This window comes from Mesorhizobium sp. M0139 (assembly GCF_040322455.1).
Classification (GTDB): domain Bacteria; phylum Pseudomonadota; class Alphaproteobacteria; order Rhizobiales; family Rhizobiaceae; genus Mesorhizobium.
The window spans coordinates 113439-169742 of the sequence record NZ_JAMYTN010000009.1; the positions used below are offsets into that span (position 1 = coordinate 113439).

Consider the following 56304-nt stretch of genomic DNA (forward strand, 5'->3'; position numbering starts at 1 on the left):
CGGTGATGATCTGCCATCTCGGCATGTCGGGCTCGTTCCGCATCGAGACCGCCGATGAGAAAGAGACGCCCGGCACGTTCCATCAAGAGCGCTCGAGGAATGCCAAGCACGACCATGTGGTGTTCCATGTCGTGTCGCCTGTCGGCGTCCAGTCTCGCGTGGTCTTCAACGACCCGCGTCGGTTCGGCTTCATGCTGTTTGCGGAAGGCCTGGCCGAGGCGCATCCGATGCTCGCGGGACTGGGCGTCGAGCCGACCGGCAATGCGCTGGAAGGCGCCCTGCTCGCCTCTCTGCTGAAGGGCCGCAGATCGCCGTTGAAGGCGGCGCTGCTCGACCAGAAGCTGATTGCCGGGCTCGGCAATATCTATGTGTCGGAAGCGCTGTGGCGCGCCGGCCTTTCGCCATTGCGCGAGGCAGGCACCATCGCCGGGACCAGCAAGAAGGCCAAGGAACAGAGCGAACGACTGGCCGAGGCAATCCGTTCGGTGATCGCCGATGCGATCGCCGCCGGCGGGTCTTCGCTGCGCGACTATGTGCACACAGACGGGTCGCTGGGCTATTTCCAGCATTCCTTCGCGGTCTACGATCGCGAAGGCGAGCCCTGTCCGACGCCCGGCTGTCGCGGCCACATCGAGCGCATCGTGCAAAGCGGCCGCTCGACCTTTTATTGCCGGACCTGCCAGCGGTAAGCTAGACGGTCCTTCAGTGCCGCAACCAGGAGGCCAGCCCATGAGCTATGAAACCATCATCGTCGAGACGCGCGGCAAGGTCGGCCTGATCACGTTGAACCGGCCTAAGGCGCTCAACGCGCTGAACGCGCAGGTGCTGGCGGATTTGCTGACGGCGGCAAAGGGGTTCGACGCCGATCCCGGCATCGGCGCCATGGTCATCACCGGTTCCGAGAAGGCTTTTGCGGCGGGCGCCGACATCAAGGAAATGCAGGCCGTCACCTACGCGGAGGCCTATGTGCAGGATTTCTTCGTCGGCTGGGAAGAGTTTACCCGTGCGCGCAAGCCGATGATCGCCGCTGTCGCGGGCTATGCGCTGGGCGGCGGCTGCGAACTGGCGATGATGTGCGATTTCATCATTGCCGCCGACACGGCCAAGTTCGGCCAACCCGAAATCACGCTTGGCGTCATTCCCGGCATGGGCGGCTCGCAACGGCTGACCCGCTTTGTCGGCAAGTCGAAGGCCATGGACATGTGCCTGACCGGTCGGATGATGGATGCCGCCGAAGCCGAGCGCAGCGGCCTGGCCTCGCGCGTCGTGCCGGCCGGCGAGTTGATCGAGGAGGCGATGAAGGCCGCGGCCAGGATATCAGAGTTTTCACTGCCATCGGTGATGATGGCCAAGGAGGCAGTCAACCGCGCCTACGAGACGACGCTGGCGGAGGGACTGCGCTTCGAACGCCGGCTGTTCCACTCGCTGTTTGCGCTCGACGACCAGAAGGAAGGGATGGCAGCCTTTGCCGAGAAGCGGAAGCCGAATTTCACCAATCGCTAGAGTGGCGGCGGCGGGGACCAAAAAGAAGCCAAAGCGGCGTTGACGCGCCGGAAAAGCTGAACTATAAGCCGCTCCAACCGAGGCGGCCGTTGGCTGCCCGTTTGTTTTTTGCGCCCTGCGGCATCCCGCATGCGCCCACCAGATCAGAAGAGAGGCATCATGGCCAATACCTCCTCGGCCAAAAAGGCAACGCGCAAGATCGCCCGCCGCGCAGCGATCAACAAGAACCGCCGCTCGCGCGTGCGTACATATGTCCGCCAGGTCGAAGAGGCACTGGCTGCCGGCGACAAGGCAGCCGCGCTGGAAGCCTTCAAGACCGCAGAGCCGGAATTGATGCGCGCCGCGACCAAGGGCGTGATCCATAAGAATACGGCATCGCGCAAGGTGTCGCGTCTGGCTCACCGCCTCAAGGTGCTGTCGGCCTGATTGACCGTTCCTGAACTGTCGTTCTTTCAAACCCGGCCAATCGTGCCGGGTTTTTTCGTTTGCCGGCAAGCACTTAAAAAGAACGGCCGCAAAGCACGCCCGAGCCGCATTCCAGAGTCTGGAATGCTTTGCCGGCACATACACTCCCACTGATATTCCAATCCGCCGAAACGGCCCACGCCAATAAATTTGGCTGTCACAAATTGCTGATATTTTTCAACGACTTGCTGGAAGTGATCCACAGCTTGTTCACATCGCCTGTGGGCGATAGGCAGCAAGTTGGTGTCAAGCGAATTATTTCAGAAAATTTCAAACCGCACAGCCATTTTCATATTCGCGGCAAAAGGGTTTGAATCCCAATGGCTTTGTCAAAATATGCGCTTCCAGCACGGAGCCCGAACCGTTGTTCACTAACCAGATTCCTTAAAAATCCGTTAGAGGTGGCCTTGCCCTATCCACAGCGATTTCGGTAATGTCGGTCTATCGAAAGGGACGGGCCATTAGCCCTTAACCCAGCCTGAATCGGCCAGCTAACAGTGGCAGAATTCATGACGTGGATCAATTCCGCGAACGGGTATGGCTTGCCTTTTCGATACGATAGGGGACTGGCGTAATTGTACATGGCAGCTTGATGGCGCACCGGCGTTTTCGCCGGGTAGCACCGCTTTGCCCGAACATGTCAGACGGACTGGCTTTAAGCAGCCGGGACCCATCCCATTCTGACGAGGCAACGTCATCCGCCGGCGGCGGCGGTGGTGTTGTAGCGAAGATACGGTCGCCGGAAACATGGGTGCAGGAGGCGCACTCCCGGCGGAAAAAAGGTACAAAGGAAAAGGGACGCACAATCATGCAGAGCGGCATCGAGCGGGAGCTTACGGGCGACCTGCCATTTCCCGGAACATTGGTCGGAGCGCACGATATGGCGGCTTCCAGCGACGCGGAACAGAAGTTCGACCGGGTCAAGGCCCAGTTGAAGGCGCGCCTGGGAACCGAGGTCTATTCGAGCTGGTTCGGCCGTATGAAGGTGGCTGAGGCTTCCCGGGGCATTGTACGCATCTCGGTGCCCACGGCCTTCCTGCGCTCGTGGATCAATGGCCATTATCTCGATCTCATCGCCGATCTGTGGAAGCACGAGGATCCCGAAATCCTCAAGATCGAGATGGTCGTGCGCACCGCGACCCGTCCTGCCCGCAATGGCGTCGAACCCGAGGCCGTGCCGGCGCGCAAGATGACCAAGCATACGCAGACCGCATTGGCGGCCGGCACGGTCGGCCCCGGCAGGGTGGAGCGGGCGCCCGCCCCTCGTCCCGGCACGCCGATCGAGGGCGAATTCCGGCACAATGTGCTGGGGTCGCCGCTCGACCCGCGCTACACGTTCGGCTCCTTCATCGAAGGCCCGTCGAACCGGGTGGCTTTCGCCGCAGCCAAAGCCGTGGCGGAATCGCAGTCGAGCGCGGTGCGCTTCAACCCGCTGTTCCTTCATGCGACCGTCGGGCTCGGCAAGACGCACCTTTTGCAGGCGATTGCGGCCGAATCCCTGAAACAGAACCCGAAATCGCGCGTCGTCTATCTGACGGCCGAATATTTCATGTGGCGCTTCGCCACCGCGATCCGCGACAACAATGCGCTGACGCTGAAGGAACAGCTGCGCGACATCGACCTCTTGATCATCGACGACATGCAGTTCCTGCAGGGCAAGTCGATCCAGCACGAATTCTGCCATCTCATCAACATGCTGCTCGACAGCGCCAAGCAAGTGGTGGTTGCCGCTGACAGGCCGCCGTCGGAACTGGAATCGCTGGAACCGCGGGTGCGCTCGCGCCTCAATGGCGGTGTCGCGCTGGAAATGTCGGCGCCGGACTTCGCCATGCGCATAGGCATGCTCAAACTTCGGCTTGCCACCGCCAAGGTTGACGATGCATCGCTCAATATTTCGGAGGAGATCCTCAACCATGTCGCCCGCACGGTGACCGGCAGCGGTCGTGAGCTGGAGGGCGCGTTCAACCAACTGCTGTTTCGTCAGTCGTTCGAGCCGGCGATCACCATCGACCGCATCGACGAGATCCTGGGGCACATCTATCGCTCTGGCGAGCCGAAGCGGGTGCGCATCGAGGACATCCAGCGCATCGTGGCGCGCCACTACAATGTGTCGAAGACCGAGTTGCTGTCCAACCGGCGCACGCGCACCATCGTGAAGCCCAGGCAGGTCGCCATGTACCTGTCGAAGGTATTGACGCCGCGCTCGCTGCCGGAGATCGGCCGGCGGTTCGGCGGGCGCGACCACACCACGGTGCTGCATGCGGTGCGCAAGATCGAGGACCTTTCCGGCGTCGACAACACGCTGGCGCAGGAACTGGAACTGTTGCGCAGGCTGATCAACGACCAAGCCTGATCGGCGCGGCAAACGGTCGTCGCGCTTTAAATTTTCTTGTTTTGATGCATGTCGTTGTCCCAAAACCGCTGCGCAGTTTTCGGCGACATGCATCGGTTGCCGGCCAACGTCCGCTTTATCCCCAGAAAGCCCGCTTAACCGGCGCGAACCGGTGGCCCGGACTTGCGTTTGCTGGCTTTTTCCTGTCAGTTTGCATAGATTCTGAGCCTGTTCAGACCTTTCGCGGGGCGCCGCCCACTGGTGACCCGTCCATTCATTCAAGCGAGCCTGTTTCGTCATGCGTGTTATCCTGGAACGGTCCAATCTCCTGAAGTCGCTCAACCACGTTCATCGCGTGGTCGAGCGGCGCAATACCATACCGATCCTGTCGAACGTGCTGCTCAGCGCCGAGGGCGCCAGCCTTGAAATGAAAGCCACCGACCTCGACCTCGAAGTGACCGAAGCGACGCCGGCAAAGGTCGAGCGCGGCGGGGCGACGACGGTTCCGGCGCACCTGCTCTACGACATCGTGCGCAAGCTGGCCGACGGCGCCGAAGTGATGCTGAAGACCGACGAGGACGGCAACGCCATGACGGTAACGTCGGGCCGCTCGAGCTTTCGCCTGCAATGCCTGCCGCAGTCCGATTTCCCGGAGCTTTCGGCGGGATCCTTCTCACACATCTTCCGGCTCGATTCCGTCGCCCTGAGAGGCCTTATCGAAAAGACCCAGTTCGCCATCTCCACCGAAGAGACGCGCTACTATCTCAACGGCATCTACCTGCACACGCATGAAACTGGCGGCAAGCTGAAGCTGCGTTCGGTGGCGACCGACGGCCACCGCCTGGCGCGCGCCGAGATCGACGCTCCGGCCGGGTCCGAAGGCATGCCGGGCATCATCATTCCGCGCAAGACGGTCAGCGAATTGCAGAAGCTGGTCGACGATCCCGATGTCGCGGTGACCACCGAATTGTCCGACACCAAGATCCGCTTCACCATCGGCAGCGTGGTTCTGACCTCGAAGCTGATCGACGGCACTTTCCCGGACTACCAGCGCGTCATTCCGACCGGCAACGACAAGAAGCTGATCATCGACCGCCAGAGCTTCGCCGCCGCCGTCGATCGCGTCTCGACCATTTCCTCCGAGCGCGGCCGCGCGGTGAAGCTTTCGATCTCCGAAGGCCAGGTGACGCTTGCCGTCAACAATCCGGATTCGGGCAGCGCCACCGAGGAACTGGCCGCTGATTACTCCTCAGACCCGATCGAGATCGGCTTCAACGCCAAATATCTGCTCGACGTCGCTGCTCAACTGACCGGCACGGAAGCCAAGTTCATGCTGGCCGATGCCGGTTCGCCGACGCTGATCCACGACATGGCCGATGAGACCGCGCTCTACGTGCTGATGCCGATGCGGGTGTAGCAGCCGCACTGCGGCACACTGCAGCATAATTGATTGCGGCGACTTCTACAGGCGGATAGCGGTTGCCGGAACAAAGTCACATAAGGAAGCTAACACTTACGAATTTCCGCAACTATGCGGCGCTGTCGATCGGCTTTTCCCCCGGCCCTGTGGTGTTTTCCGGCGACAATGGCGCCGGCAAGACCAATCTTCTGGAAGCCATCTCCCTGCTGACGCCGGGCCGCGGCCTGCGCCGTGCGCCCTATGTCGACGTGGCCCGCGAAGGCGGCGATGGCGGCTTTGCGCTCCACGCAAGGCTCGACGGGCCGGAGGGACAGGTCGAGATCGGCACCGGCATCACCGGGGGTGAAGCGGCCGGCGAGGGCGGTCGCAAGGTGCGCATCAATGGCGCGCCGGCACGGTCGGCAGACGCCATGCTGGAATGGCTGCGCGTCGTCTGGCTGACGCCGGCCATGGACGGCCTGTTCCCCGGACCTGCCGCCGACCGGCGGCGCTTTCTCGACCGGCTGGTTTTGGCTGTCGATCCCGGCCACGGCCAGCGTGCGCTCGATTACGAGAAGGCGATGCGCGGACGTAACCGCTTGCTTACGGAAGGCTCGCGCGATGGCGCCTGGTTCGACGCCATCGAGATGCAGATGGCCGAAACCGGCGTGGCGATCGCGGCTGCGCGCGCCGAACTGGTACGCCTGCTTACCGCCATGATCGACAGGCTGCCTTCCAGCGGGCCGTTTCCGCAGGCCGACATCAGCCTCTTCGGCGACCTTGAAAGCCATGTCGCCTCAGCACCCGCCGTGGATGTCGAGCAACGCTATCGCGACGCCCTTGCCGACGGCCGCGAGCGCGACCGCGCCGCCGGACGCACGCTCGACGGCCCGCACCGTTCGGATCTACTGGTGCGCCACCGCCCCAAGGCGATGCCGGCCGAACTCTGCTCGACCGGAGAGCAGAAGGCGCTGCTGGTCGGCATCGTGTTGTCGCACGCAAGGCTGACCGGCGAGATGTCGGCGATGACGCCGATCCTGTTGCTCGACGAGATTGCCGCGCATCTCGATGCCGGCCGGCGCGCCGCGCTGTTCTCGATCCTGGAGGAGCTGAACTGCCAGGCCTTCATGACCGGAACCGACGCCGCGCTGTTTTCCAGCCTGAGGGGACGCGCGCAGTTCCTCACCGTCGACCACGGCACGGTTGGGCCAACCGAAGAGACCTGACAAGCTTTTTGCTCCGCTATATGGTCCGGCAATGACCCCTGCCGCCCTCACCGACGAAGAGCTCGAACGCTATGCCCGCCACATCGTGCTGCCCGAGATCGGCGGCGCCGGCCAGCAGAGGCTGAAGCGGGCGCGGGTACTGGTGATCGGCGCCGGCGGCCTCGGCGCGCCGGTGCTGGAATATCTCGCTGCCGCCGGCGTCGGCACGCTTGGAATCGTCGACGACGATATTGTCTCGCTGTCCAATCTGCAGCGGCAAGTGATCCACGCCACCCATACGGTCGGCACGGCGAAGACCGAGAGCGCCAAAGCAGCGATCGCCCGGATCAATCCCCATGTCGCGGTGGAATTGCACGATTTCAGGCTGACGGCCGACAATGCTGCCGTTCTCGTCGCGCGCTACGACGTGGTCGTCGACGGCTCCGACAATTTCGAGACGCGCTATGTGGTGGCGGATGCCTGCGCGGCGGAAAAGCGGCCGCTCGTGCATGCCGCCGTCGGCCGCTTCGACGGCTCGGTGACGGTGTTGATGCCGTTCGGGACCGGCGCCGACGGCAGACCGAACCCTGGATATCGCGACCTCTTTCCTGAAGCGCCGCCGGAAGGACTGGTGCCGTCCTGCGCGGTGGCCGGGGTCGTCGGTGCGCTGACCGGCGTCATCGGCACCTTGCAGGCAATGGAAGCCATCAAGCTGATCACCGGTATCGGCGAACCACTGGTCGGCCGGCTGCTGCTCTACGATGCGCTGTCGGCGCGCTTCGACACGATCCGCTACAAGAGAAGCTGACCGCATGGATCAGCCTGCCAGTGTTTTGGTCACGCAGTTCGCCCCCGGCTTCGACCGCTGGGACGAACTGCTCAGCCTGATCATGCGCGCCTTTGCACCGATGGACGGCGTCATCGACCCGCCCTCCTCTGCGCATCTGCTGTGCGTCGAAAGCCTGAGGGACAAGGCTGGGCGGGAAACGGTGTTCGTGGCTCTGCAGGGCGGCCAGATCGCAGGCTGCGTTTTTGCGCTGGAGAGACCCGATGATTTCTATATCGGCAAGTTCGCCGTCGAACTCGGGCTTCAGGGCCAAGGCATCGGCAGACGATTGATGCAGGCTGTCGAGGACCTTGCCCGCAACCGCAACAAACCCGCCATCGAACTGCAGACGCGGGTCGAGCTCACGGCAAATCACGCAACCTTTGCGCGTCTCGGCTTCCGCGAAACCGCGCGCACGGCGCATGACGGTTATGACCGGCCGACCTCGATCACCATGCGCAAGGAGTTCGCGTGAGCCTCGCCCTCAGCGCACAGGAGCAGACAATCGCCTCCGGCCATGACGGGGCGGCGATGGCGATGCGCATCGTTGCCGAAAGCGCTGCGCTGCTCGGCGCGCCGCGACTGATCCCGATCGCCTCGACGCATATAGACGGCGCGCTCTATCACGGCGATTCCGGCACGCTGTTTGCCGAAAGGCTGGTCGATGGCGGCGCCAGGGTCGCGGTGCGCTCGACGCTCAATGTCGGCGCGCTCGATCTGATGGGCTGCTCGCGCGTGCGCCTCGAAGAGCCGGCGCGCGGCATGGCGCGACGAATGATGGAGGCCTACCGCAAACTTGGCTGCGAGCAGAGCTGGACCTGCGCGCCCTATCAGGCCGGCCACAGGCCAGCGCTTGGCAGCGATGTCGCCTGGGGTGAATCGAACGCGGTGGTGTTCTGCAATTCGGTGCTGGGGGCACGCACCAACCGCTATGGCGACTTCCTCGACATCGCCTGCGCCATATCGGGCCGCGCGCCGGATTACGGCCTGCATCGCCCCGAGAACCGGCAGGCACGGCTGGTGTTCGATGTGTCCGGCCTCTCCGCCTCGTTCCTTGGTTCGGAGATCGCCTGGCCGGTGCTGGGCAACCTCTACGGCCGTGAGGTCGGCAACGCGGTCGGCGTCGTCACCGGCATATCCAGCCATCCCGGCGAGGATGCGCTGAAGGCCTTCGGCGCGGCGGCGGCATCGTCGGGCGCCGTCGGCCTGTTCCATATCGCTGGGGTAACGCCAGAAGCGCCCGACGCCGAGACCATCCTGGTGGGCGGCAGGCCGGAAACGATGATCCGCGTAACGCCGGAGATGGCCATGAAGGCCCGCGCCGGCCTGTCCACCGCAGCCACGCAGACCGCCATCGATGCCGTGGCGATCGGCAGTCCGCATCTGTCTTTGGCCGAATTCGATGCACTTGAGCGGCTGATTGGCGGGCGGCGGCTCAGCGTGCCGATTTACGCCTGCACCGGCCGCCACGTGCTCACCAGGCTGGAGCAGAACGGCAAGCGCAAGATGCTCGAAGCCAGCGGCGTCATCATCGTCGCCGACACCTGCGTGGTGGTGACGCCGATCCTGCCGAATCTGGCCGGCGGCGTGCTGATGACCAATTCGGGAAAATTCGCGCACTACGCGCCGGGCAATACCGGTTACGCCGTGCTTTACGGCTCGCTGGCCGACTGCGTGGAAAGCGCGGTTGCCGGTAAGCCCAGGTTTACGGATATCGCCGCATGAGCGCCGTCGCTGAAATCCTGGTGCCGGGCAGCGGAGGCGAAGGGCTGGCCTTGGTGCTGATGGCGCCGATCAGCTTCTGGGGCGGCGTCGATCCGAAGAGCGGCCGCATCGCCGATGTCCGTCACCCGCAGCATGGCGAGACCATTTCCGGGCGTGTGCTGTTCCTGCCCGGCACGATCGGCTCGTCCTCAGCGTCAGCCGTGCTGATGGAACTCGTCCACAATGGCCATGTGCCGACGGCACTCGTGCTGCACGAGCCGGACGCGATCCTGCTGCTTGGCTTGATTGTGGCCAGGGAAATGGGCTGGCCGACGCCGGTAGCGCTCAGGCTCAGGCGCGACGCTTTTGAGGCCTATCGCGGCAAGCGTGTGAGTGTCGCGGCGGATGGCGCCCTCACAACCGCATCCTGAACGCGGCCCGCTTCAAGTCCGTAGCGGCAGCACGCGGTCCGGCGGCCGGTGGCCGTCGAAGAAGGCGCGGATGTTGATGATCACCTTCTCGCCCATGTCGATGCGGCCCTCGATCGTCGCAGAACCCATATGCGGCAAAAGCACGACTTTGTTCTTGGCGGCAAGCTTCAGCAGTTTCGAGTTCAGCGCCGGTTCGTGCTCGTAGACGTCGAGGCCGGCGCCGGCGATCTTGCCGTCCTGGATCAGCTTGACCAGCGCTTCCTCGTCGATGATGTCGCCGCGCGCGGTGTTGACCACATAGGCGGTGGGCTGAAGCAGAGCTAGGCGCCGCGCCGAAAGCAGATGAAAGGTCGCCGGCGTCGACGGGCAGTTGATCGAGATGATGTCCATGCGGGCAAGCATCTGGTCGAGGCTTTCCCAATAGGTCGCCTCCAGCCCTTCCTCGACCGCCGGCAGCACGCGATGGCGGTTATGGTAGTGGATCGACAGGCCGAAAGCCTTGGCGCGCCTCGCAACCGCAGTGCCGATGCGGCCCATGCCGACGATACCGAGGCGCTTGCCCCAGATGCGCCGGCCGAGCATCCAGGTCGGCGACCAACCGGCCCATTTCTTGTCGCTGGTGAGCACATTGGCGCCTTCGGCCAGCCGCCGCGGCCCGGCCAGCATCAGCGCCATGGTCATGTCGGCCGTATCTTCGGTCAGCACGTTCGGCGTGTTGGTGACGGTAATGCCTTTCTTGGCCGCCGCCGCCACATCGATCTTGTCGACGCCATTGCCGAAATTGGCGATCAGCTTGAGATTGTCGCCGGCCTGGGCAATCAGCGCCGCATCGATCTGGTCGGTGATGGTCGGCACCAGCACATCGGCTTCCTTGATCGCCGCGACCAGCTCCGGCTGCGTCATCGGGCGGTCCTCGACATTCAGCCTGGCGTCGAAGAGTTCGCGCATGCGGGTCTCGACCGGATCGGGCAGCTTGCGCGTGATGACGACGAGAGGCCGTTTTTTGCCTGCCATTGTTTCCTCGAACCCGATCTCGTTGAGACCTCTTTAACCAAGACAGGCGAAACTGAATACCGGTCGCGGTGCCTGCCACTCCTGTAACAAGCGGTGCCGCCGAAGACAAAGAAAAAGGGGCGCCCGGGCCAAAGGGCACGCGCCGAAAGGAATGAAAGTGTCTGGTTTCGCGTCGCTTCGCCTGATCCTCAGCGCAGCGCTTCTCGGCGCTCTCCTGCATTTCCCGCAAGCCGCGGCGCAAGGTGCCGCCGCACCTGTGCAGACGGTCACGCTCGGGCCGAGCGGCCTGCCGCTGCCGCGTTTCGTCAGCCTGAAATCGGCTCGCGTCAACTCGCGCGTTGGGCCCGGCGCCAACTATTCCGTCGACTGGATGTACACAAAGGCCGGCCTGCCTATGGAGATCATCCAGGAATTCGATACCTGGCGGCGCGTGCGCGATGCCGATGGCTCGGAGGGTTGGATCAACCAGTCGCTGCTGTCGGGCCGCCGGACCGCGATCGTCGCCCCCTGGCAGCGCACCAAGGGGGGCCGAATCAATCTGCTCGACGATGCCGACAAGGACGCCAGCGTCATCGCCATCATCGAGCCGGGCGTTACGGGCACGATCAAAACCTGCGATGGCCAGTGGTGCGAAATGACCTTCGACGGCCACACCGGCTGGATCGCCCAGTCGCAGGTGTGGGGCGCCTATCCCGGCGAGCACGTCAAGAATTGAGATTGCTGGAGGCCTAACGGCCGATACGGCCGAGATGGGTGTCCCGAAAACCGGCCGACAGTTTGAGACCGTAGCCGAGCGCGCGGTCGACGGCGATGTGGATGATCCAGATCAGACCAATCGCGGTCGCCGTCGAATTGGCCAGAACATATCCGGCGAGCGCCAGCAACAGCGGGACGATCAATATGTGCAAGGCATTGTAAGCGACAGCGCCGATCCGTGCCCCGGCGAGATAGCCCAGCATCGACAGGTCTGGCGCCAGGATAAGCAGGGCGAACAGCCACCAGGAAACGCCTGACGCGGCATAGGCGACTATAGCCACGACCGCGACCGCAACCCATTCGAGCCGGATTGCAAAATCGACAGGTTTCACGGGTTGGGGCTTAAACGCTGCGTTTCGGGCGCAGCCTCACCACGATGTCGACATTGGCGATCTCCATACCTGCGGGTGGCTCCGGCAGGTTGGAGACGGTCACCGGACCGCTTTCTATATCGAAGATCCTGTTTTCGCCTTCGATGTAAAAATGATGGTGATCGGAGGTGTTGGTGTCGAAATAGGTCTTGGACCCCTCGACCGCCAGGATGCGCAGCAGGCCGGCCTGGGTGAACTGGTGAAGCGCGTTGTAGACGGTGGCGAGCGAGACCGGCACGCCGGCGGCGACCGCCTCTTCATGCAGTTCCTCGGCCGAAAGGTGGCGGTCGCCCTTGGCAAACAGCAGATCGGCCAGCGCAATGCGTTGGCGTGTCGGCCTGAGGCCGGCTTCGCGAACCCGCTTGTCCACAGCGACATTTTCCTTCCGGCCGCCCAGATCCATCTATCCGTCCAAGCCCACAGTTCTGCCTCAAGACACGCCCAGAGTGGCGAAAAAACGTCATCGGCCGAAACTGGGCACCTCCCGACATATATTCTGTTGGCCGAATACGATCAATAGAGCGACGTGCGGCCAGTTGGACGCACCAAATGCGCTCTATCACTTTTGGCTAGCATCGTGCTTTCTGGAAATCGGAATCGATTTCCAGGCCGATGCGAGAGCGCGCATTGACCCGGGCAGACGGGCGGGTTAAGCGCAAACGCCGGTTTCCGGCCCGAATGGGATTGTGTTAGGAAACCAACGACAAGGGCGCCCCACCGCCCGGGACGATTATGGGGACGAGACATATGGCGGGTTCGAAATCCAGCTACGGTTATGAGGAATTGCTCGCCTGCGCCCGCGGCGAGCTGTTCGGGCCCGGCAACGCCCAGCTGCCCTACCCGCCCATGCTGATGTTCGACCGCATCACCGAGATCAGCGAGACCGGCGGCGCCTACGACAAGGGCTTCATCCGTGCCGAATTCGACATCAAGCCGGACCTGTGGTTCTTCGACTGCCATTTCATCGGCAATCCGATCATGCCGGGGTGCCTGGGCCTTGACGCCATGTGGCAATTGACGGGTTTTTACCTCGGCTGGCTCGGCGAGCCGGGCAAGGGCATGGCGCTGTCGACCGGCGAGGTCAAGTTCAAGGGCATGGTGACGCCTTCGGTCAAGAAGGTGGAATACGGCATCGATTTCAAGCGCGTCATGCGTGGACGCCTGGTGCTCGGTATCGCCGATGGCTGGCTTAAGGCCGACGGCGAACCCATATACGCTGCGACAGACCTCAAGGTGGGGCTGTCCAAGCAATCGGCCGCCTGACCGGCGCCACTGCAGCGGCGCGTTCTTCCGAGACGCAACGCCGCTGCGGCATTTTGATTTTGCGTATGATCGCCGGCGAAAACCGACTAGGGTTTCGGGATCATCCGCTGGAAGGAGTTGCGAATGAGAAGGGTCGTCGTCACAGGCCTCGGCATCGTATCGTCGATCGGCAACAACGCCAACGAGGTGCAATCCTCGCTGCATGATGCCAAATCAGGCATCAGCTTCTCAGATTCCTTCGCCGAACACGGCTTCCGCTGCCAGGTCTGGGGTGCGCCGACGCTCGACCCGACCCCTATGATCGACCGGCGCGCCATGCGCTTCCTGAGCCAGGGCGCGGCCTGGAACCATGTCGCGATGGACCAGGCGATCGCCGACGCCGGGCTTGGCGAAAGCGACATCACCAATGAGCGCACCGGCATCGTCATGGGCTCGGGCGGCCCCTCGACCCGCACCATCGTCGAGGCGGCCGAGACCACGCTCAAGAACAACAGCCCCAAGCGCATCGGTCCGTTCGCGGTGCCGAAGGCGATGTCGTCGACCGCGTCGGCGACGCTCGCCACCTGGTTCAAGATCCACGGCGTCAACTATTCGATCTCGTCGGCCTGCTCGACCTCGGCGCATTGCATCGGCAACGCCTACGAACTGATCCAGTGGGGCAAGCAGGATGTGATGTTTGCCGGCGGCCATGAGGACCTCGACTGGACGATGTCGGACCTGTTCGATGCCATGGGGGCGATGTCGTCGAAGTATAACGATCGTGCGCCGACAGCTTCCCGCGCGTATGACGCCAATCGCGATGGCTTCGTCATCGCGGGCGGCGCGGGCGTCCTCATCCTGGAGGAGCTCGAACACGCCAAGGCGCGCGGCGCCAAGATCTACGCTGAGATCGTCGGCTATGGCGCGACGTCGGACGGTTACGACATGGTGGCGCCGTCGGGCGAAGGCGCGGTGCGCTGCATGCGCCAGGCTCTGGCGACGGTGTCCACGCCGGTCGACTACATCAACACCCACGGCACCTCGACGCCGGTCGGCGATTCCCGGGAAATGGGCGCCATCCGAGAGGTGTTCGGCGACACGATGCCGTTCATCACCTCGACCAAGTCGCTGACCGGCCATTCGCTGGGTGCCGCCGGCGTACAGGAATCGATCTACTCGATCCTGATGATGCAAGGCGGCTTCATCGGCGAGAGCGCCCATATCGAAAACCTCGATCCCGAATTCGAGGACATGCCGATCGTGCGCAAGCGCATCGACGACGCCAGGATCGACACGGTTTTGTCCAACTCGTTCGGCTTCGGTGGCACCAACGCAACGCTGATTTTCCAGCGCTATTCCGCATAAGGCCAGCGTTTTATTGTAGGGGGATTGCCGGCCATGGACGGACTGATGAAGGGCAAGCGCGGGCTTGTCATGGGCGTCGCCAACGATCATTCGATCGCCTGGGGCATCGCCAGGAAATTGTCCGAACACGGGGCGGAGCTTGCCTTCACCTATCAGGGCGACGCATTCGGGCGCCGCGTCAAGCCGCTTGCCGAGAAGCTTGGCGCGTCTCTGGTGGTGCCCTGTGACGTCGAGGACAGCGCATCGGTCGCCGCCACCTTCGAGACGCTCGGCAAGGAATGGGGCGGGCTCGACTTCGTCGTCCACGCCATCGGCTTTTCCGACAAGAACGAGCTCAAAGGGCTCTACGCCGACACCAGCCGCGACAATTTCGTCCGCACCATGGTCATCTCCTGCTACTCCTTCACCGAGGTCGCCCGCCATGCCGCCCCGCTGATGAGCGAAGGCGGCGCGATGATCACGCTGACCTATGCCGGCTCTGTCCGCGTCATGCCGAACTACAACGTCATGGGCGTCGCCAAGGCCGGGCTGGAAGCCAGCGTGCGCTATCTCGCCAACGATTATGGCCCGCGCGGCATCCGGGTGAACGGCATATCGGCGGGACCGGTGCGTACTTTGGCCGGCGCCGGAATCTCGGACGCCCGCCACATGTACTCCTACCAGCAGCGCAACTCGCCGCTGCGCCGCACGGTGACCATCGACGAGGTCGGCGGCTCGGCGCTCTATCTTTTGTCCGACCTCTCGTCAGGCGTCACCGGCGAAATCCATTATGTGGATTCCGGCTATCACATCGTGTCGATGCCAACCCTGGATGAGTTGAAGCAGACCGACAGCGTACGCGATTAACTCACCAGTAAAATTAGATGCATCGGCGGAAACTCATTTTAAGGAGATATCCGCTAGAAGTCCTATGGGCTTGGGCTCTGCGCGTTCTTGCTGGGCGCAAAGGATGCTTTAGCCTTTATGAATTTGCGCTTGATATTTCCCGAAAGTCGAGTTGATTTCGGGATCATGCGACAGGGACTGAGCAATGCCTGCTGTCAGCAACCCGAAGCGAACACCTGTGTTCCGGCTGCTCACCGTCGCCAGTTCGGGCCTTGGCAGTTTCATCCTTGGGCTTTGGGGCCTCCGGCATGGTTTCGGGGACGGCTTTGCCGGCATGCAGGCGGAAACCATGATCGGCGTCGCGTCGGCGCTATGTGCGCTGGCCGCCGCCGGTGCTGCCTTGTCCTTCTTCGCCGGCGTCGATGAATCGGTGGACTACGTTTTCAACGAAACCCATTTCGACAAGCTGACCGGGCTTTTTGCGCGGCCGGCGATGGTCGGCAGGATTGCCGACGCGGCGTCCGCGACGATCAGGACCGGTGAACCGGTGTTCCTCATCGACATCGACATCGACCGCTTCAAGCAGATCAACGACGCCATCGGCTACAGCCATGGCGACGAACTGATCCGCGGCTTCACCAAGCGGTTGAAGGCCTGCATGCCCGAAGGCGCGGTGATGGGGCGCATCGGCGCCGGCGAGTTCGCTATCCTTGTCTGGGAACACCAACTCCAAAGGTCCATGGAAAGCACCGTCGAAACCATGATCGAGGAGATGCTGAAGCCGTACCAGCTCGATTCCCACCTGCAGTCGGTCGGCCTGTCGGTCGGCATCGTGGCGATGCCAAAGGACGGCGTCGATCCGGTCCTCATCCTGCGCCGCTCCAACCTGGCGCTGCAGAATGCCCGCGCCGGCGGCGTGGGCAACTGGTCGGTCTTCCATTCCGACATGGGCCAGGTCGCCGACTACCGCCACTGGATCGAATCCGAACTGCACATCGCCTTCGACCGTGGCGATTTCGACCTTCATTACCAGCCGCAGCTCGACCTGCCGACCGGCCGTGTCGTCGGCTACGAGGCGCTGATCCGCTGGAAGCACCCGGAACGCGGCATGATCCCGCCGATGGAATTCATTCCGATCGCCGAAGAGACCGGCATGATCCACCCGATCGGCAATTGGGTGCTGAACAAGGCCTGCAGCGATGCCCGTCATTTGCCCGAGGACTGCTTCGTTGCCGTCAACATCTCGCCGGTCCAGTTCAGGACCAAGGATTTCGTCGGTATCGTGCGCGACACGATGGCCAGCACCGGCATCAAGCCGTCGCGGCTGGAGCTCGAAGTGACCGAGACGGCGATGATGCAGGACCGCGACCGCGCCGCCATCATCCTGCAGCAGCTTGCCGACATGGGCATTTCGGTGGCCGTCGACGATTTCGGTACCGGCTATTCCAATCTCAGCTACCTGATCGACTTCGCCTTCGGCAAGCTGAAGATCGACCGCTCCTTCGTCAGCCGCATCGACACCGATTCCAATTCGGGCGCCGTCGTCTCTACCATCGTTGGCCTGTCGCGGGCGCTCGGCGTCGGCATCATCGCCGAAGGCGTCGAGACCGAGAACCAGGCGACGCTTTTGCGAGCGGCCGGCTGCGAGATGGTGCAAGGCTATCTGTTCGGCAGGCCGGCGCCGCTCAAGATCAAGCCTGGCGACATCAGACCGACCATTCCCGTCCACGAGCCGGCGCGCATCGTCAGCATGCATTGAGGTGACCGGCACCGTCCTATCGGCGCGCGGAGAAAACCTTGAACATGCCGTCGCGGGCGAGCTCGGCATGGCTGGAGAAGACGGCCTTCAGAACCGGCTCATAGGGCAGCTGGCGGTTCGCCACCATGAACAGCCGCCCGCCCGGCTTCAGCGCCTTGCCCGCCGCCTGGATCATGCCGGCGCCGATTTCCGGCTCGGCCGCCCGGCTGCGATGGAAGGGCGGGTTCATGACGATGGCATCATAGCGCCGCTCGACCGGCTCGCTCAGCAGATCGGTCCAGAAGAAGCCGGGCTCGAAGCCTGTCTGGCCGATATTGCCCTTGGCCGCCTCAAGCGCGTCGAAATCCGCTTCGTAAAGGTCGAGCCCCGTTATGCCGGATGAACGTGCCGCGACCTCGGCGGCGACATAACCCCAGCCGGCGCAGAAATCAGCAATGTTGCCGCGCAGGTCGTTGGGCAGGTTGTCGACCAGAAGTTTCGAGCCGACGTCGATCCGGTCGAAGGAGAACATGCCAGGCGCGGTGCGGAAGCGGTCCTCTACGACCAAGGCGGGATTGGCGACGCGCAGTTTTTCCGCAGGCGCCAGATCGGCCGGACGGCGGAGCCAGAAGGCGATGCCGTGATATTTCGGCAGATGCCCTTCGATGGGGACAAGCTCGTCGATGCGCTTGCGCAGGCTGGCGATGCCTTCGTCCTTACCGCCGGCGACAATGATCAGACCGCCCGGCGTGACGCGTTCGATCGCCTCGGCAATACGCATCTCGTTTAGCCCACGATGGCGGCCGGCAAGCACGAGCGCTGCATCGAATGCATCGCCTTCCGCGCGCGGCGTTACCTTGTGACCGGCACGCTCCAGCGCTCGGAGATGCGGCCGGAAACCCTGTGCAAGATGGAGCTCTGCCTCGAAGCCTTCCGGCAAGCGGAAGCCGGGCTCCGCACCCAGGAACAACACACGCTCGCCCTTTTGCGGCAGAGGGAGCCCCTCGGCCTCGAAGGGATGGAACAGTGTCTTCAGCGGCTCAGCGGCCATTCTTCGATTCTCATGTCGTAGACGGGTATTAAACGAAAACGGGCGCGACATAAGCCGCGCCCGTTCAACTCTATTGTCAGACCACTCAGGCGGCGTTTTCTTCGCCTTCGGCCTTCTTGTCGCGGGCGATTTCCTTGCCGGTGGCCTGGTCGACGACCTTCATCGACAGGCGGACCTTGCCGCGCTCGTCGAAGCCCATCAGCTTGACCCAGACCTTGTCGCCTTCCTTGACGACGTCCGAGGTCTTGGCGACCCGGTCGTTGGCAAGCTGCGAGATGTGGACGAGGCCGTCACGCGGACCGAAGAAGTTGACGAAAGCGCCGAAGTCGGCGGTCTTGACGACCGTGCCTTCGTAGATTTCGCCGACTTCCGGCTCGGCGACGATGGTATGGATCCACTTCTTGGCCGCCTCGATCTCCTTGGCGTTCGACGAAGCGATCTTGACCGTGCCGTCGTCCTCGATGTTGATCTTTGCGCCGGTCTTCTCGACGATCTCACGGATAACCTTGCCGCCGGAGCCGATCACGTCGCGGATCTTGTCGGTCGGGATGTGCATAACCTCGATGCGCGGTGCGAACTCACCGAGTTCGGGGCGGGCGCCGGTCAGAGCATGCGCCATCTCGCTGAGGATATGCTGGCGGCCGTCCTTGGCCTGGTCCAGCGCGATCTTCATGATCTCCTCGGTGATGCCCTCGATCTTGATGTCCATCTGCAGCGAGGTGATGCCGCCTTCGGTACCGGCAACCTTGAAGTCCATGTCGCCGAGGTGATCTTCGTCACCCAGGATGTCGGACAGAACCGCGAAGCGCTCGCCTTCCTTGATCAGGCCCATCGCGATACCAGCAACCGGCTTGGCCAGCGGAACGCCGGCATCCATCAGCGCCAGCGATGTGCCGCAGACGGTGGCCATCGACGACGAACCGTTGGACTCGGTGATCTCCGAGACGACGCGCAGCGTGTAGGGGAACTGGTCCGCGCTCGGCAGCATCGGACGGATAGCGCGCCAGGCGAGCTTGCCGTGGCCGATTTCGCGGCGGCCCGGCGAACCCATGCGGCCGGTCTCGCCGACGGAGTAGGGAGGGAAGTTGTAGTGAAGGAGGAACTTCTCCTTGTACATGCCGGTCAGCGAATCGACATACTGCTCGTCCTCGCCGGTACCCAGCGTGGCAACGACCAGCGCCTGGGTCTCGCCGCGGGTGAACAGCGCCGAACCGTGCGTGCGCGGCAGGACGCCGACTTCCGAGACGATCTTGCGGACAGTCTTGAGGTCACGGCCATCGATGCGCGAACCGGTGTCGAGGATGTTCCAGCGCACGACCTTGGCCTGGAGTTCCTTGAACACCGAACCGATCTGCTCGGAGGTGTACTTGGCGTCTTCGCCTTCGGCCGGGGCGAACGCTGCCTTGACCTTCGCCTTGACGGCGTCGACGGCGGCGTAACGCTTCTGCTTGTCGACGTTCTTGTAGGCATTGCTGAGCTCGTCGCCGACGATCTTCAGCATTTCGGCTTCAAGCGCGGAGTAGTCCGGCGCCGTGAAATCGCGCGGCTCCTTGGCGGCAACTTCGGCCAGCTTGATGATGGCGTCGATGACCGGCTGGAAGCCCCTGTGGCCGAACATGACGGCGCCGAGCATCAGCTCTTCGCCGAGTTCCTTGGCTTCGGACTCGACCATCAGCACGGCGTCGGTGGTGCCGGCGACGATCAGGTCCAGCCTGGATTCCTGCATCTCATCGACATGCGGGTTGAGCACGTATTCGCCGTTGATGTAGCCGACGCGGGCGCCGCCGATCGGGCCCATGAAGGGAACGCCCGACAGCGTCAAAGCGGCCGAGGTGGCGACGATCGACAGGATATCGGGATCGTTCTCGAGGTCATGCTGGACGACGGTGACGACGATCTGGGTGTCGTTCTTGTAGCCGTCGGCGAAGAGCGGGCGGATCGGGCGGTCGATCAGGCGGGAAACCAGCGTTTCCTTTTCGCTCGGACGTCCCTCGCGCTTGAAGTAGCCGCCCGGGATCTTGCCGGCGGCGTAGGTCTTTTCCTGGTAGTTGACGGTCAGCGGGAAGAAATCGAGGCCTGGCTTCGGCTCCTTCATCGAAACGACGGTGGCGAGAACCTTAGTTTCGCCGTAGGTCGCAAGCACCGCGCCGTCAGCCTGACGTGCGATCTTGCCGGTTTCCAGGATGAGCGGACGGCCGCCCCATTCGATTTCCACTTTGTGGTAGTTGAACATATCTTGTCCTTAATAAGCGGAAAGGGCCGCGCCGTTTCACGGTGCGCGGATGCCCTTTCCCTGGCTTCCTTTCTCGGGCAGCCACGGGCAAGACAACGGGAAGCTCGGGTAGATTTCGGCACTGGTTAGCGCACGAGCGTCCTGCAATCCTGCCCCATGACCGTCCATGGGCGGTTTCGAGTGGCCTCTGCGCGCTCGAAACCGGGTCTAGCCAATCGATGCGACTGGCAGAATGCGCGACCGGCGGGCTCTCCTTCGAAAGCCCGCCGGTCAATTCGTCAACGGCGCAGACCGAGCTTCTCGATCAACGTCTGATAGCGCGCGTCATCCTTGCGCTTGAGATAATCAAGCAGGCTGCGGCGCTGGGAGACGAGAGCGAGCAGACCACGGCGGGAATGGTTATCCTTCTTGTGGTCCTTGAAGTGGTCGGTCAGGTTCTTGATGCGCTCGGAAAGGATGGCCACCTGGACTTCCGGAGACCCGGTATCGCCCTTGGCGGTTGCGAATTCACCCATCAATTCCTGTTTGCGCTCGGCAGTAATCGACATCGTGTTTTTCCTTATCTGTTTGAGGAAACGGGTCGCCCTCAGCCGGGATGTCGTCCAGCAGGGGCCGGTGCAAGCAAAGCGACATGGCGCGATGCTGCGGCGCATATAGGGCAATTCCCCGGAAAACACCAGCCCATTCATAAAGCCGGCTTGTCGCAGCCCTTTGCTCGGGAATCCAGGATTCCCCTGACACCGAAACCTTACAGCCACTTCTTGCTTTTGAAGAAGACGATCAGCCCGACAGCAACGGCCAGCATGAACAGCAGCGAAGCCGGGTAGCCATAGTAGGCTTTCAGTTCCGGCATGTTCCACGGCGAGCTCTCGGGATCGAAATTCATCCCCCAGATACCGACCAGGAAGGTTAGCGGCATGAAAATCACCGAGACGATGGTGAGATAAGAGATCACATCGTTGGTGCGTGCCTGGCTCAGCGACAAATGCATTTCGATCAAGCCGGTCAGCATATCACGCTGGTTCTCGACCAGCTCGATCAGCCGCAATGCGTGGTCCAGCGTGTCGTTGAAGAAGATTTTCGTCTCCGGCTTCACATAGGGCACGTCGTTGCGGATCAGCGTCGCCAGCGCGTCGCGCATCGGCCACAGCACGCCCTTGAGCACATTGGCGTCGCGCCGCAATTCGTGCAGCTGGCGCATCTGATGCTTGTGAGGCGTGTTGAGCATCTCGTCCTCGATGCCATCGACCTCCTCGCTAGCGGCCTCAATCGGCGGGAAATAGCTGTCGACGATGGAGTCGATGAGCGCATAGGCCAGATAGTCGGCGCCGCGCATCCGCAAGCGGTTGGGCAACGCTGCCGCGATGCGCTTGCGTACGGGGTCGAACGGATCGCCTTCGCGCTCCTGGAAGGTGACGACGAATTTCTTGCCGAAGAACACCGCGATCTGCTCATAGCGATGCACCTTGACGTCGTCGATCATGCGCATGACGACGAAGGCGTGGTCCTCGAAGAAGTCGACCTTCGGCCGCTGGCCGGTGTTGACGACATCTTCCAGAGCCAGTGGATGCAGGTTGAAGATCCGGCCGATCTCCTCGATCAGCTGGATGTTGGCGAGACCGGTGCAGTCCAACCAGACGACCGGCCAGTTGTCGCAATGGGTGTTGAGATCGTCGATACTGGCATCGTTGATGGTCTTGAATTTTTCAGGCGAAATCAGCGTCAGCCGCAGCTCGGACCGTCGCGCCGCCGGATCGGCGATCAGCGTGCCAGGCGAGGCGCCAACCGGCGGCCGGCGCGTTGTCACCGGCGCCCGCTTCTTCACCGCCTCAGCCTTTGCCATGTGCCCCTCGGATGTGACGTCGACGTAAGACTAGACGAGAGTGGTCAGCCGGCAAAGACCCGCTTCGGCTTGAACATGCCCTGCTCGATGGCGCCGATGGCGACAAGCTTGCCGCGCGCGGTGGCGCAGGCTTCCTCGGCTTCCACGGGCGCGTCGCGGCCGCGGATGATGACGGGATTGCCAAGGCGGATCTTGGTCGCCGCTTCGTCGCTGATGGCGATCTGGGGCAGGCAGTCGAGCGCGGCGGCCGTGTCGACAAGCAGCGCATCGATGGCGCCAAAGTCGATCGGCGCATCGGCAACATCGGCGTCGCCCTCTCCGTCAGCTTCGCGCTGTTCGCCGAAACGGGCGACTTCCAGTTCGGCGAGGGTGACGAAATCCTCCTGGGTGAACGGCTCGACCTCGACCCGGCGCAATTCGGCGATATGACCGAAGCAGCCGAGGTCGCGGCCCATGTCGCGGGCCAGCGAGCGCACATAGGTGCCCTTGCCGCATTCGACCTCGAACAAAGTGTGGTCGGCAGCGTGCTCGACGATGTCCAGACGGCCGATCTCGATCTCGCGCGCGGGGATGTCGACCGCCTCGCCCCCACGGGCGAGATCGTAGGCGCGTTCGCCTGATATCTTGATGGCCGAGAATTGCGGCGGTGTCTGCATGATGACGCCGGTGTAGTTCGGCAGCAGCGCCCTGACGTCGTTTTCCGCCGGACGGCGGTCGGAACTTTGCGTCACCGGGCCTTCGAGATCGTCGGTCGAACGCTCCTCGCCCCAAGCGACGGTGAACCGGTAGATCTTGGCGCCGTCCTGTACATAAGGCACGGTCTTGGTTGCCTCGCCGAGCGCGATCGGCAGCATGCCAGAGGCCAGCGGGTCGAGTGTGCCGGCATGGCCGGCCTTTTCGGCCTGGAAAAGCCATTTGATCTTGGAGACGGCTTCGGTCGAACCCATGCCAACCGGCTTGTCCAGCACCACCCAGCCGGAGATCGGCCGGCCCTTCTTCTTGCCGCGGCGCCCCACTATTTCTCGTCCTTGTCGTTGTCTTCGCCATCGGCACCCAAGTCTCGCGCGACTTCGGGCGATTTCAGCAAATCGTTGATCCTGGCGAAATTGTCGAAGGACGTATCGAGCTTGAAGCGGAACTCCGGCATGAACTTCATCTGGCGGAGCGCGCCGGAGACGCGGCCACGGACGAACTTCGCATGCTTGTTGAGCGCGTCGATGACCGCACCCGTGTCCTTGGCGCCGAGCGGCGAAACGAAGGCCGTTGCGACCCTCAGATCAGTCGACATGCGCACTTCCGAGACCGAAACCACGGTGTTCTCGATCAGCGGGTCGATAATCTCGCCGCGCTGCAAGGTTTCCGACAGCGCATGGCGCACCTGTTCGGCGACGCGAAGCATGCGCTGGGATGGGCTGGAGGCGGTTGGACGGGGCATTTTTCTCAATCCGGAAAGCGTGAGGCGCGGGATGGGACCGTGCCGCATGTCTCATACTTGTTTCTATGCATGTCGTTTATCCCGCACTTTTGGGCGACAGGCATTAAAGTTAGGGCGGCGGTCTTTCGACCACCGCCCGGTCGTATCGACAGTATACGAACTCAGAGCGTCCGGGTCACCATCTCGACGCGGAAGCACTCGATGATGTCGCCAACGCGCATGTCCTCGTAGTTCTGGAAGGCCATGCCGCACTCCTGGCCGCCCGGAACTTCCGCGACTTCGTCCTTGAAGCGCTTGAGGGTCTTCAGCGTGCCTTCATGGATGACGACGTTGTCGCGGATCAGGCGCACGCCCGCTCCACGCTCGACCTTGCCTTCGGTGACACGGCAGCCGGCGATCTTGCCGACCTTGGTGATGTCGAAGATCTCGAGGATCTCGGCATTGCCGATGAAGGTCTCGCGGCGTTCCGGCGACAGCAAGCCGGAAAGTGCTGCCTTCACATCGTCGACGAGGTTGTAGATGATCGAGTAGTAGCGGATTTCGATGCCCGCGGCCGCCGCGGCCGCACGTGCCTGCACGTTGGCACGGACGTTGAAGCCGATGATCGCGGCCCCCGAGGTCTCCGCCAGCGACACGTCGCTTTCGGTGATGGCGCCGGCGCCGGCATGAACGATGCGCGCACGCACCTCGTCGGTGCCAAGCTTGTCGAGAGCGGCGTTGATCGCCTCGATCGAACCCTGCACGTCGCCCTTGATGACCAGCGGGAATTCCTTCAACCCGCTCGTCTGCAGCTGCGACATCATCTGTTCGAGCGAGCCGCGCTGGCCGGCATGGCGAGCCACTGCCTTCTCGCGCGCCAGACGCTGGCGATATTCGGTGATCTCGCGGGCGCGGGCCTCGTTGTTGACGACAGCGAAGCGGTCGCCGGCTTGCGGCGTGCCCTGCAGGCCAAGCACCTCGACCGGCATTGCCGGCGGCGCCTCCTTGATCTGCTCGCCACGGTCGTTGACCAGCGCGCGCACCCGGCCCCATTCGTTGCCGGCGACGAGGATGTCGCCCGGCATCAAAGTGCCGGTCTGCACCAGTACGGTGGCGACGGGGCCACGGCCCTTGTCGAGCTGGGCTTCGATGACCACGCCCTCGGCGGTACGGTCCGGATTGGCCTTGAGGTCGAGGATTTCGGCCTGCAGCAGGATCGCCTCGAGCAGCTTGTCGAGGTTGGTGCCCTTGGTCGCCGACACTTCGACGTCCAGCACTTCACCGCCCATCGATTCGACGAACACCTCATGGCGCAGCAGTTCCGACCGCACCTTCTGCGGATCGGCATCATGCTTGTCGATCTTGTTGATCGCCACGATGATCGGAACGCCGGCCGCCTTGGCATGGCTGATCGATTCGATGGTCTGCGGCATGACGCTGTCGTCGGCCGCCACCACCAGGATAGCGATGTCGGTCGCCTGAGCGCCGCGGGCGCGCATCGCCGTGAAGGCGGCGTGACCGGGCGTGTCGATGAAGGTGATCTTCTGACCGTTCTTCTCGACCTGGTAGGCGCCGATATGCTGGGTGATGCCGCCGGCTTCGCCGGAGACGACATTGGCATTGCGGATGGCGTCGAGCAGCGAGGTCTTGCCGTGGTCGACATGGCCCATGATGGTCACGACAGGCGGCCGCGACACCAGGTCCTCGGCATTGTCGGCAATGTTGAACAGGCCTTCCTCGATGTCGGACTCGGCGACGCGGCGGACCGTGTGGCCGAATTCGGTGGCGACCAGCTCGGCCGTGTCGGCGTCGATGATGTCGCCCGGCTTCAGGATCTGGCCCTGCTTCATGAAGTACTTGACCACATCGACAGCGCGCTCGGACATGCGCTGCGCCAGTTCCTGGATGGTGATGGTTTCAGGCAGGATCACTTCGCGCATAACCTTCTCGCGCGGCTCATTATGCATCGCGCGCTTGAATTTTTCCTGGCGGCGACGCATCGACGACAGCGAGCGGGCGCGCGCGTCCTCGTCGGAAAGCGCCGTGTTGAGGGTCAGCTTGCCGCGACGACGGTCTTCCTCGGCCTTGGTCGGCTTGGCCGGGCGCGCCACTTCGGGCGTAACCGGACGGCGTACCGGAGCGCCGGCGGCGGTGCGCTTCGGCTTGACCTCTTCCTCGTCGTCCGATGCCACAAGCTCGGCAGCCTGCGGCGCGCGGCGGCGCGCTTCTTCCTCGGCGCGGCGGCGGGACTCGGCCTCGGTCTGCAGGCGGGCTTCTTCCTCGGCCTGACGGCGCGCGGATTCCTCGCGCTCGCGCTTGCGGCGTTCCTCATCCTCGTTGCGGCGCTTGGCCTCTTCGATGGCGCGTTGGCGGTCCTCGACGTCGCGAACCTTGGAGCCTTCGAGCGCCCTGCGGCGCGCTTCCATTTCATTGCGCGACAGTTCGTTCAGCACCATGCCGCCGCGTTCGGCCGGCGGCGGCGGAGGCGGCGCCTTAGGCGCTTCCTGCACGACGGGGGCTGCCACTACCGCGGGCTTGGGCGTAAATACGGGTGCAGCCACCGGCTCCGGCTTGTCGCCGGGCATGGAGAATTTGCGCTTCTTGATCTCGACCTGGACCTGCTTGGTGCGGCCATGCGAGAAATTCTGTCGCACGACGCTCTGCTCTGTACCGGGGCGCTTCAGCGTCAAGGTCTTCTTCGGTGTAACACTCAACGTCTTATCGTCGCCCGATTTCGTATCGCTCATTCCATATCCTCTGCAGCATCATCTTCGTCAGCAACGGCCGCAAGCATTGCCAGATCGTCGGGGGTTCCGCCCCGATATCGGTCGAGCGCAACCATGCGCCTCTCAACCGCCTTGCCCGCGTCTCCCGCGAGAACGGCAGCATGTATCACATTTGTACCCCCCAATGCCAAGCTCAACTCGGCCTCGGAGAAAAGTTTGTAGGCAAGGACTGCCGGCCCGCCGAGGTGGACAGTTGCCCGCCGCGCCTGACTGATCTTGCGCACGCCATCGTCGGATGCCTCGGTCGCGTGGAGCACGAAAAGCGCCGACCCCGAGCGCACCGCGCTCTCGACCTTGGTTGCGCCGAGTGCGATCGAGCCAGCCTTGCGGGCAAGGCCAAGCATACCCAAAGCGGATCGTGCAAGCAGTCCGTCGACCATGCCGCCGAGATCGGGCGGCACGACGACCTGCGCCTTGAAGGCGCGGGCAAACAGGTTCTTCGCCGCCGCCTTGCCGATATGTAGGCGGTCGGCGCTCACCCAACAACCACGGCCGGGCAGATTTCTCTTCAGGTCAGGAACGACGGCCGAATCCGGGCCGACGACGAAACGGATCAGCTCATCCGGCTCGGCTTGCTTGCGCGTGACGATGCAGGTGCGATCGTTCATCTCGTCCTGGGGCGGGTTGTGTGCGATGCGGTTTCACCTCACGCACCAACGGCTTCGTCAGCCGGGACCTGTTCGGCTGCAAGCTCGTCTTCGGTGATCCAGCCGGCCTTGAGGCGGGCTGCCAGAACCATCTGCTCGGCGTCGGCGCGCGACACGCCGTGATTGGCGAGCACACCCGGGAATACCTTGGTCTCGCCGTCCTTGCGTTCCTTCCAGCCGGTCAGGTCGTCGGCGGCATAGCCGGCGAAATCCTCGATCGTCTTCACGCCATCCTCGCCGAGCGTCACCATCATGGCGGTGGTGACGCCAGGGATCTCGCGCAGTTCGTCGGTGACGCCCAGCGCCTTGCGCTTGTCGTCATGCTCGGCTTCGATCTTCTCCAGATATTCGCGGGCGCGGGTCTGGATCTCCGAAGCGGTGTCTTCGTCGAAACCGTCGATCGAGGCGATCTCGCCCGAATCGACGTAGGCAACTTCCTCGACGCTGGTGAAGCCTTCGGAGGCCAACACCTGGCCGACCATCTCGTCGACATCAAGGGCTTCCATGAACAGCGACGAGCGTTCGACGAATTCCTTCTGGCGGCGCTCAGACTCCTCGGCCTCGGTCAGGATGTCGATGTCCCAGCCGGTGAGCTGCGAGGCAAGACGCACGTTCTGGCCACGACGACCGATGGCAAGCGACAGCTGGTCATCGGGAACCACCACTTCGATGCGCTCGGCATCCTCGTCGAGCACGACCTTGGCGACTTCCGCCGGCTGCAGCGCGTTGACGATGAAGGAGGCAGCCGAAGGCGACCACGGGATGATGTCGATCTTTTCGCCCTGCAATTCGCCGACCACGGCCTGGACGCGGCTGCCGCGCATACCGACGCAGGCGCCGACCGGATCGATCGACGAGTCACGCGAAATGACGGCGATCTTAGCGCGCGAGCCTGGGTCGCGGGCGACCGACTTGATCTCGATGATGCCGTCATAGATTTCCGGCACTTCCATGGTGAAGAGCTTGGCCATGAACTGCGGATGGGTGCGCGACAGGAATATCTGCGGGCCGCGCTGTTCGCGGCGCACGTCGTAGACATAGGCGCGGACGCGGTCGCCGTACTTGTAGTTTTCACGCGGGATCAGCTCGTCGCGGCGGATAATCGCCTCGCCACGGCCGAGATCGACGATGACGTTGCCATATTCGACGCGCTTGACGGTGCCGTTGACGATCTCGCCGATGCGGTCCTTGTATTCGTCATACTGGCGGTCGCGCTCGGCCTCGCGCACTTTCTGCACGATGACCTGCTTGGCTGACTGGGCGGCGATGCGGCCGAAATCCATTGGCGGCAGCTGTTCGGCGATGAAGTCGCCAAGCTGGGCGTCCGGATTGCGCTCGCGGGCCGAGGAAATGGCGATCTGGGTGGCGTAGTCGTCGACCTTCTCGACCACTTCCATCAGCCGCTGCAGCTTCATCTCGCCGGTGTTGGCGTTGATGTCGGCGCGGATGTTGGTTTCCTGGCCGTAGCGCGAGCGCGCGGCCTTCTGGATCGCATCAGCCATGGCGGCAATGACGATCGACTTGTCGATCGACTTTTCACGCGCCACCGCGTCGGCGATCTGCAGCAGTTCAAGTCTGTTGGCGCTTACAACCATCTTATTTCTCCCGAGCTTGTTGCCGAGCTTTTAGGCCCGGCCGCTCATCATAGTTCCTGTTCGATTTCGTCTTCCGCGCCGCCTTCAGCACCTTCGGGTGCATCATCAGCTTCGCCGCGGCGTTTCTTGGCTTCCTTGCGTTCCCGGTTGTCCTTCGAAAGGGCATCGCGAATAAGGTCGTCGGTGAGGATCAGCCGCACATCGGCGATCGCGTCATAAGGAATGCGAACCGTCGGCTCTTCGCCGTAGGCGGCCTTGTCGCGCTCGAGCAGCATGTCGTCTTCGCCGGCTTCGGCGATCTTGCCCTTGAAGCGCTTGCGGTCGGCGACCGGCACCGAGGTTTCCATCTTCACCAGATGGCCGGTCCAGGTGACGAAATCCGACTTGCGTACCAGCGGCCGGTCGATGCCCGGCGACGACACTTCGAGATGATAGGCCTTCTCGATCGGGTCATCGACGTCGAGCGCCGGCGACACAGCGCGGCTGACCTCTTCGCAATCCTCGACGGTCATGGTGCCGTCCTCGCGTTCGGCCATGATCTGCAGCGTCAGGCCGTTCTGGCCCGACAGATGCACCCGCACGAGACGGAAGCCAATGCCTCGCAACACCGGCTGAACGATCAGCGCGATGCGCGCATCGATACCGCTTTCGCGGATGATGCGGTCGTCGGCTTCGCTTGCCGTTGCAGTCATGCGTTTCCTGTCGTTCTATGGGTCAGGATGATCGTCGTCCCGAACCATCTCTTTGCTGATGGCTGACCGGCAGGTAATAAAAAAGAGCGGGACCGGGTGGACCCACTCTTCGTCATACCGACCAAGAATTTGAGGCTGATATAGACGATCCCGGCCAGTGTTTCAAGTCTGTTGAGGGGCCGGGCAGAGTGCAGCCGGCGACGGCTGGCAGGATTGCGCGGGGCGCATGCCGGCTATGCGGTAACGGCCCTGTGATCCCGGATGTCACATCGCTATCTATGGTGCACTGCACAAATCAAAGATGAGCGCGCGGTGGCGCGCGAAAGGTCAAGACAATGAGCAACCGTACCGTGTTTTCCGCCATAGGCGACGCCTTTGCCCTGTTCGGCAGCGCCGTTGCCGCCTCGCGGGCCGTCGAAGCCGGCCGCAAGCCGCGCGCCAACGATCTGCGCCGGCTTGGCATGGACCCGACCGCTTTCGGCAAGATCGGCCGTTTCTGAAGCCAGACCGGCTGTCGATGCGGGACACTTTCCCGCATCGAACTATTTTCTGATGAAGGTGAGATAGGCCGGCCGTCGGCCCTCGCGAATGGCTTTCGCCTCGTAGCGTGTGCCCGGCCAGCCTTCATAGGGCCGATGCCAGTCGGCCCCATCTTGCGCCTGCCAGAGGAGCGCGCCATGCGCCCGGCAGTGCAACAAGGTCCAGTTCACATAGGTGTCGATGTCGGATGCGAAGCGGAATTTTCCGCCCGGCTTCAGCACGCGCGCGAACCGATCGAGGTTGAGCGGGCTGACAAAGCGCCGCTTCCAATGCTTTTTCTTCGGCCAGGGATCGGGGTAGAGCAGATCGATGCCGTCGAGCGACGCCTGCGGCAACCAATCGAGCAGGCGCGTGGCGTCGTCGTCATAAACGCGAAGATTGGCAAGCGGCTTTTCCCGCACCGCCATCATCAACTTGGCCATGCCGTTGACGAACGGCTCGACACCGATGAAGCCGGTCGCCGGTGCCTCCGTGGCACGGTGCAGCAGATGCTCACCGCCGCCGAAGCCGATTTCCAGCCGAACCGTTGAAACATCCGCTGAGAATAGCGCGCGCAATTCTGCCGGTGCCTGGACGGAGAGGTCGAGGCCATACGCTCCAAGACCGCTTTCCAGCGCCGCGGCCTGCTGCGGGCGAATGGTCTTGCCGTGCCGGCGGCCGAAGAACCCTTCGGTCGCGCGGCTCCGCCTGTCCTGTGGATCCATGGCCTGGTCGCGCGCCGCGCTTAGATTGAGATGAGATTTGGGATTGAGATGAGATTTGGCTGAAATCTCATCTCAATCTAATCCTTTGTTGGAGCATGATCTTTTCCAAAAAACCGGTACCCACTTTTTGGAATCATGCCTAAGCAGCGATCGCGTCCTTGAGCGCCTTGGCCAGATCGGTCTTTTCCCAGGAGAAGGACCCGTCTCGGCCGGCCTTGCGGCCGAAATGGCCGTAGGACGAGGTCTTTGCGTAGATCGGCTTGTTGAGGTCGAGATGCCTGCGGATGCCGGATGGCGACAAATCCATCACCGTGCGCAGCGCTTCCTCGAGCTTGGCCTCGTCGACCTTGCCGGTGCCGTGCAGGTCGACATAGACCGACAGCGGCTGGGCAACGCCGATGGCGTAGGACAGCTGGATGGTGCAGCGGTCGGCGAGCTTGGCCGCCACCACATTTTTGGCGAGATAGCGCGCCGCGTAGGCGGCGGAGCGGTCGACCTTGGTGGTGTCCTTGCCGGAGAAGGCGCCGCCGCCGTGCGGGGCAGCACCACCGTAGGTGTCGACGATGATCTTGCGGCCGGTCAGGCCGGCGTCGCCGTCCGGTCCACCGATGACGAACTTGCCCGTCGGGTTGATGTACCACATGCAATCGTCGGCGATCTTGAGGTCGCCGAGCGCCTCACGGATGTAAGGCTCAACGACCTTGCGGACCTTCTTGGAATCCCAGGTCGCGTCGAGATGCTGCGTCGACAGCACGATCTGCGTCGCTTCGGCGGCTTTGCCATCGACATAGCGAACGGTGACCTGGCTCTTGGCGTCGGGTCCGAGCTTGCCGGCTTCGCCGTTGTTTTCGTGACGGGCAGCGGCGAGCAGTTCGAGAATCTTGTGGCTGTAATAGATCGGCGCCGGCATCAGGTCCGGGGTCTCGCGGCAGGCATAGCCGAACATGATGCCCTGGTCGCCGGCACCCTCTTCGCCCTGGCGGTCGGCGGCGTTGTCGACTCCCTGGCCGATGTCGGGCGACTGGCCGTGCAGCAGAACCTCGATCTTTGCCGTCTTCCAGTGGAAGCCGGCCTGCTCGTAGCCGATTTCGCGGATCGCCTTGCGGGCGACCGACTTGAACTTGGCCGGGTTGACGACCGAATGCCCGGCGGCGTCCTTGAGGATGTTGCCGGCTTTGTCCCGCTTCAGCAGAGTATCGGGAACCCTTACTTCGCCGGCGATGACGACGCGGTTGGTGGTTGCGAGCGTCTCGCAGGCGACGCGGACTTTCCACGGGTCCATGCCGGTCTTCTTGGCCTCGCGATAGACCAGATCGACGATCTCGTCCGAGATGCGGTCACAGACTTTATCGGGATGACCCTCGGCCACGGATTCCGAGGTGAAGAAGTAGTTCTGCCGCGTCACGGGTGTCCCCTCTTGAAAAAACGATCGGCAGGGCTGCCGATTTTGGCGCGCCACGTGTTAACGGTGCCGGGCGCCGCTCGTCAAGCGGTGCCGCGGTTCTGGCATGAGTGCCGCAGCAATATATCTTGTACCACCGGCGGCTTGGCGCCGCCGGCAGTCGAGCCTCTGGGCTACTCGGGCCCGGGGGATTACTGGGGCCAATGGGTCAATCGACCCACCGAATCACTCGGCATCTTCGGCAGAAAGGGACTTCACAAGGTCGATAATCCGGCGGCGCACCTTCACATCCGCGATCTTGACGAACGCGCGGTTGAGCTGAAGCCCTTCCGGACTGCCGCAGAATTCGACGGCGAAAGCCATCGAAGTGTCCTCGGCAAATCCTCTATTACCCACCGGCTCCTGCCCTGGCGCATCCTCGAAAAAGAAGGCGACAGGCACGCTGAGTATCGAGGCTATTGCCTGCAGACGGCTGGCGCCGACGCGGTTCGTTCCTTTTTCATATTTTTGGATCTGCTGAAACGTAATACCGAGATTTTCACCGAGCTTTTCCTGGCTCATTCCAAGCATATTGCGCCGAAGGCGGACGCGACTTCCGACATGGATGTCGATCGGATTCGGTTTCTTCTTGTTTTCTTCTGTCATTTTTTCCTCGCCGAATTTTTCCGGCCTTTTCTATTTTTCTCGCCCAAACGAAGCCGGAGCCAACTGCCCCAACAGAAACACCAACCGACTTCGAGAAAATTAGGCGGTAACAGTATGAGTTTCTAATGTGTCGACTGTCAATTCACCCGTAGCCGTTGCCTTACGTTCAAGCTGAGGGCGATTGCGGCAAACACCAACATGATCAGCATTCCGTTAATGCGCCGCCCCGCGGCGGAGATGAAGGCTTGGCCGGAGATCGGCACCCGCACGTCGATGGCGCCACGTGCATCGACCGCCAATGCGTCGACGATGCGTCCGCGCGTATCGACAACGGCGGAAATGCCGTTGTTGGCGGCGCGCAACAGCGGCAATCCGTTTTCCACCGCGCGAATCTGAGCCTGCCTGAAATGCTGGTACGGCCCGGGCGTGTCGCCGAACCATGCGTCGTTGGTGACGTTTACAATAAGCTGGGATGACGTTGCGTCAACAGCCACCAGATCAGGAAAGATCACCTCGTAGCAAATAAACGGCAAGGCGCTGATGCCGCCGGGCAGAGCGATCGGATGGCGCTCGCTGCCGGCGGCGAAGTTCATCGGCCCGGCGACGAACTGTCCGATGCCGAAGCGGCTGAGCAGACCGGAAAACGGCAGATACTCGCCGAACGGCACCAGATGGACCTTGTCGACGGCATCAGCGATTTCACCCTTGTCGTCGATCGCCACCACCGAATTGTAGTAGCGGCTGTCGGCATCCGCCCCGGATCCGCGCTCCTCGCGCACGACGCCGGCAATCAGCATCTGACCAGGCTGCAGCATGTCGCCGAGCGCGGTCAGCGCGTCCGGACGCTCGGTGAACAGGAACGGTACCGAGGTCTCCGGCCACAGGATAAGTTGCGGTTTGTCATGACCGGGATCGGGCGCTGCGGCCGACAGGCCCATCATCGTGGCGAAGATGCGGTCGCGCACCGAGGCGTCCCATTTTTCGCTGAGGTCGACATCCGGTTGCACGATACGGACATCGAGAGTGCGGGTTGCCGGCTTGTCGGGGGTCGCGAGCCTGACATAGCCGAAGCCGGCATGGGCGGCGACGAGAATGGCAAGCAGGACCACACCGAGACGGACATGCCGGCGTGCTGCAAGCAAGGCCGGCATGGCGAAGACAAAGACCGCCAGCGCGTTCATGCCGACCATGCCGGTCACCGACACGCTTTGCATCAACAGCGGCACGGGCATCGCCGCATACCCGACGGCATTCCAGGGAAAGCCGGTGAACAGGAAGCCGCGCAGCCATTCCGTCAGGCCAAAAGCAAAGGCAAGGGCGGCAATGCGGCCAATGTCGTTGGTCCATAACAGCCGCGCGACGACGGTGGCGAAGCCGTAGAAAAATGCCAGCGCCAAAGGAATGCCGACGACCGCGAAGGGTAAGGCCCAGGCGAAACTGTCGGCCTCGACCAGAAGCGCCTCACCGATCCACCACAGGCCGGCGAGGAAATAGCCGAAGCCGAACCACCAGCCAATGGCAAAGGCCGGCCGCAGGCGCCTGAGCCAGCCGTCGGAAGCCTCGCCGGTGGCGCCGTCGAGCAGCCAGACCAGCAGTGGAAACGAGACGAAACAGACGGCGAAGAAATCGTAAGGCGCCTGGGCGAGCACCGCCAGCGCCCCGGCAAGAAACGCCACCAGCGCGCGCCGCCAGCCCCAAAGCAGAATTATCCGGCCGGCAAGGCGCTCCATACAGACTTCCCAGGTCGCGCGAATCAAGAGCCAAGATTTATCAGATTTATTGAAACGCGAACCGGCCGATCGCTGCGCTATCGGTGCCATCCCTCGATGGTTAGCCCGCTCAGTTGCTCGGCCTCCTCGCGCGGCACGGTGCGCAAGGTCTGGGAGAAGGTCCAGAGTGGCCTTCGGGGTCGCGCGCCCGATACTGCCGTTCGCCGTAGAAATGGTCGGCAGGCTCCTCGACGATTTGGGCTCCAGCCGCCATTGCCCGCTCACAATGCACGTCCAGGCCGTCTTTCAGACGCACACAGACCGACTGAGTGTTCTTGCCGCCGACGCTTACCGGACTGGCAATATGATCGGCCCATTCGGAATCGACGATGATATAGCCGTCGCCAAAACGCATTTCGGCATGGACCAGCCGTCCGTCGGCATCGCTGACCACCATGCTCGGCTCGAAGCCGAAGGCCGTTTCGAGCCATTTCAATGCGGCTCGCGGGTCCTTGTAGAAGACACCGGAGCCAAAGGTTGAGTGCTTGAAGGGATCGTCGATCGTCATGTACCGAGCGACGTTCTGCTCTAGGCCTGCTCGGTGCGAGCGGTAGCGCGGCGGCGACGCTCGCCCTTCTGGTTCTGGACGATGCGCACCCGCTTGACGCGGCGCGGATCGGCGTCGAGCACGTGGAATTCGAAGCCGGGGATGGCTTGCACAACCTCACCACGCGCGGGCACGCGGCCCAGCGTGTTGAAGATCATGCCGCCGATCGTGTCGACATACTCGCCATGCTCGCCGGCGGTAAAGTCCTCGCCGATCATCTTGGCGACCTCGTCGATCTCGGCCTTGCCGTCGACGACGAATACGCCCTCGCCGGTCTGGGTGATCAGCGGCTCGTCCTCGTCATGCTCGTCCTCGATATCGCCGACGACCATCTCGACGATGTCTTCCAGCGAGGCGAGACCATCGGTGCCGCCATATTCGTCGATGACCAGCGCCATCTGGGTTCGCGTCGTCTGCATATGACCCATCAGGTCGGAGGCAAGCATCGATGGCGGCACGAAAAGCACCGGGCGGATCAGATTGAGGTCGCCGATGGTGCGGCCGAGATCGACCTGGGCGAGGTCGAGAAGCGTCGTTGCCGGCGTCTTCCTGGATGTTCTGCCCTTCTTGACGCGGGCAACCTTGGTGATGTGGGCTAGCACGTCGCGGATGTGAACCATGCCGCGCGGATCGTCGAGCGTCTCGGAATAGACCGGCATGCGGGAATGGCCGGACTGCTCGAACAGACCGAGCAGATCGCCCAACGTCGTGGTGATCTCGACGGCCTCAATATCGGCGCGCGGCACCATGACGTCCTCGACGCGTACCTCGCGCAGGCGCAATATGTTGTTGAGCATGGCGCGTTCGCCAGGCGAGAAAGACCCGGCATCGCTGGTCGTCTCGGCAAGCGCGCCGGCGATTTCCTCGCGCAGGCTGGTGCCGTTCCGCTGCCTGAAAAGGCCCAAGACGCGGTCGAACAGGGACGGACCGGCAGGCGATGGCTCGCTGGCAATACTACCAGAAGCGAGGCTGCCGGAACTGGGACTCGGACTCGATCCCTCTTCCGTCGTATCGGAAGGCTTTGTCGCACTGCCAGCCTCGGGGCGGGCGGCAGTTTCTGGTTTGTCGTTCATCGTCGTCCGGTCAATTGGTCTTTTGTCATTACGTGTAGGGATCGGGAATGGCAAGCCTTGCGAGCGCTGAGCGCTCGATGGCTTCCATCTCCTCGGCCTCTGCATCGGTCTCGTGATCGTAGCCCAGCAAATGCAGCAGGCCGTGGATGACGAGATGGGTGATATGGTTCTCGAAGGGCTTGTCTTCCAGGGCTGCTTCGCGCGCCACCGTCTCGGCGGCCAGCACGATGTCACCCAGCATGGGCGGCAGCTTGCCACCCCTGGGGAACGGAAAAGCCGGGAAAGACAAGACGTTGGTCGCCTTGTCCTTGCCGCGCCAGCCGACATTGAGGGTACGGATATGGGCATCGTCGGAAAAGACGATGCTGAGTTCGGAAGGACCGGCAGCAGCGGTTTCGGCAAAGGCAGCCGACACGGCGCGATCGACCAGACGCGTCAGCGCCGCCTCATCGGGCCAGTCGCCGGCCTCGACCGACATATCGATCTCGACGGGAACCGAACTGTCCCCGCCGCCAGGTCTTATGTCTTCAGGCATGAGCCCGCATCGTCACATCAGCTCTCGGCGCCGAGGCCGCGTGCCAGCTTGGCGTCGCGGTCATAGGCCCTGACGATTTCGGCCACCAGCGGGTGGCGCACAACGTCGACATCGTTGAAGCGCACGGTTACCGCGCCGGCCACGCCGTCAAGGACACGCAAGGCTTCGACGAGGCCCGACTTGGTGCTTGGAGGCAGATCGATCTGCGTCGGATCGCCGGTGACGATCATGCGCGAATTCTCGCCGAGGCGGGTCAAAAACATCTTCATCTGCATCGGCGTGGTGTTCTGCGCCTCGTCGAGGATGACGGCGGCATGCGCCAGCGTGCGGCCGCGCATGAAGGCCAGCGGCGCGATTTCGATGACCTCGGCAGCGATAGCACGCTCGACCTTGTCGGCCGGCATCATGTCGTAGAGCGCGTCATAGAGGGGCCGCAGGTACGGATCGACCTTTTCCTTCATATCGCCGGGCAGAAAACCCAGCCGCTCGCCGGCCTCGACCGCTGGGCGTGACAGGATGATGCGCTCGACCATGCCGCGTTCGAGCAGCATCGCCGCATGCGCCACCGCCAGATAGGTCTTGCCGGTGCCGGCCGGGCCAATGCCGAAGACAAGTTCCGAACGCTCCAGTGCCCGCATATAGGCGTCCTGGTTGAGCGAACGGGCATAGATCGTCTTCTTGCGGGTGGAGATCTGGGCGGCCGAAACCTTGCCCTTGCGTTCAAGCGTCGGCAGCGTCAGCTGGTCGTCGGCGGCAATCGCCATGCGCACGGCGCCATCGACGTCGGACTGGCCAATGTCGGTGCCCTTCTGGAGAATGCCGTAGAGATTGTCGAGTGCGCGGCGCGCCTGTTCGGCCGCCGAGGCCGAGCCCTTGATGGTCAACTGGTTGCCGCGCGAGCGGATATCGACGCCGAGCTTCTGCTCAAGCCGGGCCAGGTTCTCGTCGAACTGACCGTACAGGGCGCTGGCAAGCTTGTTGTTGTCGAAAGTCAGAACGATGTGCGCCATGTCAGAGGCCCCGGATGTCTGGTTCTGGGGCAGAGTCTTCACTTCAGCAGCGCTCAACCGTCTCTCCTCATCTGCCGAGGCCATCAAGCCAACTCGGCGAACAGGCTATTGTAGCCCGTCTTCGTGATTCGCACCCGGATAATGTCACCGATTTCGCCGGCCTTTTCATCAACAATAACCGGCTGCAGCCAGGGCGAGCGGCCGACCTTCTGGCCGGCCTGACGGCCGGGCTTCTCGATCAGCGTGTCGATGGTGCTGCCGACCAGGCGCAGGCCGAAATCCTGCTGCTGCTTGAGCAACAATGCCTGCAGCTGTTGCAAACGTTCATCCTTGACCGCTTCCGGCACGTGATCGGGCATATCGGCGCCCGGCGTGCCGGGACGCGGCGAATATTTGAACGAGAAGGCCGAGGCGTAGTTCACCTGGCGCACCAGACCCATCGTCGCCTCGAAATCCGCCTCGGTTTCACCGGGGAAGCCGACGATGAAGTCACCGGACAGCGCGATGTCGCCGCGTGCAGCGCGGATGCGCTCGAGCAGCGCCAGATAGTCCTTGGCCGTGTGCCTGCGGTTCATCGCCTTGAGGATGCGGTCTGACCCGGATTGCACCGGCAGGTGCAGATAAGGCATCAAAGCCGGGAGATCGCGATGGGCAGCGATCAATTCGTCGTCCATGTCGCGCGGATGGCTGGTGGTGTAGCGCAGCCGCGCCAGGCCGGGAATTTCGGCCAGCCGGAACAGCAGGCGACCAAGCCCCCATTCCATGCCATCCTCACCCTTGCCGTGCCATGCATTGACGTTCTGCCCCAGCAGCGTCACCTCGCGCACACCGGCATCGGCCAGCCGCTCGGCTTCGGCGACGATCTGCGCCACCGGCCGCGACACTTCCGAGCCCCTGGTATAGGGCACGACGCAGAAGGTGCAGAATTTGTCGCAGCCTTCCTGTACCGTGAGGAAGGCGGTGACGCCGCGCTTGATCATTTCGGCACGCTTCGGCTTCGGCAGATGCTCGAACTTGTCCTCGATGGCGTATTCGGTCTCGACGATCTTCTCGCCGCCACGCACCCGGGCCAGCACATCGGGCAGCCGGTGATAGGTCTGCGGGCCGATGACCAGATCGACAGCAGGCGAACGGCGGATGATTTCCGCGCCTTCGGCCTGCGCGACGCAACCGGCGACGCCGATCAGCATTTCGCGCCCAACTGCTGCGCGTTCAGCCTTCATGTCGCGGATGCGGCCGAGCTCAGAATAGACCTTTTCCGCCGCCTTCTCCCTGATATGGCAGGTGTTGAGCAGCACCAGGTCGGCGTCGGCGATGACATCGGTCGCGGTGTAGCCGTCGGCGGCCAGCGCATCGGTCATGCGCTGTGAGTCATAGACATTCATCTGGCAGCCATAGGTCTTGACGAAGACCTTTTTGGCCGGGGCGGACGCCGCAGCAGCGCTTTGCGAGGCGCTGTCGGTTTCGTTCCGCTCTATCGTGTTCAAATCCATCCGGCGGCTTCTAACGCCTTTCCGTGACAAAAAACAGACGATTCTCGGGCATCGGCCTGTAGGCGCTCGGCCTGCGCTAGCGGCTCGGTCGGGGATCGGCGAGCGCGGCCTGCATCATGGCGCGCACCTGGCTTTCCATCATCCTCGACGTTTCCTTGCGGTTCGAGCCCTTGGAAAAGGCGATGGGCTCGCCGAAATGCACCTCGACGTCAATGGCGCCTTCGGCCATCAGCACCTTGAGATGCGGCATCAGGTCCTGATCGCCGATCCAGGCAGCGAGCGGCCGGTGGCGACGGCCGAGAGGCACGCCGTGCACCCGCGTGTAGGCAATCGCCAGCGGCTGGATGAAGACCTGCTCGGCCGCGCCTTCCGAAATCGCCATCGAGGCGGCGCCGAACAAGGTGCTCTTGAACGGCAGGATGGTGTTGCCGTCGCCGGTAGAGCCCTCGGCAAATAGCACCATGGCGTCGCCCTTGGCCATGCGGCTGGCGATCTCGCTGGCCTGGTCGCCAGCTGTCCGCTTGCGCTCGCGTTCGATGAAGACCGTACGCTGCAGTTTCGACAGCCAGCCGATCAGCGGCCATCCCTCCATGTCCGCCCGAGCGATGAAGGTCACATCGGCAAAGGAGCCCAGCACCATGATGTCGGTCCAGGAGATATGGTTAGAGGCGACCAGCAGCGGGCGCTGGCTGGACAGCGCACCTTTGACATGGATGCGCAGGCCGAGCGTCCGGACGATGAGGCTGTGCCAGGCCTTCAGAATGACCGTCTCGCGCCAGATTCCAGTCTTCATCGACAGCAGCTGCAAAGGCACAAGGACCAGCGAACCGATGACAACGAGGCTCAGCGCCAGGAAAATCCTGATTTTTCCGATCATGCAGCTTGGCCCTGCCCCAAAACTTTGGCTAGCGAAGATCGCGGCGCATGACAAGCGCGCCGGTAGGACCATGTTCGGTCGAGCGGTAATAATTGGCGCGGTGGCCGACCTGGCGGAAGCCCAGCCGCCGGTAGAGGGCGATGGCAGCGACATTGGTCTCGTCGACCTCAAGGAACAGCGCCTCGGCGCGCTGCGCATGCAATTCGCGCAGCACGGCGTCCATCAATTGCCAGCCGAGCCCCTGGCGGCGATGCGAGCGCGCCACCGCCACGGTCAGAATCTCGCCCTCGCCGGCTGCAAGCCTGGCCAGCACGAAGCCGACCGGCGGCTTGGCGCCCTGGCCGATTTCGCGCGCGGCATAGCCGAACACGGTTTCCTGTTCGAGCAACGCGGCGAACTCGCCATCGGTCCAGGGCCGGACGAAATCCTCGCGGTGCAGCACCGACGCTGCCGGGCTGTCGGCGATTGTCAGCGGCTCGAGCGCATAGTCCCTGCGGCGCGGCTGGAGGAAAGGGATGCGCATCACTTTTCCTGCCTCAACAGGATGAACCCGGCCTGCGCCTTGGCATCGGCGCCGCGCAGATAGAGTGGCTTCGGCTTGTCGCCCTCGCCTTTTGCAGCGGCGAGCCGGGCGTAGACGGCAATGTCGGCGGTGGCAGCCGTCGGGCCGATATCGAAATCGCGACCGGCCGCGGCTGCGATCTGCACGGCGGCCGTGCCGGCAAGCACCGGACGATTGTCCGCCGCCATTCCCGCGGCTTGCGCAAGTGTGGTCACAGCCGGACCATAGCGCAAAATCGCTTCCGCATCGTAAAACGCCGCATGGATCTCCTCGCGGCCTGCATCGAGAGCCGCCAGGATCGGGCGGCCGGGAAATGCCGCCCTCGCCTCGGCCGCCAGCGCCTCCAGTGTCGTTACCCCGATCGCCGGGATCTTCAGCGCCAGCGCCAGGCCGCGCGCCGCCGAGACGCCCACCCGCAGGCCGGTGAAGGAACCCGGACCGATGGAGACCGCAACGGCGCCAAGGCCGGCATAATCGGTGCCGTCCGCTTTCAACGCTTCGTCAATGACAGCCATCAGGTGTTCGGCGTGGCCTTTGCCGAGATCGAGTACCGAGCGGCCGAGCTCTCTGTCGCCCGATGCGTCATAGACGCAAGCGGCGCAGAGATTGGCGGCACAGTCGATGGCGAGCAGTTTCATGGGCGACCGGTTCGAAAAACAGTCTCCCTCTGCCCGCCACGGCGCGCCGCCGCAAGAGCCAGCGCGTAAATTGTTAAGCGGCTTCGCTTCGGTGCAGGCCGGACGGCTTACGCCGCCGGCGCGATGCGCAGCATGTGGTTGTCCCAGACATAGTCGGGCTCGGAGCGCGTCGCGCCGCTGCCTTCGATGATTTCGCCGGCACCCGTGGTTGCCATGAAGCCCGGGCCGTCGGGCGCCAGGCCGCAGACCTCGACCAGCGCCTTGGTGGCGACGATCTTGCCGCTGGCGGCGTCGATGACGGCCAGCGAATTGCCTTCCGGCGAAGACACCGCGACCGTGCCGGCAATCGGGTTGGCGGCGACCGAGCCGATGTAATTCCGGAAGCCGGATAGCACGTCCTGCGGCATGTCGAGCAGCTGCAGCCCCTTGCCGCGCGTGGCGCGGCCGACCAGCGGTGGCCGCTCGGTGCCCGGCCCGCGGTACTGGCAGCCGAACCAGATGGTGCCTGTGGGGTCGGCATCCATGTGGCGAATCGACAGCTGGTGCAGAGCCGGCGGCAGTTCGTGCTTTTCGATGAGATCGCCGGTTGTGCGATCGACCAGCACATAGGACGGCTTCATGGTGGCGATGTTGAGCTCGGCGCGGCCATAGTCGGGATGGGTCTCGATGCCGCCATTGGCGATGGCGATCGTCCGGCCGTCTCCGAGCAGCAATAGCTCATGCGGCCCCATGCCATAGGTCGGAAACTCGCCGATGCGGCTGAACTTGGCCCGTGCGTCGTAGATCCCGACGACGCCGGCGGCATTGTCGAAATTGTTTTCGGTGACGTAAAGCAGCGCGCCGTCGGTGGAAAACACACCGTGGCCGAAGAAATGCCGACCGGTGATGCTGGCGATGGTCAGCGGCGGCTCGCGGCCGGCATGGTCGAAGACCACGGCGAAGGTGCCGGGTTGCCGGGCGAAGACCACGGAGCGCTTCGAGACCGGATCGAAGGTGACGTCGTGGCCACGGTCGGGCAGGTCGATCGCATGCAATACTTTTCCGGCTTCCGACAACACAGCGGCGCCAAAGCTGCCGTCGCGCTTGACGAAGGCGGTGGCAAAGACGGCATCGGCGGCAAGCGTGTCCGCCCAGGCCCGCGGCGCCATTGACGCGACGAAGCCGGCGCCGGCAGCTCTGAGAAAATCGCGGCGGTCCATCAGCGGCGTGCGTGTCGCAACCATTGGTCAGTCCCCGTCCAGTGACGAAAAGCCGGCGGTCAGGCCGAACTCGGCGGTTAGCCGGGTGCCGATCAAGCCCGACAGGCTGGAGGTGATCAGCGCGAAATGTTCGAGTTTTCCGCGCTCCGCGGGATCGGCGAGCGTCTTGTCGATCCGACCCTGGATGGATTTGGCAGTGGCAACGCCATTGATGAGCTGGATATGGATGGATTCCGCCATCCATCTGCTATCCTCGGGCAGCGCGTCGCCGAGCTTCGAGGCCTGGAACAGCGCATCAATGCCGGAGAGGTTGCCGGCTAATGAAAGGCCGGTGTTTTGCGAGCGCCAGTAGATCGCTTGCCTCGGCTTGTCACCCTGCGGTTTGGCGCCGAGAAAACCTTTGAGGCGCACGTCGCGCACCATTTCGAGTTCATTGATGAACACGCCGACCAATTCGGTCACCGCTTCAGTGCCGTCGCGGTAAAGCGCATTGTCGGGTCCGGGATTGGCCCACAGGCCTGCAAAACCGTCCGGTTTTTTCCAGGCGGCGTCGACATCGGCCGCCATGGTCTCGATATTCTTGGCGATCGCCGCGCCATAGGCGCAGCGATAGGGCTCGTCCTTGCCGACGAGCGTCTCGGCGCCGTCGCCGTAAAGCACGAACTCAAGCGCCCCTAATCCCTGCATCGCGACACTCTTGCCCGCCAGCTGCGCCGGATCGGTGGCGGTCGGATCCTTGCCGGCCAGCGCCGCCTGCACCTGCTTCAGGCCGATGCTCTTTCGGTCCGGCCAGTAGAGCATGCGCTCCAGCCGGTTGTTCTCCTTGATTGGCCCGAAGCCGATGATTTCAGCCGACGACCAGGCTGCGACCGTGGCCGAGAATCCGGCATGCGCGGCATCGAGGTTGCCCTGCGACGGCGCCTGGCAGAGCGCGTCCATGGCCTTCGCCAAGGTGCCGGCATGGCCATGCAGGCTGGCATAGGCGGGGCGGACAAAGCCGTCGATCGCTCTTTGAATGACATCGGAGGCTTTCACCGAGGCCGATGCCGGGGACGCACCGAACAGAGCCAATGGGAGGAGTAGAACAGGCAAAACCCGCTTGAGCATCAGAATGACTCCAGGAATTTGATGAGAGCATCGCGGTCGGCCGTATTGGCGGCGGCAAAGCGATCGCGCGCCTTCTGCCCCTCGCCGCCATGCCACAGGATCGCTTCGGTAAGCGTGCGCGCACGCCCGTCATGCAGGAAGAAAGCGTTGCCGTTGACGGTCTTTGTCAGGCCGATGCCCCATAGCGGCGGGGTGCGCCATTCACTGCCCGTGGCATCGCCCACCGCCTGGCCGTCGGCAAGGCCAGGCCCCATGTCGTGCAGCAGAAAGTCGGAATAGGGCCAGATCAGTTGGAACGCCTGCGCCTTGTTCCCGCGCATGGTGACGAATTTCGGCGTATGACAGGCAATGCAGCCCATCTCGTAGAACAGCTTCTTGCCGGCGAGCACGGCGGGTGCGCCGACATCGCGCCGCGCCGGCACCGCAAGGTTCTGCGAATAGAAGGTGACGAGGTCCATCACCGGTGGTGGCGCCTCGACCGGGCCGAGCCGCTTCTGCACGCCATTGGGCATGGCCAAACAGGCCTCTTCGGCTGCGGTGCAATCGCCCCAGTGACTGGGCTCTTCCGGCGTCGAAATGCCGATATCGCCGGCAAAGGCGTCCGCCGCCTGCTGGCGGATCGATGCGGTCTGCGCCTTCCAACCGAAGCGGCCAAGCGTCAGTTGCCCGCTGCTGAGGTCACGCACCATGTTGGGCTTGCCGGAAATGCCGTCGCGGTCGTCGGGATCGGCATGGGCAAGGATGTCGGCCGGCGCGATCTGTTCGATCAGGCCAAGGCCGATCATGGGCGGGGTCAGACGTGGCGACAGCGTGGTGCGCGGGTCAAGCGGGCCGTAGCCAAGCCCGTCGACCGAATAGCTCGGCTTGCGCAGCGAAACGATGCTACCGTCGCCGAGCGTGACCTTTTCCTCGCGATAATCGACATACATGCGGCCTTCGCCCTTGAGGCCGGGCACCGCCAGTTCCTGCAACTGCGCGCCGTAGACCGGATCGGGGAAGTTCAGCACCTTGTGCGCGGCGATCTCGGTCTTTTCCTCGGCCGTGCTCGCATCGCGCGCTAGCCGCAGGAACATCGACGTGGTGCGGCTGTCGGCGGCCGGCGGGCGGCCGCGGCCATCCTTCAAATGGCAATTCTGGCAGGCGCGCTCGTTGAACAGGGGTCCGAGACCGTCCGAGGCCTGGGTCGAGGATGGCGACGACACCCAGTTCTTGCGGAAAAGCGCATTGCCGAGCTTGAAATTGCCCTGTTCCTCGAAGGTAATGTTTTCAGAGGGTTGCGAGAAGGCGTCGCGGTCGACCTGCTTGCGCGACGTGCCGGCGCCGCCTTGCATCGTTTCGAAGGATTCGGGCTTGGAGAAATCCTGGGTTGGCCTGGTAACGGCAAGGACGCGGGCCTGGTCCTTCGGCGTCAGGTCGGTGCGGCTCGTGGCGAGGCCGACCGGTTCCGACGATCCGGCCAGGGCCGGGGCCAAAATTGCCGCCAGGGTTACAACCGAAAGCCCGCGAAAGGCCTGATATCGCGGGTTCTTGAGGAGCAGCGGGCCGGCGGCCCGCCGCAAGCGGCGCAGAATATCTATGGGGCGCCGCATTCCTGCATGGTCCTATTCCGCCTCGTCCGCCGATGCGGCGTTGAGCTGGCCGTATTTTTCCTCGCCGATCGAGGCAAGGAGGTCGAGCTGCGTCTCGAGGAAGTCGATGTGACCTTCCTCATCCGCCAACAATTCCTCGAACAGCTTCATCGTCACGTAGTCGCCGGCTTCGTTGCAGATCTCGCGCGAACGCTTGTAGGCGGTGCGTGCGTCATATTCGCCGGCGAGATCGGATTCGAGCACTTCCTTGACGTTCTGGCCGATGCGCAACGGCGCCACGGACTGCAAATTGGGATGCCCTTCGAGGAAGATGATACGGGCCACCAGCCGGTCGGCATGGTGCATCTCCTCGATCGATTCGGCGCGTTCCTTCTTTGCCAGCTTGGCATATCCCCAATCTTCGAGCAGGCGGAAATGCACCCAGTATTGATTGACGGCGCCAAGCTCCAGGAACAGAGCCTCGTTAAGCCGCTCGATGATCTGCGGTTCGCCTTTCATGGATTCTGCTCCCATATTGGACGCGCAGGCCTCTGACGCGATCCAGGTGTGAAACGATGTCCACGCCGCTCGCCTCCGAACGGGTGTGGTAATTTTCGGTGACCCGAATGATCGTTTCGACCACATTTGGGAAGCAGCCGCAACAGCGACCGCGCTTTTGCATCGTGTGATAGACCTTCGCCGGCACGATCAGTTGCCAGGGGTCCTGATCCAGCAGATCGACGATCGTCTGCTCAATCTCCTTTTCGGTGATGATGTTGCAATGGCAGATCAGCATGGATTGGCTCTGGCTGACGGCGCCCCTCCGCGCCGTTTGGCTGGTAGTTGGTTGGGGTGCTACTTGAACACCTTGTCCGGTGCGTCGAGGCTGTCGGACCCCTCGAAGGCTATGTTGTTCAGGTTCAGCGCGCCGACGGCGCGTTCGATCGACTTGGTCTGGTCGACCAGCGCGTCGATTGCCGCCTGCACGGTAGCATTGCCTTCGGTGTTGCCCTCGGCGATCTGCTGGTCGTAGGCCTCGCCGGCCACTTCCCGCGCCTTGATCGCCTCCATCTTGGCGACCGAGACATCGAGCTTGTCGGACAGTTCCTTGTCGATCGCCGGATCGGCCGCCTTGACCATATCGTGCACCGACGGGCCTGAAACGACGGTGCCGTCGATGCGCGTGTAGCTGGCGAGATAGGCGGCGCGGATGCCGATAGCGTCATAGAGATGCGAGTTGTAGGTATTATCCGAGAAGCAGTCGTGCTCCTCTTCGGGATCGTGCAGCAGCAGGCCGAGTTTCATGCGCTCCCCGGCCAGTTCGCCGTAGGACAGCGAGCCCATGCCGTTGAAGATCACCGAGATAGCGGTGTTCGGCTGGCCATCGACGAGGTTCTTGCGGGCGGCGCCGTCTTCCTTCCAGTTGCCGACCATCTCCTGCAGGTCGGAGACCAGAAGATCGCTGGCCGACTTCAGATACTCGGCCCGGCGATCGCAATTGCCGCCGGTGCAGTTCTTGAGGTCGTAGTCGGTGTACGGACGCTCGCCGGCGCCCGGGCCGGTGCCGTGCAAATCCTGGCCCCAGAGCAGGAATTCGATGGCGTGATAACCGGTGGCGACATTGGCCTCGATGCCGCCGGCCTCCTGCAGCGTGCCGGCGAGGAACTCCGGCGAAAGCTTCGAGGCGTCGACCTTCTTGCCGTCGATCTCGATGTCCTTGTTGGCGATGACATTGGCGGTGTAGAGCGCGTTGGCGTCGGACTCGGTGCCGTAGCTCTTGGCGACGTAGTCGATCAGGCCTTCGTCGAGCGGCCAGGAGTTCACCTTGCCTTCCCAGTCGTCGACGATCTTGTTGCCGAAGCGGTAGACCTCGGTCTGCTGGTAGGGCACGCGCGACGCCTTCCAGGCATCGCGGGCGGCATTCAGCGTGTCCGCCGACGGGTTGGCAAGCAGCGCGTCGACAGCCTTGTCGAGCGCCTGCGCCGTGGTCAGCGAATCCTCGTACTTGGCCAGCGCGATGTCGGAATAGGTCTTGATGACCGCCTTGGCATCGATCTCCGCCGCCTTGGCCGGCAGGATGAAAACCGCCGCCGTCAACATAGCCGTGGCACCGATCGCAGCCAGTCTGCCGCCATATCGCGCTGTCATCATCAGTCTCCAGTTCAAAGGGGATTCGGTAAAAGGCGCGCGTGCCAAACGGTGCCGGGACATAGGCATGCCGTAGGACACCACAGATGCCGCGCCGTTGCGCGGCTCACGGAAGAAAGACACCAAATGCCTCCAATCGAACGGGTTCAAGGCCCAAACATCAAAGGGGTGCGCTGACGCGCGAGCCTCCATAAAACGATGGCGAGGCCGGAAGTCAACTGGTCAACCCTAGAAAATTCAATTGAAACAACAGTTTAGAATTATTCTAAACTGGGACTGTCAACTTTCAGTCGTATAGCCAGCAGCCAAGGTGAGAGACGCCGCGATTGACAAGCGACCGTTCCGGGTGCGACCCGGACCGGGGCTCTTGCGACGGCGGCAGACAATCGCCATCTGGCGGAACGGCTCACAATCAAAACATGATGTCGTCCGAAAACCGCTTCACACTTTTCGGCATCATGCTCCAGATTTGAAACAGGAATTCGGGTTGCGATGAAGAACGGGGTCGTCATTGTCGGTGCGGGTCATGCGGGCGTGCAAGCGGCCGCCAGCCTGCGCGAGGAAGGCTATGACGGGCCTGTCATCCTGATCGGCGACGAAACCGATCTGCCCTATCACAAGCCACCGCTGTCGAAGACCTTCATCAAGGACGCCGATGCCAAGCCGCAACCCTTGCGCGGCGAGGCCTTTTACACCGGCAGCGCCATCGACTTCAGGCCGGGCGTCCGAATCGACAGCATCGATACGGCAGGCCGCAAGCTGGACATAGCAGGCGGCGGCGTGCTGCCGTTCGACCGGCTCATCCTGGCCACCGGTTCGCGGCCGCGGCTCCTGCCGCTGCCGGGCGCCGACCTCTCGGGCGTGCTGTCGCTGCGCTCGATCGCCGATGCGCGGCTGATCCGCCAGCTCAGCGCCCAAAGCGAAGACGTGGTCATCCTCGGCGGCGGCTTCATCGGGCTGGAGATCGCGGCTACGCTGAGGGCCGCCGGCCGCAACGTCACCCTGGTCGAGGCTGTCGACCGGCTGCTTGGCCGCGCCGTGGCGCCGGTGGTGGCGAGCCATGTCCGTCAACGGCTGGAGGCGATCGGCGTGCGTATCCTCACCGGCACCACCATTGCCAGGTTGGAAGGCGAAAACGGCCATGTCTGCGCCGCCATCACCTCCACCGGCGAAAGGCTGCCCGCGCGCATGGTCATCGTCGGCATCGGCGCCGTGCCGAATGTCGAACTTGCTCAGGCTGCCGGACTGACTGTCGCCAGTGGCATCCGCGTCGACCAACAGATGCGCACCTCCGTGCCTGATATTCTGGCCATCGGCGACGCCGCTTCCTGCCGCCACTGGTCGACCGGCGGCGACGTGCGGCTGGAATCAGTGCAGAACGCCACCGACCAGGCGCGGCTTGCCGCACGCACGATCACCGGCCATACGGACGCCTATGCGGCGGTGCCGTGGTTCTGGTCTGACATCGGCGACATGAAACTGCAGATGGTCGGGCTGACCTCGGGCGGCGACAGCCATGTCGTGCTGGGCGACCTCGCTGAGAACAAGTTCTCGATCTACCACTATGCTGGAAGCCGGCTGCTCGGCATCGAATCCGTCAACAGGCCGGGCGACCATATGCTGGGCCGCAAGATGCTCGGGGCCGGGTTTTCGCCGATGGCGCAGACGATTGCTGAGGGACCTGACGGGCTGAAGGCTGCACTGGCAGCGTTCCAGCAGGATGAGCCGGCACGGGCTGCGGGCTAGACGCACTTACCCTCCCCCTTGTGGGGAGGGTCGCTGCGAAGCAGCGGGGTTGGGGTCGGCGCGAGGCCCCCCACCCGGACCTGCGGTCCGACCTCCCCACAAGGGGGAGGTAGGGTTTGCGCTAGGCAGCGCAGACTTCGCGGATCGAGCTTTCCAGAATGTCGAGCGCCTCGTTCATGACATTGTCCTGGATGGTGATCGGAGCCAGGAAACGGATGACGTTGCCGTAGACGCCGCAGGTCAGCAGGATCAGCCCCTTGTCGAGCGCCTTCAGCCGGATCGCATTGGCGATCTCGGCCGACGGCAGGCCCTTCTTGACGTTGTTGAACTCGACCGCGTTCATGAAGCCGAGACCCCTGATGTCGACAATCTCGGGCACATCGTCGCGGATCGACTGCAGCCGCTGTTTCAGCCGGGCGCCCAGCGTATTGGCGCGGTCGCACAGCTTTTCGTCCTCGATTACGTCGAGCACGGCGTGTGCTGCGGCGACACCGATCGGGCTGCCGCCATAGGTGCCGCCGAGCCCGCCAGGACCGGGCGCATCCATGATCTCGGCGCGGCCGGTGACCGCCGCCAGCGGGAAGCCGCCGGCCAGGCTTTTCGCCATGGTGGTAATGTCGGCCGCGACCTCATGATGATCCATGGCGAACATCTTGCCGGTGCGGGCAAAACCGGTCTGCACCTCGTCGGCGATCAGCAGCATGCCGTGCTGGTCGCAGAGTTTGCGCAGCGCCGTCAGGAATTCGCGCGGCGCGTCGTAGAAGCCGCCCTCGCCTTGGACCGGCTCGATGATGATGGCGGCAACGCGGGCCGGATCGACATCGGCCTTGAACAGTTTGTCGAGTGCAGCCAGCGAATCGGCTGTAGACACGCCGTGCAGCGGCACCGGGAACGGTGCATGGTAGACGTCGCCCGGCATGGCGCCGAAGCCGACCTTGTAGGGCACGACCTTGCCGGTCAGCGCCATGCCCATGAAGGTGCGGCCGTGGAAGCCGCCGGCAAAGGCGATGACGGCTTGGCGGCCAGTGGCGTTGCGGGCGATCTTGATGGCGTTCTCGACGGCTTCAGCGCCCGTGGTGACGAAGATGGTCTTCTTCTCGAACTTGCCGGGCAGCATGCCGTTCAGCCGTTCGGCCAGCCGCACATAGCTCTCATAGGGCACCACCTGGTGGCAGGTATGGGTGAAGCGGTCGAGCTGTACCTTGACCGCCTCGATCACCCTGGGATGGCGGTGGCCGGTGTTGACGACGGCGATGCCCGAGGAGAAATCGATGTATCGGCGGCCTTCTACATCCCAGATCTCCGAATTCTCGGCGCGGTCGGCATAGATCTGCGTCGTCATACCGACGCCGCGCGAGATCGACTGGTTCTTGCGCTCGGAAATGGCTGCGTTCTTCATTTCGTCCCTCATCGGGCCGACGCCCGTTCTCGTTAGATGAATGCCAAGGCCTCTTCTGACCTTATTTCACGTTTTCCTCAAGTTGGCACCGCCGCCGGGCGATTGGGCCTGTCGTCGATGCGGGCCACTTCGACAGACCGGTCTTAACCAGCCGACCGATACACGTACGGGACAGTCCGTGACGGCTCACCCGTCACCGGGAACGGCGAAGCGATCCCGCTCGCGGCAGTGGCGACTTCCGCTACGACCTCGAACAGCCGACGGTGTGGCGGCGCAACCGCATCCCGACGATCACCGTTCGCGCAGGCCTCGTTGGCGACGTGCTGCCGGCCACCGTCGTCAACGAATTGAAGCCGTCGGTCGACGCCTTCATCGCCAAACTGCCGCCCGCTATTCCGTTGCAACCGCCGCTCGGTCGAAGAAAGCGCAAAAAGCCGCAGCGGTGGTGCCGCTGATGCTGTTCGTGATGGCGACCATCCTGATGATCCAGTTGCAAACTTTTCAGCGCCTGTTCCTGGTGGTGGCGGTGGCGCCGCTCGGCCTGATCGGCGTGGTCGCGGCCCTGGTGCCGAGCGGCGCACCGCTCGGCTTCGTCGCCATTCTGGGCGTCCTGGCGCTGATCGGCATCCTGATCCGCAACTAGATGATCCTGATCGTGCAGATCGAGGATCTGGTGGCCGAGGGCCAAGACCGCTGGGAAGCCGTGATCGAAGCGACCGAGCACCGCATGCGGCCGATCGCGCTGACGGCCGCGGCCGCCAGCCTGGCGCTGATCCCGATCGCGCGCGAAGTGTTCTGGGGCCCGATGGCCTACGCCATGATGGGCGGCATCATCGCCGGCACGGCGATCACGCTGCTGTTCCTGCCGGCGCTTTATGTGACGTGGTTCAGGATCAAGGAGCCTAAGCAGGGGGACGAACCATCTGTTCCGGAGAACGGCGAACTGGCGCAAGACCCCGCTTAAGGCTTTGCCGGATCATTCGTTATCGTTAGAGGGTTCGGGGCGCGATTTCGCTCGCTGCCATGGCGATGATTTTGACGTCCGCCAAGCATGCCAGCCTTTTGGCAAGTCGGCCAATGCCAGGATGCCTTCATCCTGCTGCACCACCTCTTGCAGGCCAACGAGCATTATCTCGCGTTCATCCCAATCTCGAGAGTCGCTGCTATAGAATTGCCAACTGCCCCCTTCATCGTTGTAGTTCTCGTCATCGTCAGCTTCATGCACAACGTATGCGATCCAGTCGCCCCGTTTGAATATGCTCTTGTCCGATAGCACCGCGACATTGGGCGGATCTGCAAACTTCCATTCTTCCATGGAATTCCCCAAGCGATTATTCTGCGGAAGAAACTAGTTCACGCCGTCCGAACAAACCCCTCGCTCGCCCTAAGCAAATTGCGTGTGTAATCCTTCTCCACGCGGTGCCCGATCAGCTGGCCCGCCGTCAGGTTCTCCACCGCTTCGCCATTCTGCATCACCATCAGGCGCTCGCACATATGGGTGATGATGGCGAGGTCGTGGCTGACCATCAGGAAGGTCAGCTTGCGCCGACGGCGAACCTCTTCCAGCAGGTTGAGCACTTCCGCCTGCACCGAAGCGTCGAGCGCCGAGGTTGGTTCGTCGAGCAGCAGGATCGACGGTTCGAGGATGAGCGCCCGCGCGATCGCCACGCGCTGACGCTGACCGCCGGAGAGCTGGTGCGCGTAGCGGAAACGGAAACCGTTGCCTAATCCGACCTCGTCGAGGGCGCGCTGGATGCGTTGCTCGCCATCGGCAAAGCCGTGAATGGCGAGCGGCTCCTGTAGCAGGCGGTCGACGGTCTGACGCGGGTGCAGCGAACCATAGGGGTCCTGGAAGACCATCTGCACTTCGCGATAAAAAGCCTTGTCGCGGCGCGCTCCCAGCGTCTTGCCATTGACCGTGATAGTACCGGATGCGACAGGCACCAGGCCGGCAATGGCTTTGAGCAGCGTCGACTTGCCGGAACCGCTCTCGCCGACCAGGCCGAAGGATTCGCCGGACTTCACCTCGAGGTTCGCCCCTTTCAGCGCGCGAAAACGGTCGAACACCACCTCCAGCCCTTCAATCGAAATGGCTGGCGTCATGCCGCCCACTCCGGCTTGCGGTCGAGCACCGGCAGCGGGTGGCGTTCGTAACCGATCCTGGGCATGCAGTTGAGCAGGCCGCGCGTGTAGGGATGCTGGGCGTCGCGCAGCTCCGACGCCTTGAGCTGCTCGACCACCTTGCCGGCATACATGACGATGACGCGGTCGCAGAAGGAGGCGACCAGCCGCAGATCGTGCGAGATGAAGATCAGACCCATGCCGCGCTCACTGACCAAGCGGTCGAGGATGCCGAGCACATCGAGCTGAACGGTGACGTCGAGCGCCGAGGTCGGCTCGTCGGCGATCATCAGTTCCGGTCCGGCGATCAGCATCATTGCGATCATGGCGCGCTGGCCCATCCCGCCGGACACCTCGTGCGGATGCAGGTCGAAGACACGCGAGGGATCGCGGATCTGCACAGCTTCCAGCATGGCCAGCGCCCGCTCGCGCGCTTCGGCCTTGGAGACCTTTTCATGCGTGCGCAGCGTCTCGACGATCTGGCGGCCGATGCTCATCACCGGGTCGAGCGAATATTTCGGATCCTGCAGGATCATGGCGATGCGTTTGCCGCGCAGCGCCCGGCGCTGGCGGGCGGGTATGTCCAAAAGATCGATGCCGTCCAAGGCGAGCTTCTTGGCCGAAACCAGAGCCTGCGGCGGCGTCAGCCCCATGATGGCGCGGCCGGTCTGCGACTTGCCGGAGCCGCTTTCGCCGACAATGCCCAGCCGCTCTCTGCCGAGCGAGAAGGTGACGCCGCGCACCGCCTGGATGAGGCCGGTCCGAGTCGGGAAGGTGACGCGCAGGTCGTCGACATCGAGAAGTGCACCGCTCATTGGTCACCACTCATTGGTCGCCACTCCGGGGATCGAGCGCATCGCGCAGGCCGTCGCCAAGCAGGTTGAAGCCGAGACTGACGATGAGGATGGCGAAGCCCGGCGCGCCGGCCACCCACCATTGGTCGAGCACGAAGCGACGGCCGGACGCGATCATGGTGCCCCATTCCGGCAGCGGCGGCTGCGCGCCGAGGCCAAGGAAGCCGAGGCCGGCGGCGGTGAGGATGATGCCGGCCATGTCGAGCGTCACCCGGATGATGAGCGAAGAGATGCATAGCGGCATGATGTGGCGCAGCACGATGCGGAACGGAGAGGCGCCCATCAATTGCACCGCCTTGATGTAATCCGAATTGCGCACGGTCATCGTCTCGGCCCGCGCAATTCGGGCGTAAGGCGGCCACGAGGTGATGGCGATGGCCAGCACCGCGTTTTCGATGCCGGGGCCAAGGGCCGCGACAAAGGCCAGCGCCAGGATCAGCTTGGGAAAGGCGAGGAAGATGTCGGTAATGCGCATCAGAATGGCATCGGTCCAGCCGCCGGCATAGCCGGCGACGGTGCCGACCAAAAGGCCGATGGGGGCTGCGATGACGGCGACAAGAATGACGACGTAGAGCGTCCAGCGCGAGCCGAAAAGAATGCGCGAATAGATATCGCGGCCGAGATCGTCGGTGCCGAACCAATGCGCCGCACTCGGCGCCAAAAGCCGCGCGTTCTTGAGATCGCCGATGGTCGGCGAATAGGGCGCCAGCACATCGGCAAAGGCGGCGACCAGCAGCAGCGCGATGATGATGAGCAGGCCGAGAAACGCCAGCCGGTTGGCGGAAAAGCGCCGCCAGGCGACATAGGCGCGGCCGAGCCTTGCCTGCATGCGCGAGGCCGGCCGATCGCTGAGCAGCCAATCGCGGCGCGTTTGGATTGCTTCGGCGCTCATCCTGTCTTCGTCCTCGGATCGAGCACCTTGTAGAGAACATCGGACAGGAGATTGATGCCGATGAACACCGAACCGATGACGATGGTGCCGCCGAGCACGGCGTTCATGTCGGCGTTCTGCAGCGAATTGGTGATGTAGAGGCCGATGCCGGGCCAGGAGAACACCGTCTCGGTCAGCACCGAACCTTCGAGCAGCCCGGCATAGGACAGCGCGATCACCGTGACCATCGGCACCGCGGCGTTGCGCAGCGCATGGCCCCAGATGATTCGCGTTTCAGACAGGCCCTTGGCGCGCGCGGCGACGATGTATTCCTGCGACAGCTCGTTCAGCATGAAGGAGCGCGTCATTCGGCTGATATAGGCGAGCGAGAAATAGCCCAGCAGCCCTGCCGGCAGGATGATGTGGCGGTAAGCGTCGTAGAAGACATCCCACTGGCCCTGCAGCGCGGCGTCGAGCAGGTAGAAGCCGGTGATCGGTGTGAATGTGTACTCGTAGACGATGTCGAGGCGGCCGGGAAAAGCTACCCATTGGAGCTTGGCGTAGAACAGGACAAGCCCCAGAAGCCCGATCCAGAAGATAGGCACGGAATAGCCAATCAGGCCGACAATGCGAACGATCTGGTCGATGAGACTGCCGCGTTTTACCGCTGCCAGCACGCCGAGCGGCACGCCAATCAACGAGCCTATCAGAGTGCCCAGCGTCGCCAGTTCGATCGTTGCCGGAAAGGCGCGGCGGATGTCGGTCATCACCGGATTGGTGGTCAGCACCGAGGTGCCGAAATCACCGTTCAGCGCATGCTTGAGATAGATATAGAATTGCTCGATCAACGGAAGATCGAGCCCCATCTCGCGGCGGGTGCGCTCGACGACATTGGCCGGTGCGCGGTCGCCGAGCACCGCCAGCACCGGATCGATCGGGATGACGCGGCCGATGAAAAAGGTCACCGCGAGCAGGCCGAGATAGGTGGTGACGGCGATGACCAGGAAGCGGCCGATCGCCAACAAGATAGCGACGGCGCGGGCGCTTCCCTGCCCCGCCGTCGCCTGGTTTTCAATCGCGCTCATCAGGGCGCGTCCGCCGGCGCTATTCCTTGGAGACCGGGCCGACGAAGTTGGTGTCGAAGCTCGGACCGAGCGCAAAGCCTTTCAGGTTTTTGCGCAGGCCTGCCACTTCCAATTGCTGGTGGATGATGACGAAGGGGCTGGTGTCGAGGATCGTCTTTTCAAGGCTCTTGTACATATCGGCGCGCTTGCCGGCATCCTTCTCCAGCAAGGCTGCTTCGGTCTGCTTTGTCAGGTCCGGGATGTCCCAGGCATTGCGCCAGGCCAGCGTCTTGGTCTTGCCTTCATCCGAATTGTCCGGGTTTGAGGCAAAGGTCTGGGCGTTGGAGTTCGGATCGAAATAGTCCTGGCCCCACTGGCCGATATAGATGTCATGATTGCGGGCGCGGTATTTGGTCAGCGTCTGCTTGCCGTCGCCGGGGATAATTTCCAGCTTGATGCCGGCTTGGCCAAGCGTCTGCTGGATCGATTCCGCCATGCCGGTGGTCGGCTGTCCCGTGCGTACGTCCATGGTTACGCTGAAGCCGTCGGCCAGGCCGGCCTTGGTCAGCAGTTCCTTGGCCTTGGCGACGTCGAACTTGAACGGATTTTCGTCCAGTTCGCCCAGAACGCCCTTGGGCAGGAAGGTCTGGTGAATCTCGCCAATGCCCTTGAGGATGGTCGTGCTCAGCGCATCGTAGTCGACCAGATATTTGAACGCCTGGCGAACCTCGGGCTTGGCGAGGTTCGGATTCTTCTGGTTGAGGCTGATATAATAGACCGTGCCCTTCGGCGCGCTGGTCGTGGTGAGATCGGCATTCTTGGCGATGGCGTCGAGATCGTTCGGCTCGAGGTTGCGAGCAACGTCGATGTCGCCTGCTTCGAGCGCCAGGCGCTGTGCCGAGCTTTCCTTCATGTTGCGGTAGATGACGCGGGCGAGCTTGGCCTTCTCGCCATTGTAATTGTCGTTGCGCTCGAGCACGACGACCTCATTGGCC

The 56304-nt window shown here is 63.2% G+C and carries 55 protein-coding genes and 2 pseudogenes (2 of these 57 running past the window's edge); 18 read left to right on the plus strand and 39 right to left on the minus strand.

What is annotated here, in order from left to right; all coding sequences use genetic code 11:
- The 3 genes from mutM to rpsT form a co-directional block, all read left to right on the plus strand.
- A protein-coding gene (gene mutM, locus NKJ58_RS17130) for a bifunctional DNA-formamidopyrimidine glycosylase/DNA-(apurinic or apyrimidinic site) lyase (protein ID WP_023681993.1) crosses the window boundary here: on the plus strand, positions 1-689 show its 3' portion. Its footprint begins 202 nt before the window's first position; only the last 689 of its 891 coding nucleotides appear in the window; its start codon lies beyond the left edge, outside the window; the stop codon is at positions 687-689.
- Between the two features lie 40 nt (positions 690-729).
- Entirely contained in the window at positions 730-1503 is a 774-nt protein-coding gene (locus NKJ58_RS17135; protein WP_023681994.1) for an enoyl-CoA hydratase, read from the plus strand.
- Between the two features lie 159 nt (positions 1504-1662).
- On the plus strand, positions 1663-1929 hold the full coding sequence (gene rpsT / locus NKJ58_RS17140; RefSeq protein WP_023681995.1) for a 30S ribosomal protein S20: 267 nt from the start codon (positions 1663-1665) through the stop codon (positions 1927-1929).
- A 26-nt stretch (positions 1930-1955) separates the two neighbouring features.
- Here rpsT and NKJ58_RS17145 read toward each other — a convergent pair whose 3' ends face one another.
- A complete protein-coding gene (locus NKJ58_RS17145; protein WP_155929715.1) occupies positions 1956-2207 on the minus strand; it encodes a hypothetical protein in 252 nt (83 codons plus the stop codon).
- Between the two features lie 569 nt (positions 2208-2776).
- On the opposite strand from NKJ58_RS17145, the gene dnaA reads away from it, so the two are divergent.
- From dnaA to NKJ58_RS17180, 7 genes are all read left to right on the plus strand, one after another.
- Positions 2777-4321 carry a chromosomal replication initiator protein DnaA gene (gene dnaA, locus NKJ58_RS17150; protein WP_352518529.1) on the plus strand — a complete coding sequence of 515 codons (1545 nt, stop codon included), beginning with the start codon at positions 2777-2779 and terminating at the stop codon, positions 4319-4321.
- A 277-nt stretch (positions 4322-4598) separates the two neighbouring features.
- Positions 4599-5717 carry a DNA polymerase III subunit beta gene (gene dnaN, locus NKJ58_RS17155; RefSeq protein WP_352521655.1) on the plus strand — a complete coding sequence of 373 codons (1119 nt, stop codon included), beginning with the start codon at positions 4599-4601 and terminating at the stop codon, positions 5715-5717.
- A 62-nt stretch (positions 5718-5779) separates the two neighbouring features.
- The gene (gene recF / locus NKJ58_RS17160; protein WP_352853516.1) at positions 5780-6925 is read left to right on the plus strand and encodes a DNA replication/repair protein RecF; all 1146 of its coding nucleotides are present in this window, start codon (positions 5780-5782) and stop codon (positions 6923-6925) included.
- A 31-nt stretch (positions 6926-6956) separates the two neighbouring features.
- Entirely contained in the window at positions 6957-7712 is a 756-nt protein-coding gene (locus NKJ58_RS17165) for a molybdopterin-synthase adenylyltransferase MoeB (protein WP_023681998.1), read from the plus strand.
- Between the two features lie 4 nt (positions 7713-7716).
- Positions 7717-8205, plus strand: coding sequence for a GNAT family N-acetyltransferase (locus tag NKJ58_RS17170; RefSeq protein WP_023755156.1), 489 nt, complete (start codon positions 7717-7719; stop codon positions 8203-8205).
- On the plus strand, positions 8202-9455 hold the full coding sequence (locus NKJ58_RS17175) for an aconitase X (RefSeq protein ID WP_023682000.1): 1254 nt from the start codon (positions 8202-8204) through the stop codon (positions 9453-9455). Before NKJ58_RS17170 ends, NKJ58_RS17175 begins: the two co-directional genes overlap by 4 nt.
- Positions 9452-9865 carry an aconitase X swivel domain-containing protein gene (locus NKJ58_RS17180; RefSeq protein ID WP_352853518.1) on the plus strand — a complete coding sequence of 138 codons (414 nt, stop codon included), beginning with the start codon at positions 9452-9454 and terminating at the stop codon, positions 9863-9865. The genes NKJ58_RS17175 and NKJ58_RS17180 overlap by 4 nt, the downstream gene beginning before the upstream one ends.
- 12 nt (positions 9866-9877) lie before the next feature.
- Here the strand turns inward: NKJ58_RS17180 and NKJ58_RS17185 are convergent, their stop codons facing one another.
- On the minus strand, positions 9878-10879 hold the full coding sequence (locus tag NKJ58_RS17185) for a 2-hydroxyacid dehydrogenase (protein ID WP_023703476.1): 1002 nt from the start codon (positions 10877-10879) through the stop codon (positions 9878-9880).
- 157 nt (positions 10880-11036) lie between these two features.
- On the opposite strand from NKJ58_RS17185, the gene NKJ58_RS17190 reads away from it, so the two are divergent.
- Positions 11037-11594: an SH3 domain-containing protein gene (locus NKJ58_RS17190; protein ID WP_023703477.1), complete on the plus strand. Its 558-nt coding sequence runs from the start codon at positions 11037-11039 to the stop codon at positions 11592-11594.
- Between the two features lie 13 nt (positions 11595-11607).
- On the opposite strand, the gene NKJ58_RS17195 is transcribed toward NKJ58_RS17190, so the two are convergent.
- Positions 11608-11967, minus strand: a complete 360-nt coding sequence (locus tag NKJ58_RS17195) for a DUF4260 domain-containing protein (RefSeq protein ID WP_023703478.1) — start codon at positions 11965-11967, stop codon at positions 11608-11610.
- Positions 11968-11977: 10 nt separating this feature from the next.
- Positions 11978-12409, minus strand: coding sequence for an iron response transcriptional regulator IrrA (irrA, locus tag NKJ58_RS17200; RefSeq protein WP_031193300.1), 432 nt, complete (start codon positions 12407-12409; stop codon positions 11978-11980).
- Positions 12410-12753: 344 nt separating this feature from the next.
- Here irrA and fabA point away from each other — a divergent pair, with 344 nt between their 5' ends.
- The 4 genes from fabA to NKJ58_RS17220 all read left to right on the plus strand — a co-directional run bounded on the left by fabA (position 12754) and on the right by NKJ58_RS17220 (position 17197).
- Entirely contained in the window at positions 12754-13269 is a 516-nt protein-coding gene (gene fabA, locus NKJ58_RS17205) for a 3-hydroxyacyl-[acyl-carrier-protein] dehydratase FabA (protein WP_023818820.1), read from the plus strand.
- A 123-nt stretch (positions 13270-13392) separates the two neighbouring features.
- Entirely contained in the window at positions 13393-14613 is a 1221-nt protein-coding gene (gene fabB, locus NKJ58_RS17210) for a beta-ketoacyl-ACP synthase I (RefSeq protein ID WP_023738184.1), read from the plus strand.
- A gap of 33 nt (positions 14614-14646) precedes the next feature.
- Positions 14647-15459: an enoyl-ACP reductase FabI gene (gene fabI, locus NKJ58_RS17215; RefSeq protein ID WP_023669564.1), complete on the plus strand. Its 813-nt coding sequence runs from the start codon at positions 14647-14649 to the stop codon at positions 15457-15459.
- A gap of 184 nt (positions 15460-15643) precedes the next feature.
- A complete protein-coding gene (locus tag NKJ58_RS17220) occupies positions 15644-17197 on the plus strand; it encodes a putative bifunctional diguanylate cyclase/phosphodiesterase (RefSeq protein ID WP_352853520.1) in 1554 nt (517 codons plus the stop codon).
- Positions 17198-17213: 16 nt separating this feature from the next.
- On the opposite strand, the gene NKJ58_RS17225 is transcribed toward NKJ58_RS17220, so the two are convergent.
- From NKJ58_RS17225 to rimP, 10 genes are all read right to left on the minus strand, one after another.
- Complete coding sequence (locus NKJ58_RS17225) at positions 17214-18227, minus strand: class I SAM-dependent methyltransferase (protein WP_352853522.1); 1014 nt, start codon at positions 18225-18227, stop codon at positions 17214-17216.
- An 85-nt stretch (positions 18228-18312) separates the two neighbouring features.
- Complete coding sequence (gene pnp, locus NKJ58_RS17230) at positions 18313-20460, minus strand: polyribonucleotide nucleotidyltransferase (protein ID WP_023688738.1); 2148 nt, start codon at positions 20458-20460, stop codon at positions 18313-18315.
- Positions 20461-20738: 278 nt separating this feature from the next.
- A complete protein-coding gene (gene rpsO / locus NKJ58_RS17235; RefSeq protein ID WP_280790898.1) occupies positions 20739-21113 on the minus strand; it encodes a 30S ribosomal protein S15 in 375 nt (124 codons plus the stop codon).
- Positions 21114-21208: 95 nt separating this feature from the next.
- Positions 21209-22303, minus strand: a complete 1095-nt coding sequence (corA, locus tag NKJ58_RS17240) for a magnesium/cobalt transporter CorA (RefSeq protein ID WP_023682006.1) — start codon at positions 22301-22303, stop codon at positions 21209-21211.
- Between the two features lie 44 nt (positions 22304-22347).
- A complete protein-coding gene (gene truB / locus NKJ58_RS17245; RefSeq protein ID WP_023821531.1) occupies positions 22348-23319 on the minus strand; it encodes a tRNA pseudouridine(55) synthase TruB in 972 nt (323 codons plus the stop codon).
- Complete coding sequence (gene rbfA, locus NKJ58_RS17250) at positions 23319-23738, minus strand: 30S ribosome-binding factor RbfA (protein WP_023669558.1); 420 nt, start codon at positions 23736-23738, stop codon at positions 23319-23321. Before rbfA ends, truB begins: the two co-directional genes overlap by 1 nt.
- 161 nt (positions 23739-23899) lie before the next feature.
- On the minus strand, positions 23900-26464 hold the full coding sequence (gene infB, locus NKJ58_RS17255) for a translation initiation factor IF-2 (protein WP_023669557.1): 2565 nt from the start codon (positions 26462-26464) through the stop codon (positions 23900-23902).
- Positions 26461-27111 (minus strand): RNA-binding protein, encoded by a 651-nt coding sequence (locus NKJ58_RS17260; RefSeq protein ID WP_352853524.1) that lies wholly within the window; start codon positions 27109-27111, stop codon positions 26461-26463. The genes infB and NKJ58_RS17260 overlap by 4 nt, the downstream gene beginning before the upstream one ends.
- A 38-nt stretch (positions 27112-27149) precedes the next feature.
- The gene (gene nusA / locus NKJ58_RS17265; RefSeq protein WP_023669555.1) at positions 27150-28745 is read right to left on the minus strand and encodes a transcription termination factor NusA; all 1596 of its coding nucleotides are present in this window, start codon (positions 28743-28745) and stop codon (positions 27150-27152) included.
- A 47-nt stretch (positions 28746-28792) separates the two neighbouring features.
- Positions 28793-29437 (minus strand): ribosome maturation factor RimP, encoded by a 645-nt coding sequence (rimP, locus tag NKJ58_RS17270; RefSeq protein ID WP_023669554.1) that lies wholly within the window; start codon positions 29435-29437, stop codon positions 28793-28795.
- Positions 29438-29772: 335 nt separating this feature from the next.
- Here rimP and NKJ58_RS17275 point away from each other — a divergent pair, with 335 nt between their 5' ends.
- A complete protein-coding gene (locus NKJ58_RS17275; RefSeq protein WP_023669553.1) occupies positions 29773-29937 on the plus strand; it encodes a hypothetical protein in 165 nt (54 codons plus the stop codon).
- Between the two features lie 42 nt (positions 29938-29979).
- On the opposite strand, the gene trmB is transcribed toward NKJ58_RS17275, so the two are convergent.
- The 18 genes and pseudogenes from trmB to NKJ58_RS17365 form a co-directional block, all read right to left on the minus strand.
- Complete coding sequence (trmB, locus tag NKJ58_RS17280) at positions 29980-30681, minus strand: tRNA (guanine(46)-N(7))-methyltransferase TrmB (RefSeq protein ID WP_023823757.1); 702 nt, start codon at positions 30679-30681, stop codon at positions 29980-29982.
- Positions 30682-30820: 139 nt separating this feature from the next.
- Positions 30821-32086: a methionine adenosyltransferase gene (gene metK / locus NKJ58_RS17285; RefSeq protein ID WP_023669551.1), complete on the minus strand. Its 1266-nt coding sequence runs from the start codon at positions 32084-32086 to the stop codon at positions 30821-30823.
- A gap of 222 nt (positions 32087-32308) precedes the next feature.
- On the minus strand, positions 32309-32728 hold the full coding sequence (locus NKJ58_RS17290; RefSeq protein WP_023669550.1) for a helix-turn-helix domain-containing protein: 420 nt from the start codon (positions 32726-32728) through the stop codon (positions 32309-32311).
- Between the two features lie 137 nt (positions 32729-32865).
- Complete coding sequence (gene lnt / locus NKJ58_RS17295; RefSeq protein WP_352518533.1) at positions 32866-34458, minus strand: apolipoprotein N-acyltransferase; 1593 nt, start codon at positions 34456-34458, stop codon at positions 32866-32868.
- 77 nt (positions 34459-34535) lie between these two features.
- Positions 34536-35005 (minus strand): annotated as a pseudogene (locus NKJ58_RS17300) (VOC family protein).
- A 20-nt stretch (positions 35006-35025) separates the two neighbouring features.
- Complete coding sequence (locus NKJ58_RS17305) at positions 35026-36117, minus strand: hemolysin family protein (protein ID WP_023755163.1); 1092 nt, start codon at positions 36115-36117, stop codon at positions 35026-35028.
- A 28-nt stretch (positions 36118-36145) separates the two neighbouring features.
- Positions 36146-36652, minus strand: a complete 507-nt coding sequence (gene ybeY / locus NKJ58_RS17310; protein WP_023755164.1) for an rRNA maturation RNase YbeY — start codon at positions 36650-36652, stop codon at positions 36146-36148.
- A 17-nt stretch (positions 36653-36669) separates the two neighbouring features.
- Positions 36670-37662 carry a PhoH family protein gene (locus tag NKJ58_RS17315; RefSeq protein ID WP_027049340.1) on the minus strand — a complete coding sequence of 331 codons (993 nt, stop codon included), beginning with the start codon at positions 37660-37662 and terminating at the stop codon, positions 36670-36672.
- A gap of 83 nt (positions 37663-37745) precedes the next feature.
- Complete coding sequence (gene miaB, locus NKJ58_RS17320) at positions 37746-39155, minus strand: tRNA (N6-isopentenyl adenosine(37)-C2)-methylthiotransferase MiaB (protein WP_352518535.1); 1410 nt, start codon at positions 39153-39155, stop codon at positions 37746-37748.
- A 76-nt stretch (positions 39156-39231) separates the two neighbouring features.
- A complete protein-coding gene (olsA, locus tag NKJ58_RS17325; protein ID WP_352518536.1) occupies positions 39232-40032 on the minus strand; it encodes a lyso-ornithine lipid O-acyltransferase in 801 nt (266 codons plus the stop codon).
- Positions 40033-40060: 28 nt separating this feature from the next.
- Entirely contained in the window at positions 40061-40555 is a 495-nt protein-coding gene (rimI, locus tag NKJ58_RS17330; protein WP_023669542.1) for a ribosomal protein S18-alanine N-acetyltransferase, read from the minus strand.
- The gene (tsaB, locus tag NKJ58_RS17335; RefSeq protein WP_023711441.1) at positions 40555-41232 is read right to left on the minus strand and encodes a tRNA (adenosine(37)-N6)-threonylcarbamoyltransferase complex dimerization subunit type 1 TsaB; all 678 of its coding nucleotides are present in this window, start codon (positions 41230-41232) and stop codon (positions 40555-40557) included. Before tsaB ends, rimI begins: the two co-directional genes overlap by 1 nt.
- 107 nt (positions 41233-41339) lie before the next feature.
- Entirely contained in the window at positions 41340-42455 is a 1116-nt protein-coding gene (locus NKJ58_RS17340) for a DUF1513 domain-containing protein (RefSeq protein ID WP_023669540.1), read from the minus strand.
- A gap of 3 nt (positions 42456-42458) precedes the next feature.
- The gene (locus NKJ58_RS17345) at positions 42459-43538 is read right to left on the minus strand and encodes an imelysin family protein (RefSeq protein WP_023682016.1); all 1080 of its coding nucleotides are present in this window, start codon (positions 43536-43538) and stop codon (positions 42459-42461) included.
- Positions 43538-45127 (minus strand): di-heme oxidoreductase family protein, encoded by a 1590-nt coding sequence (locus NKJ58_RS17350; protein WP_352518537.1) that lies wholly within the window; start codon positions 45125-45127, stop codon positions 43538-43540. Before NKJ58_RS17350 ends, NKJ58_RS17345 begins: the two co-directional genes overlap by 1 nt.
- A gap of 12 nt (positions 45128-45139) precedes the next feature.
- A complete protein-coding gene (bfr, locus tag NKJ58_RS17355; RefSeq protein ID WP_023669537.1) occupies positions 45140-45625 on the minus strand; it encodes a bacterioferritin in 486 nt (161 codons plus the stop codon).
- The gene (locus NKJ58_RS17360; RefSeq protein ID WP_023669536.1) at positions 45591-45902 is read right to left on the minus strand and encodes a (2Fe-2S)-binding protein; all 312 of its coding nucleotides are present in this window, start codon (positions 45900-45902) and stop codon (positions 45591-45593) included. The genes bfr and NKJ58_RS17360 overlap by 35 nt, the downstream gene beginning before the upstream one ends.
- Positions 45903-45961: 59 nt before the next feature.
- Positions 45962-47254: an imelysin family protein gene (locus NKJ58_RS17365; RefSeq protein ID WP_023692591.1), complete on the minus strand. Its 1293-nt coding sequence runs from the start codon at positions 47252-47254 to the stop codon at positions 45962-45964.
- Between the two features lie 492 nt (positions 47255-47746).
- On the opposite strand from NKJ58_RS17365, the gene NKJ58_RS17370 reads away from it, so the two are divergent.
- Complete coding sequence (locus NKJ58_RS17370) at positions 47747-49000, plus strand: NAD(P)/FAD-dependent oxidoreductase (RefSeq protein ID WP_352853528.1); 1254 nt, start codon at positions 47747-47749, stop codon at positions 48998-49000.
- A gap of 121 nt (positions 49001-49121) precedes the next feature.
- Here the strand turns inward: NKJ58_RS17370 and NKJ58_RS17375 are convergent, their stop codons facing one another.
- Positions 49122-50399, minus strand: coding sequence for a 4-aminobutyrate--2-oxoglutarate transaminase (locus NKJ58_RS17375; protein WP_352518538.1), 1278 nt, complete (start codon positions 50397-50399; stop codon positions 49122-49124).
- A gap of 153 nt (positions 50400-50552) precedes the next feature.
- Here NKJ58_RS17375 and NKJ58_RS17380 point away from each other — a divergent pair.
- Positions 50553-51363: pseudogene (locus tag NKJ58_RS17380) on the plus strand (efflux RND transporter permease subunit); the annotation flags it as partial.
- A 12-nt stretch (positions 51364-51375) separates the two neighbouring features.
- Here NKJ58_RS17380 and NKJ58_RS17385 read toward each other — a convergent pair.
- The 6 genes in view from NKJ58_RS17385 to NKJ58_RS17410 are tightly spaced (at most 38 nt apart) and all read right to left on the minus strand, a layout consistent with a single transcriptional unit that may run on beyond the window.
- On the minus strand, positions 51376-51714 hold the full coding sequence (locus NKJ58_RS17385) for a hypothetical protein (RefSeq protein WP_352518539.1): 339 nt from the start codon (positions 51712-51714) through the stop codon (positions 51376-51378).
- A gap of 38 nt (positions 51715-51752) precedes the next feature.
- Complete coding sequence (locus NKJ58_RS17390; RefSeq protein WP_023669527.1) at positions 51753-52502, minus strand: ABC transporter ATP-binding protein; 750 nt, start codon at positions 52500-52502, stop codon at positions 51753-51755.
- Positions 52499-53335 (minus strand): ABC transporter ATP-binding protein, encoded by an 837-nt coding sequence (locus NKJ58_RS17395; protein WP_023669526.1) that lies wholly within the window; start codon positions 53333-53335, stop codon positions 52499-52501. The genes NKJ58_RS17390 and NKJ58_RS17395 overlap by 4 nt, the downstream gene beginning before the upstream one ends.
- A gap of 10 nt (positions 53336-53345) precedes the next feature.
- Positions 53346-54266, minus strand: a complete 921-nt coding sequence (nikC, locus tag NKJ58_RS17400) for a nickel transporter permease (protein ID WP_023682024.1) — start codon at positions 54264-54266, stop codon at positions 53346-53348.
- Complete coding sequence (locus NKJ58_RS17405; RefSeq protein WP_023669524.1) at positions 54263-55330, minus strand: ABC transporter permease; 1068 nt, start codon at positions 55328-55330, stop codon at positions 54263-54265. The genes nikC and NKJ58_RS17405 overlap by 4 nt, the downstream gene beginning before the upstream one ends.
- 19 nt (positions 55331-55349) lie before the next feature.
- Positions 55350-56304, minus strand: the 3' portion of a protein-coding gene (locus NKJ58_RS17410; protein WP_023725785.1) for an ABC transporter substrate-binding protein. Its footprint extends 689 nt past the window's final position; 955 of the gene's 1644 nt are visible here — the last part of the coding sequence; its start codon lies beyond the right edge, outside the window; it ends in the stop codon at positions 55350-55352.

Excerpts from the sequence above, each read along its gene's own strand:
- bfr (WP_023669537.1), bottom strand. The coding sequence starts at position 45,625 with ATGAAAGGCGAACCGCAGATCATCGAGCGGCTTAACGAGGCTCTGTTC.
- olsA (WP_352518536.1), bottom strand. The coding sequence starts at position 40,032 with ATGATCGGAAAAATCAGGATTTTCCTGGCGCTGAGCCTCGTTGTCATC.
- ybeY (WP_023755164.1), bottom strand. The coding sequence starts at position 36,652 with ATGCCTGAAGACATAAGACCTGGCGGCGGGGACAGTTCGGTTCCCGTC.
- fabI (WP_023669564.1), top strand. The coding sequence starts at position 14,647 with ATGGACGGACTGATGAAGGGCAAGCGCGGGCTTGTCATGGGCGTCGCC.
- NKJ58_RS17305 (WP_023755163.1), bottom strand. The coding sequence starts at position 36,117 with ATGAACGACAAACCAGAAACTGCCGCCCGCCCCGAGGCTGGCAGTGCG.
- NKJ58_RS17290 (WP_023669550.1), bottom strand. The coding sequence starts at position 32,728 with ATGACAGAAGAAAACAAGAAGAAACCGAATCCGATCGACATCCATGTC.
- infB (WP_023669557.1), bottom strand. The coding sequence starts at position 26,464 with ATGAGCGATACGAAATCGGGCGACGATAAGACGTTGAGTGTTACACCG.
- NKJ58_RS17370 (WP_352853528.1), top strand. The coding sequence starts at position 47,747 with ATGAAGAACGGGGTCGTCATTGTCGGTGCGGGTCATGCGGGCGTGCAA.
- rbfA (WP_023669558.1), bottom strand. The coding sequence starts at position 23,738 with ATGCCCCGTCCAACCGCCTCCAGCCCATCCCAGCGCATGCTTCGCGTC.
- NKJ58_RS17390 (WP_023669527.1), bottom strand. The coding sequence starts at position 52,502 with ATGACGCCAGCCATTTCGATTGAAGGGCTGGAGGTGGTGTTCGACCGT.
- NKJ58_RS17405 (WP_023669524.1), bottom strand. The coding sequence starts at position 55,330 with ATGAGCGCGATTGAAAACCAGGCGACGGCGGGGCAGGGAAGCGCCCGC.
- NKJ58_RS17350 (WP_352518537.1), bottom strand. The coding sequence starts at position 45,127 with ATGCGGCGCCCCATAGATATTCTGCGCCGCTTGCGGCGGGCCGCCGGC.
- NKJ58_RS17315 (WP_027049340.1), bottom strand. The coding sequence starts at position 37,662 with ATGGCGCACATCGTTCTGACTTTCGACAACAACAAGCTTGCCAGCGCC.
- nikC (WP_023682024.1), bottom strand. The coding sequence starts at position 54,266 with ATGAGCGCCGAAGCAATCCAAACGCGCCGCGATTGGCTGCTCAGCGAT.
- rimP (WP_023669554.1), bottom strand. The coding sequence starts at position 29,437 with ATGACTGCAACGGCAAGCGAAGCCGACGACCGCATCATCCGCGAAAGC.
- NKJ58_RS17360 (WP_023669536.1), bottom strand. The coding sequence starts at position 45,902 with ATGCTGATCTGCCATTGCAACATCATCACCGAAAAGGAGATTGAGCAG.
- rpsO (WP_280790898.1), bottom strand. The coding sequence starts at position 21,113 with ATGCGCCGCAGCATCGCGCCATGTCGCTTTGCTTGCACCGGCCCCTGC.
- NKJ58_RS17345 (WP_023682016.1), bottom strand. The coding sequence starts at position 43,538 with ATGCTCAAGCGGGTTTTGCCTGTTCTACTCCTCCCATTGGCTCTGTTC.
- corA (WP_023682006.1), bottom strand. The coding sequence starts at position 22,303 with ATGGCAAAGGCTGAGGCGGTGAAGAAGCGGGCGCCGGTGACAACGCGC.
- NKJ58_RS17225 (WP_352853522.1), bottom strand. The coding sequence starts at position 18,227 with ATGGCCGCTGAGCCGCTGAAGACACTGTTCCATCCCTTCGAGGCCGAG.
- trmB (WP_023823757.1), bottom strand. The coding sequence starts at position 30,681 with ATGGATCCACAGGACAGGCGGAGCCGCGCGACCGAAGGGTTCTTCGGC.
- NKJ58_RS17260 (WP_352853524.1), bottom strand. The coding sequence starts at position 27,111 with ATGAACGATCGCACCTGCATCGTCACGCGCAAGCAAGCCGAGCCGGAT.
- pnp (WP_023688738.1), bottom strand. The coding sequence starts at position 20,460 with ATGTTCAACTACCACAAAGTGGAAATCGAATGGGGCGGCCGTCCGCTC.
- irrA (WP_031193300.1), bottom strand. The coding sequence starts at position 12,409 with ATGGATCTGGGCGGCCGGAAGGAAAATGTCGCTGTGGACAAGCGGGTT.
- NKJ58_RS17185 (WP_023703476.1), bottom strand. The coding sequence starts at position 10,879 with ATGGCAGGCAAAAAACGGCCTCTCGTCGTCATCACGCGCAAGCTGCCC.
- lnt (WP_352518533.1), bottom strand. The coding sequence starts at position 34,458 with ATGGAGCGCCTTGCCGGCCGGATAATTCTGCTTTGGGGCTGGCGGCGC.
- NKJ58_RS17170 (WP_023755156.1), top strand. The coding sequence starts at position 7,717 with ATGGATCAGCCTGCCAGTGTTTTGGTCACGCAGTTCGCCCCCGGCTTC.
- rimI (WP_023669542.1), bottom strand. The coding sequence starts at position 40,555 with ATGCGCATCCCTTTCCTCCAGCCGCGCCGCAGGGACTATGCGCTCGAG.
- NKJ58_RS17135 (WP_023681994.1), top strand. The coding sequence starts at position 730 with ATGAGCTATGAAACCATCATCGTCGAGACGCGCGGCAAGGTCGGCCTG.
- NKJ58_RS17385 (WP_352518539.1), bottom strand. The coding sequence starts at position 51,714 with ATGGAAGAATGGAAGTTTGCAGATCCGCCCAATGTCGCGGTGCTATCG.
- NKJ58_RS17365 (WP_023692591.1), bottom strand. The coding sequence starts at position 47,254 with ATGACAGCGCGATATGGCGGCAGACTGGCTGCGATCGGTGCCACGGCT.
- nusA (WP_023669555.1), bottom strand. The coding sequence starts at position 28,745 with ATGGTTGTAAGCGCCAACAGACTTGAACTGCTGCAGATCGCCGACGCG.
- dnaN (WP_352521655.1), top strand. The coding sequence starts at position 4,599 with ATGCGTGTTATCCTGGAACGGTCCAATCTCCTGAAGTCGCTCAACCAC.
- dnaA (WP_352518529.1), top strand. The coding sequence starts at position 2,777 with ATGCAGAGCGGCATCGAGCGGGAGCTTACGGGCGACCTGCCATTTCCC.
- NKJ58_RS17375 (WP_352518538.1), bottom strand. The coding sequence starts at position 50,399 with ATGAAGAACGCAGCCATTTCCGAGCGCAAGAACCAGTCGATCTCGCGC.
- NKJ58_RS17395 (WP_023669526.1), bottom strand. The coding sequence starts at position 53,335 with ATGAGCGGTGCACTTCTCGATGTCGACGACCTGCGCGTCACCTTCCCG.
- NKJ58_RS17165 (WP_023681998.1), top strand. The coding sequence starts at position 6,957 with ATGACCCCTGCCGCCCTCACCGACGAAGAGCTCGAACGCTATGCCCGC.
- miaB (WP_352518535.1), bottom strand. The coding sequence starts at position 39,155 with ATGGATTTGAACACGATAGAGCGGAACGAAACCGACAGCGCCTCGCAA.
- rpsT (WP_023681995.1), top strand. The coding sequence starts at position 1,663 with ATGGCCAATACCTCCTCGGCCAAAAAGGCAACGCGCAAGATCGCCCGC.
- NKJ58_RS17275 (WP_023669553.1), top strand. The coding sequence starts at position 29,773 with ATGAGCAACCGTACCGTGTTTTCCGCCATAGGCGACGCCTTTGCCCTG.
- NKJ58_RS17340 (WP_023669540.1), bottom strand. The coding sequence starts at position 42,455 with ATGGTTGCGACACGCACGCCGCTGATGGACCGCCGCGATTTTCTCAGA.
- fabB (WP_023738184.1), top strand. The coding sequence starts at position 13,393 with ATGAGAAGGGTCGTCGTCACAGGCCTCGGCATCGTATCGTCGATCGGC.
- fabA (WP_023818820.1), top strand. The coding sequence starts at position 12,754 with ATGGCGGGTTCGAAATCCAGCTACGGTTATGAGGAATTGCTCGCCTGC.
- tsaB (WP_023711441.1), bottom strand. The coding sequence starts at position 41,232 with ATGAAACTGCTCGCCATCGACTGTGCCGCCAATCTCTGCGCCGCTTGC.
- NKJ58_RS17180 (WP_352853518.1), top strand. The coding sequence starts at position 9,452 with ATGAGCGCCGTCGCTGAAATCCTGGTGCCGGGCAGCGGAGGCGAAGGG.
- NKJ58_RS17220 (WP_352853520.1), top strand. The coding sequence starts at position 15,644 with ATGCCTGCTGTCAGCAACCCGAAGCGAACACCTGTGTTCCGGCTGCTC.